The sequence below is a fragment of the Dickeya dadantii NCPPB 898 genome, from assembly GCF_000406145.1.
Classification (GTDB): Bacteria; Pseudomonadota; Gammaproteobacteria; order Enterobacterales; family Enterobacteriaceae; genus Dickeya; species Dickeya dadantii.
In genome coordinates this window covers 13,186-70,856 of sequence record NZ_CM001976.1, presented here as the reverse complement: position 1 = coordinate 70,856, position 57,671 = coordinate 13,186, and the positions used below count along the sequence as shown (strand labels likewise).

The following is a 57,671-nucleotide window of genomic DNA, read 5'->3' as shown; positions in this document are numbered from 1 at the left end:
CGCCGGCGGCGTTCGCTTTTTCAGACAGGCTGGCTTGCAGGCCATCCAGCGTAGCGGCAGTCGCGCTGACGGTGCCGACGGACAGGCTGGCGGATTGCTGTACTTCAGTCGCAGTGGACGTGGTCGCAGCAAAGGTGCCGAAAGAAACGGTAGCCAGGGCGATAACTGCAACAAAGTTTTTGATAGCTTTCATGGTCAATATCCTTCACGTTGAATTCGGTTGATTTCTTTACTGAAAGCGTCTTCGCTTTCGATGGAAGTGATAATAGACCTGTTAACCCGACGTTAAAACCGGGTTTATTTGCAGATATCTTTCAAAAAAAATGAATGAAAAATAACCATAAATCGACTATCACCCGCAGACCTCGCCGCGGGTGACAGACGTGTCGGTTATTGCAATTCGACCCACAGCGGGTGGTGATCGGAGCCTTGATTCTCGGTATCCGCCCAGCAACGGCGCACCGTCAGCCCCAGCGATGGCGTCAACAGGCAGTGATCGATACGGCCGCCGACATCCGGATGAGTAGAACCGCTGCTCTCCGGCTGACCGGCGGCGACCCAGGCGTCCATCAGCCCACGGTGGCGAACCAGCCGGCCGTGATGCGGCGACACCGGCCCAACCAGACGGCTGTACTCCTCACTGTCCGGCAGGCAGTTCAAGTCCCCCATCAGGATCATCTCCAGCGGCATCAGCGGCATCCGGCCTTCGGTCCAGCCCGCGCTCGGGTCGGGATGTCCGCCGCACCAGGCACCGCCTTCATCCGGGGCGCGGGCGAAAAGCGCCAGCATCGCCTCCACCTGCGGCAACCGGGTGCCGGCGCACAGATGACTGAGATGGGTGTTATAGACGCGGATCGCCCCGGCACCGGTGTCGATCACCGTTTCCAGCACGCCTTGCTGAATAGAGTGCTGGGTCAGGGTGCCGAATTTCGGCAGCGGAAAGTTGCGGCTGGAGAGAATCGGCCGGCGGGACAGCGTCAGAGTACCGAACTGGCGGCGACGATTGACGACCCGACCGTCCGCCGCCACGGTGCTGGCGTCCACGTCCAGATTGGCGCCGTACACCCAGTGGTACTCACCCAGCAGCGCCGCCAGCTCCGCCGGTTGATCCATCATGCCGGAGCGTTGCCAGAAGCGTTCCACTTCCTGCATACAGATGATATCCGCACCGCGCACTTCATCGGCGATGCGAGCCAGATCGTAGCGACCGTCGCGGCCAAGACCGTATTGAATGTTGTAGCTAACAATATGCATGAGGCAACCTGTTGGTAGATGTGGATATTAACCTGCCGTCCGGCAGGCGGAAACGACATCGGCGGGCAGTACCACGCCGACATCGGGCAGACGATTGCCGTCGGCGTCAAACAGCAGCAGAGCATCCACCGACGGCGACACCCCGACGAGCATCCCCGCGTCATACTGCGCCGTCGAACCGGCCGCCAGCGCCTGCAACGGCCCAAGCGACGTGTGCAGGCGGTACAAGACCTCCCGCCCCATCGGCTCAATGTGTTCGATGCGCCCGGACAGCGGGCCGGCGCCCAGCGGCGTCAGGGTGACGTCTTCCGGCCGGATACCGAGCGTCAGCGCGCCGTGATACGTCGATGACAACCCCCAGCTTATTTCGCCCACCGTCAACCGACGGCCGCTGGCCTGCCCCGGCAGCAGGCAGATCGGCGGCGAGCCGATAAAGCCGGCGACAAAGGTATTAGCGGGCTGGCGATAGAGCTGTTGCGGGGTGCCGATCTGCTCCACCCGCCCCTGATTCATACAGATAATGCGGCTGGCGAGCGTCATGGCTTCCAGTTGATCGTGCGTCACCATCAGCGTGGTGGCGCGCGAACGGGCGTGAATCGCTTTCAGTTCGGTGCGCATCGTCATACGCAAGGTGGCGTCGAGGTTGGACAACGGCTCGTCCAGCAATAACAGCGACGGCCGCTTAACCAACGCCCGCGCCAGCGCTACCCGCTGCTGCTGTCCGCCGGACAGCGCCGACGGCTTGCGCTCCAGCAGTTCCGTCACCTGTACCAGCGCCGCCGCTTCCCGCACCCGCTGGTCGCGCTCGGCACGTTCCGCGGGTTTGAAACGCAGCGGAAACGCAATGTTGTCGTACACGCTCAGATGCGGGTACAGCGCGTAAGACTGGAACACCACGCCAACGTTGCGGTCGCGCGCGTCCACGCCGTTCACCCGCTGGCCGTCGAACAGAATCTGCCCTTGCGTCGGCGCATACAGTCCGGCCAGCAGAAACAGCGTGGTGGATTTGCCGCAGCCGGACGGCCCGAGGATCGCCACAAACTCGCCGTCAGCCAGCGTCAGATTAACCGGGTGCAGCACCGGCGTATCGCCCCAGGCTTTGGTTACGCCATCAAGTACAATCTCCGCCATCATTTCAGCCTTTAATTCCACCGACGCTCATTTGCGTCAGGTATTTTTGAGTTAACAGATACAGCGCCAGCACCGGCAGGATGTAGATGACGCCCACAGCGGCAATCAGCCCGGAATCCGCGCCCATGCTGTCCTGCGACGCCCAGAACAGGTACAGGCTCATGGTCATCCTGCCGCTGTCGATCAGCAGGGTGCGCACAAAAATGTACTCCTCCCAGCCGCGCAGAAAGGCAAAGGTGGCGATGGCGATAATGCCGCCGGTCACCTGCGGCAACACCACCAGCCGGAAGGCCTGAAAGCGGCTGGCACCGTCGGTAATGGCGCTCATTTCGATATCCCACGACACGCCGTCGAAAAAATTCTTCATCACGAAGATGGCGAACGGCAGTTCAAGCGCGCACATCACCAGCATCACGCCCCACAGGCTGTTGAGCAGCCCCATCCAGTAGAGCTGAATAAAGAGAGCCACCGTCAACGCCATCACCGGAAAGGCGTGCAACAGCAGCAGGGCTTTTAGCACCCCTTCGCGCCGTCGGAAGCCAAGCCGGGACAAGGCATAGGCGGCAGGCACCGCCAGCAGCGTCACCAGCAGCGTGTGGCCGCCAGCAAACAGCAGCGAGTTGCCAAGCGCGGTCCAGACAGACGGCAGCGTGCCGCTTTGCATACCGGTGGCCTGCACATCCGGGTTCCACAGAAAGCGGTAGTTGTGCAACGTGAGTTGCGGAGCAACCCACAGGCCGAATACCAGCAGCGCCGCCAGCCCAACCAGCCACCGCAAGCGGCGGGCACGTTGTTCGGTACGCGCCCGCCAGGCGACGGCAAGCAGCAAGCCGTACGCCAGCGCGGCGATCGTCAGCAATCGCCACAGCACCTGATACTCGCTGTCGCCATCCCGATGGGTAAACGAGATAGCCAGCAGCCACAGATAAGGGGTCACAATCGGTATCGATACCAGCGTCAGAAACAGCACCACGCTCGCCAGAAAACCCACCCGGTTCCAGCGCGAGCGCGCCGCCTGACGCGCCCAGTCGACAGCGTTCATCGTCGTCATCGCATCACCTCGATACGCGGCGGGGTAAACTGCGCGCGCATGTTCATCATCCGCCACTGCAACAGCGTCAGCAGCCCTCCGAACACCATCAGCCCCAGCGCCAGCATGGCGCCGTAGCCATAAGCGCCGGACTCGAAGGCGCGTCGATAAATGTAGAGCGCATAGGTGGTGGTGTCGTACACCGGGCCGCCGCCGGTAATCAGCAGGATGTATTCGTAAGTCACCATCAGCGACAGCGCCTGATACAACGCGATGAAACACACCGGGCTTTTCAGCGCCGGCAGCACCACATGGCGAATCACCGACCACTCCCCGGCGCCGTCTACCCGCGCGGCATGCCACAGGTGGGCCGGAATAGCGCGAATGGTGGAGGCGAGAATCACCATCGCAAACGAAGCGCCCACCAGGCCGTTAGCCACCACAATCAGTATCATCGGATGGTCGTTGCGCAGATTAAGCGGCGGCAGCCCGAACACGCCGACCACCACCTGATTGATCAGGCTGTGGGGCGACGGGTCCGCCGCCCAGATCCACAACAGCGCGTACAGCACCGACGGCGAAATACGCGGCAGAAACCAGATGCCGCGAAACAGCGCCCCCAGCGCCGGCGGCACCGCGGTGGTGGCGATCGCCAGCACGATGCCCAGCCCCAGATTGAACAACAGCAGCGTACTGACCACGTACACCAGCGTGGTCAGCAGGATCGCCGGCAGGCGTTTGTCCGCCACCAGCAACCGCATCAGGTTGTCGGTGCCAAAGGCGCTTATCTGCAAATTGCTGCCCATGTCGCTAAAGGCAATCACCAGATTGAGCAGCATCGGCGCGACAAAAAACACCGCCAGCACCGAGATGGCGGGGGCCAGCCAGCGCGCAGGATGCACACCGGCCGGGCGATTCGACAACGTCACAGGCATAGCCACCTCACTCGTCAGGGCCGGAGAAGCGCGCTCTCCGGCCGCGCCTTCAATCAATGCAGGCTATCCACGATTTCCACGTCCTTGCCCAGTTGGGTTTCCAGCTCGTCGGCGATAAAGTCCACCGCCTGCGCCGGGGTCATGCGTTTGGTTTCCACCGCCTGCAAGCCTTTGAACAGCACCCGGTTATAGTCGCCAAAGCGGGCGTGATTCGGCACAAAGGTAATGTTTTTCATCATTTTGCCGGCTTCGCTCAGCGCCCAGTTGTCGGTGTATTGCGGCATCGCGGTCTGGGCATAGCTGATGGCGGTGTGATAGGAACTGACGGCGTGGCGATTGTTGTAGTACGGCAGACTGGCGATAGCCACCAGCTGCGCCGCCAGATCTTTGTACTGGCTCTTATTGCTGACCACGTAGGCGATGGGGTGCGACAGGTTGGCGGGCTTGCCGCCCTTCACCGCCGCCGGTGCCGGTATCCAGCCGATCTTGTGGGTGTAACCCGCTTTATCGGCGGGCCACGCCGGGCCAAAGTTATCGTTCACCTGCCAGGCCATCGCCCAGATGCCCTGATGGAACAGGAAAGCTTTTTCCTGCTTGAACGCGGTCTGGATGGTGTCCCAGCTCATGGCGGTGTTGTCGGTCGGCGTTACGCCGGCCGCCACATTGCGGGCGTACCAGCTCAGCGCCGTTTCAACCTCTTTCTTCGCAAACAGCAGCTTGCCGGTTTTCTCATCCATGAATTTCGCGCCGCAGGCGGCAAACACCATCAGATAATCGATGCCGACATTCGGGCGATGCAGCATGCCGATCGGCGCGGCGTGGCGGTCTACCACCTCTTTCGCCAGCGCCGTCAGGTCATCCATGGTGAACTCACCGCTGTCCACGCGGGCGGGCAGGCTATCGATAAAAGCCTCGTCCTTGCCGATCTTGCGCAGCATGTCCTTGTTATAGAAAAACATGCGGATCTCGGCATCCTGCGGGACGCCGTACACCTTGCCCTGGTACTTCATCGCCTCCCACAGCACCGGCAAAATATCGGCGTACACCCACGGATTCGCCTTAATCTGCCCGTCCATCGGCATGGCGTAACCGTTGCGGGCAAACTCGCCGATCCACTCATGCGGCAGCAGCACGATGTCCGGCCCCTGATTGACGCCGAAGGCTTTCAGCGTATCCAGCGCCAGATCGTCCCAGCCCTGCACCGCGCTGGCATGGGTATCGATAACGATTTTGCGATCCACCCCCGCCGCGGCGAATTGCTGGTTGAGCACCCCGGCCGCCTCCTCGATGTTGACGGTGCGCATCGGCGCATTTCTGTCATTCAGGGTCCAGAGTTTGAGTTTGATGACATCCGCCACCGCACTGTGGGCTATCAGCCCGCTCGCCAGTAACACCGACAGGGATAACGAAACAAGTTTACGCACGGGCACCATCCTGTTATTGAGGTTGACGAATTAATTAAGTAACTTAATTATATTGCAGACGTGTGAAGGAAACCGGACAGAACCGGGACAAGGGATACCCATGGAAAAGCGAGAACTCACCGCCACCCACCGCAAACTGCTGGGGTTGCTGCGCCGTTCGGGCAGCCTGTCGCGCAGCGCGCTGGCCGCCGCCAGCGGCCTGACTACCGCCGCCGTCAGCATGATGACGCGGGACATGCTCAACCTCGGCCTGCTGGAAGAGAGCGACCGGGCGCAGGGGCGGCGTGGCCCGCCGCAAATCAACCTGCGACCGGCGGCGCACGCGGGCTATGTACTGGGGGTGTACGCGGAATACGACCTGATTTGCCTGATCCTGATGGACTATGCCGGGCAGTGCGTGGCGGAAACCACCCTGCGCGGCGATTTCCGGATCGTTGACTCAGTGGCGAATACGCTGGCCGATGCTATCCGCACCCTGCTCGACGCTCAGCCGCAGGCCCGCGATCGGCTGTTGGCCGTCAGCCTGGCGCTGCCCGCCCGATTTGACGGCGGCGCCATGCCGGTGTGGATCGCCCCCGGTCTGGCGGCCTGGCGCGGGGTAGATATCGCCCGGCAGTTGAGCGACCGGCTGGGCTGCCCGGTGCTGGTGGAAAACGACGCCAACTGCGCCGCCATCGGCGAGTTGCATTTCGGTTCCGCCGCCCCGGACGACAGCTTTTTCTACCTGTATATCGGCAAGGGGATTGGCGGCGCGTTGATCCTGAATGGCGAACTTCATCGGGGCAAGCAAGGCAACGCGGGGGAGATTGGCGCGCTGCGCACCCGGGCGCAGTCACGCCCGTCGTTTGACGATCTGCATGACTGCCTGCTGGCGGCGGGCGAGCCGTTACCTTCCAATACCGCCGATGCGGACTGGCAGGCGCTGGCGGCCTCGCCGGCCGGAAAAAGTTGGGTCCAACGCGCGGCGGGGGAACTGTATGGGCTGCTCTATAGCGTCACCGCACTGCTCGACCCGCCTTGTCTCTACCTCGGCGGCACGCTGCCCGCTCCCTTCATGGCCGGGTTACAGGCCGCCGTTATGGCTCAGACGCCCGCGCCGGACGACGACGCGCCGCTGACGCTACCGCCGGTGCGCCTCTCAACGCTACCGACACAAAACAGCGCCGCCTTCGGCGCCGCCGCGCTGGCGCTTAATCAGTACTGAAAACAACAAAGCCGCCCGAAGGCGGCCATTGCTCGTATGGATAATTGTTGCTGATGATAACCAGAAACTGATTATCAGTTATACAGTTCAGCCACGCCGCGCATCTGATTTTCGTTGCCGGTAGCGGAGATGATGCGGAACGATTTGGCGCCGGCAGCACTCGCTTTTTCAGACAGGCTGGCCTGCAAACCGTCCAGCGTATTGGCAGTTGCGCTAACGGTGCCGGCGGACAGGCTGGCGGATTGCTGTACTTCAGTCGCGTTGGACGTGGTAGCCGCGAAAGTGCCGAAAGAAACAGTAGCCAGGGCGATAACTGCAACAAAGTTTTTGATAGCTTTCATGGTCAATATCCTTCACGTTGAATTCGGTTGTTTGTCTTTTCTGAAAGCGTCTTCGCTTTCGATGGAAGTGATAATAGACCTGTTAACCCGACGTTAAAATCGGGTTTATTTGCAGATATCTTTCAAAAAATATGAACATTATTTATCCATCTTTTCCCCACCCTGTCTTCCACCGGATTTACTGCGGCGGGCACACCCACAGCGTGTTGCCGCACGGATTGAGCTTGCCGTTGCCGGCAGCCGGACGCGCCGGCATACATCCGTCGATCGCCGGCGTCTGGCCTATCGCCTGCACCCTGTCCGGGTGCATCAGCAAATATTCCGTCACAATCCGGCGGATCTCCGCCCGCTGCGCCTCGGTAAATTCACGATTGCCATCCGCCGGATAAGGCGCAATAGCCAGCCCGCACAACGGCAGCATCAGCAACAATCCGCCTGCCGCCAGCCTGTTTACTTTCATGATTACCTCCTCCCCTCGGGAGATCCGCTATGGCAGGCTCACTCTCCCCATGAAATGGGCCTGCCGCACAGCGTATCTGAGCCGTGCCACAGCCGGTTCGCTGCGCCCCGCCCGCGTTCGGTTAGCGCTGCATCCGGAGACACGCAGTCAGGCTACCGGTCAGGCGGTAAATTTGTCGTAAAAGCCGGTTATGCGGGTATAAAAATTCTGTATAGGGTAGAAAAGCTGTCATATCTCTATGATTAGAAAAAATAAATTCTTATAAACAAACACCCGTCCGGCGATGGCGGTAGGCAAATCCCGGCTAACGCAGGCATGATAAACGTCGATGATTGGCAGCGGGTACGCCCGCCGTTTACAGGAGACAACGATAATGGCCGACGCCGTATACGGTAAATCCTTGCCGCAATGGTTCCACGATTTTCCGCTGCTGGAACCGCTGGTTAATCGCCAGCCGGTGTGCTGGTTCAATCCGGCGGCGGCTTCCGTGAGCGATGCGCTGGGCGACGTGCCGCTAACCAGCGCCGACGTGGCCGACGCCAGCCAGCGCTTGCAGCGGTTCGCGCCTTTTCTGCGTCAGGCATTTCCGGAACTGGAAGCCAGCCACGGCATCATCGAGTCCGAACTGGTGCCGGTGCCGACGTTTGCCGCCGCGATCGCCCGCCAGGCGGGGCTGGATGCGCCGCCCTCAGTCTTACTGAAGCTGGACAGCCACTTGCCGGTGGCGGGTTCGGTCAAAGCGCGCGGCGGCATTTATGAGGTGCTGTACCACGCCGAACAGCTGGCGCTGCGCCACGGACTGCTGCGGGAAAGCGATGACTATCGCCGACTGCTGGACGACGACTGCCAGCAGTGGTTCCGCCGCCACAAAGTCGCGGTCGGCTCTACCGGCAATCTGGGGATGTCGATCGGCATCGCCAGCGCTCGACTGGGGTTTGACACCACGGTGCACATGTCCGCCGACGCCCGCCAGTGGAAGAAAGACCGGTTGCGCGCACACGGCGTGCGAGTGGTGGAGTACGACGGCGATTACGGTCAGGCGGTGGCGCAGGGTCGCCGGGAGGCGCAGTCCGACCCGAGCTGCCACTTTATCGACGACGAAAATTCCACCTCGCTGTTTCTGGGCTACGCGGTGGCGGGCGAACGGCTGAAAGCGCAGTTTGCCGCGCAGGGCCGGGTGGTGAACGCCGAACACCCGCTGTTCGTCTATCTGCCGTGCGGCGTCGGCGGCGCGCCCGGCGGCATCAGCTTTGGGCTGAAACTGGCGTTTGGCGATCACGTCCACTGCATTTTCGCCGAACCGACCGAATCCCCCTGCATGCTAATGGGCGTCTACACCGGCCTACACGACCAACTGGCGGTGCAGGATTTCGGCATCAGCAACCGCACCACGGCGGACGGGCTGGCGGTCGGCCGCCCTTCCGGCTTTGTCGGCAAGGCTATGCAGCGGCTGATTGATGGCTACTACACACTGACGGATGACGACATGCTGGCGTTGCTGCATGTGATGCACGACACCCAGCAGATTCTGCTGGAGCCGTCCGCGCTGGCGGGCGCGCCGGGATTTCTGCGTCTGTTGCAGGAAAATCAGGGCTATCGCCAGCGTGCGCCGCTGACGCCGCAGCGTTGCCGGCAAGGCACCCATGTTATCTGGGCCACCGGCGGCGGTATGGTGCCGGAAGAGGAGATGATGCGCTATCTGCAAGCCGGCGCCGCCAGTCGTTTAAACGGTAAGGAAACGCCCTGATGTCTCTTGTCGATTTTACGCCGGCGGATTACCCGCGCCTGATTCGCTGGGTAGACAGCGCCGAACTGAATCTGCTGTGGGGTGGTCCCACCTATTCGTTCCCGCTCACCGCCACGCAGATTACCGATCATCTGGCTAACCCGCAGTTTGTGCCTTATCTGTTTGAGCATCAGGGCAACGTCGTGGGGTTTGTCGAGCTGTATCAGGTGGAGCCGCGCCACAGCCGGCTGTGCCGGGTGTTTATCGACCCGGCGTACCGCAGGCGCGGGCTGGCGCGCGCGATGTTGCAAGCCGCTATCCGACAGGCGGTAGAGCGATTTGAGGCGCAAGCCGTATCGCTGTCGGTGTTTATACCCAAAATAATTCGAGTTGCAGGAAGGCGGCGACGCAGCGAATCTCCAGGAGCTTACATCAGTAAGTGACTGGGGTGAGCGAGGAAAGCCAACGCACCTGCAACTTGAAGTATGACGGGTATAGCCATAACCACAGCGCGCTACGCTGCTACCAGTCGCTCGGCTTTCATATCACCGCCACCGCTCCCTTTGGCGATCAGGGGCTGGAACTGACGACGATGCGCTTGATAACGTCATGCGCTTGATAACGTCATGCGCTTGATACCGTCATGCGCCTGACGCGGTAATGCCTCAGCTTTTCGACGTTTCTGCCGGTTCGCCGCAGTCCGGGCAGTAGTGGTAGAAAGCGTTTTTACGCAACCCGCAGGACGGGCACGGCGACAGCAGCTGTAAACCGCAATGCATACAAAACGCCGGGGTAGCGCCGTTTTGCAGGATCAGCGGGCGATCGCAGCTGGGGCACTGGTTGCGCGCCAGCGACGTCAACGCCGCTTCGTAATGAATCGACTCTTTGCGCTCTTCCTGCGACGCCGCCTGCTCCTGTTTCTTGCGCTCCAGGTACGCCTGCAACCAGCGCAGCAGCGCCCGCCCGCCGAAATAGGTCAGCACCACCCCGACGCCGTAACGGATGTAGCCGCCGAAACTCGGCAGATACGGCACCAGCTCGACAAAGAAGCCGAACAGGGCAAACAAAATGAACCCCCACACGAACGGCCATTGGTTGCCCTTGCGGTAACGACGAAACAGCCATAACGCCGCCAGCAGCAGCGGGCCGACAAACGCCAGCCGAATGAAGAACGCCTGCAACTCCGCCTTACGCAGCGCCTCGCCATAGCGCGCGTCCGCATCACCGTATAACCGGCTGACCGCCAGCGTTATCGGCGCCAGTTGAAGCTGCAACTGTGCGCGCTGTTTTTGCAGATCGGCGAGTTGTCCGTCGAGCCGCTGCTGGAGCGCCAGCAGACGATCCAGCTCATGGTTACGCTTAATCACCTCCGGATTCTGGTCGGACAGCTCGGTACTGCTGCGGGTGGCGCGCCAGTTGTCGAAACTGGCTTTGGCTTTGGCGTAATCGTTAGTCGCCATCTCGCGCGCCTCGCGCTTGTCCGCCAGCGCGTTATCCAGCGCTTCCTGCGCGGCCTGAATCGGCGCCATGCGCGCTTTCTGGGCGTCCACCGCCGTCTGGTCGATAAAACTGCCGCGATCCGGCTCACGGGTCAGCGACGGCAGGTCTTCCAGCACCGCGGCGCTGATCATCACCAGAAAATAGGCGAACAGCAGCGCGACGGCCCACTGTCCCATCCGAATCAGCCGTTCCGGCCCGCGTAATGGTTTGAATGCTTTCATGGTTCCTTCTTGTTATTTTCCGGATGGCGCGCTGGAGTGCGGCTGTCCGCCGGCAAAACGCAGGCGCGGTACCCAGCGTATATAGACCAGTTCCGCCAACAGCTCCACCAGCGTTTGCGTCACCACCACCGCCGGTATCACCGGCAACGCATCGGGTATCGCCAATGCCAGCGGTAAAATCACCAGCGCGTTGCGGGTGGCGCCGCTGAACACCAGCGCCCGCCCCGACGGCGCGGGCAGCGACCATAGTCTCGCCATCAGCCAGCTCAGCGCCGGCGCCAGCATGGCAAACAGCAGATAAACAGGCAACGCCTGCCGCACCGCGCCGGTCGCCAGCCCCAGTTGCGGCACCACAAACGCGATGATCAGCGCCAGCACCAGCGCGGTAGCCGGCACCGGCAACAGCCCGAGCCAGTTGGTTACCGCCGCGCCGGCAGCATATCGCGCCGCCCAGCGCTGAACGACAGCGGCCAGCAACAGCGGCAACGCCATCAGGACGATGAACGCGTGCAGAAACGGCGCCATCCCGATGTCGACCGCCGTGGCCTGCGGCAACAGCAGCGGCAACCACAACGGCAGCAGCAACATTTGCAACACCAGCAATACCGGCGTCGCCGCCAGCAGTAAGCGGGAATCCGCGCCGCCCTGATGCGAAAAGGTCACCACATAATCGACGCAGGGGCACAGCAGTACTATGGCGACGCCCACCGCCACCAGCGGTTCCAGCGGCCACAGACGCAGCAGCACCGCCACCAGCAGCGGTATCGCCACAAAATTCGTCGCCACCAGCGCCAGCATAAAACGCAGGTGGGTCAGCGCCGCCAGCAGGCGGGACAGCGGCAATTGCAGAAAGGTAACGAACAGCATCAGCGCCAGCGCGGGGTTAATCGCCGACGCCAGCGCGTCCGCATCCGATGGCGGCCAGCGCCACGCCAGCACGGCGGCGACCAGCAGGGTCAGCAGATAAATGACGGTTTGGCGGCGTTCCAGCCAGCCGCTCCAACGTGATAATAATGAGGTTGGCATCAGGGCGTCGTTGATGTCTTTCGTCCGACAGGTGGCGCTGACTATGCCATTAATCACGGCGAGGCACCACCCGCCGCCCATCGTTCGCCCGCGTCATTACCCGGCGATGGCCCGACGCGGCGACGCCGACAGCGCGTCTTCCTGCGTTATTTCGGCAGGCGCGCCACCGCTTCACCCCAGGTGGTGAAGGTCTGGCAGGAGAATATCGGGTGAGTGCCGTTATACAGCGGGTTGATCAGCCCGGCAAAGCCGCCATCCGGGCCACAGATATCAATGCGGCACCACGGCCAGCTCGTCAGCGGCAGCGCAACGCTCACCTCGTCGCGCCCCAGCGCATGGCGAGAAATCACCGTTCCGCCCGCCACGCACTCCGCGATGTAACCCGGCCGATCGTCTTCGATGGCGAGGGTCGCCTGCACCGTGCGTGCGCCGACATTCTGCCCCGGCAGCACCTCGCCGTCGTCGAACCGGAAACGCAGGCCGCACTGCCGGTCGATATACACCCGGCCTTGCCGCAAGCCATGCAGAATGGCGTCACCGCTCAGGCCGTGGGCAAACACCAGCGTCGTCGGGTCGCCGTACACCGAAGGTTGGGTGGTGCCGTCATAGCGCTCGTCCGGTCGCAGATGGCAATCGCTGCCGCCGACGGCGGCGATACGCCAGCCGCCGTTCCACAACGTGCTCAGCAGTTGCAACGCCCGCTCGGTGGCGGCGGCCGACGTCGGCCAGCTCGGGTCGCAGCACACTTCCAGCGTGTTGATGCGCGCCAGCGGCATCGCCGCATACTGCCAGTGCCACGGCGGCATCATCGGATGGTTGATGCTGATGTTGCCGTCGCCCGTCACGTTCAGCGACAAACCCTGACGGATCAGCGTTTCCGGCGCCATGTCCCCGTCTTCCAGCGTCAGCACCCGGCGCGGGCCGTGCACATTGAAGTGGCCGATATCGGTGGTCACCTCCAGCGCGGGCAGGAACAGGGTACGGCCTCCGGTCGGCAGCGCCGGGTGACACAGGTTATGTTCGGTCAGGAACAGAAAATCAAGCTGCTGCGCTTGCGCCAGCGCCACCGCCGCCGTCAGGCTGTTGTGCCCGTCCGACAGCCGGGTGTGAGCGTGCAGGTCGCCGCGATACCAGCGGGAAGCCGGTTCAAGGCAGGCGGAATAGTCGAAACACACCTGATGGTCGCCGCGCAGCGCCACCGTCAGCAGCATTTCATCCGGCGGCGGCAACGGCGGGTCGAACGCCACCGTAATCTGGTAATCCGCCTGCGTCGGATGACTGGCCTGCGCCGGAATGCTGCACAGCGCCAGCCGCCACTCCCCCGGCGGCAACGGCCCCGGTATGCCGCCCAACGGCAGCGCCCGCCGTGCGGCGATGGTTACCGACTTGGCGGCCGGTTCAATCAGCAGGTTGGCGCGCAGTTGCTGGCGGGCGTCGTAGACAAACGCGTACAGGTAGCTTTTGTTGCGGTTGTGCGCAGTCAGGGTCAGGCAGTCGATCCCTTCCGGCACGGTAAACGCTACCTGCCCGCGCCCCGTCGTCAGGCAACCGGCAAGGGTCAGCTCCGGCTTATTCATTAATGCGGTCCAGCGCTTTCTGCGCTTTGCGGGCCGCCTCGGTTAATGCCTGCTGCGCCGGTTTGTTTTCGATTTCCACCTGATCGGCGGCAACGGTCAGCGCATCCAGAATTTTGCCTTTGGTCGGGTCGATGAAATCCATGCTGGCGGATTTCGCCTGCTGCACCGGCACGGCAGCCTGCGGGTTGGCGGCGACGTATTTCTGATAGTCCGCGTCCTGCAACACGCTTTCACGCACCGGAATATAGCCTGTGAACATCGACCAGCGGGCGGTATTGGCCGCACTGGTGTAGAAACGCATAAAGGCAAAGGCGCCCTTCGCCGCCGCGTCCGGCGTGCCGGTGGGCATCACGAAAATCAGCGCGCCCGCCTGCGGCGCCGCCGGATGGTTGCCCCAGCCCGGCTGAGGCAACGCCGCCAGCCGCTGGAAGTCGAGATCGCCCTGATCGCCGGACGAACCGGTATACCCCAGCGCCCGGTCTTTCATCACGTCATCAATGGTTTTATACCAGTATTCCCAGCCCTGACCGCCGTGGTAGATACGCATGATGCGCTCGTCATGAATCCAGCGGCGGAAGCTGTCCCAAACCTCGACCCACGCCGGCGAATCGATCAGCACTTTTTTACCGTCTTCGCTGAGAATGCGCCCGCCGTTGGACAGCGCCGCGTCAATCAGATTGCCCGGCCCCCACATCGGCTCCCAACCGTAATAGCGGGTGTCGCCGCCGGCGTCTTTTTGGGTGACCGCCGTCGCCACTTTCGCCAGCCCCTGCCAGGTTTTCAGGTCGTCCGGCGTAAAGCCGTGCTGCGCCAGCACCGCCTTGTTGTAGTACAGCACCTGGGTGGTGCCGTAGGCGGGCAGACCGTAAACGCTGCCGTCCGGCCGGGTGACCTGACGGCGGAACGCGCCGATAAAATCGGTGAAGTGGAAGCTATCATCCATGTACGGCCGCAGATCGCGCAGCAATTTGCGCTCCGCCAGCGCCGTTCCCTGCGAAGCGGTCAGCAGCGCGAACGCCGGGGCGTTTTGCGCCGCCATTCCGGCCTGCATTTTTTGCCAGGTTTCATCGTAATTCCCCTGCAACGCGCCTTTCACCACGTATTGATCCTGACTACGGTTAAATTCGTCGATCAGCGTCAGCATCATCTTTTGCGGCTTGGTGCCGCCGGAATACCAGAAGTTCACCTCGGTGGCGGCCTGCGCCTGCGCGATCAGCAGCAGCGCGCACAGCGCGCCGCCCACAAATCGCAACCCTTTGCATACGGTCATCATTATTCTTTCACTCCATTATCGGAAAAGCCGGACAGGATGATTCGTTGGCACAACAGGAATAAAAACAGCATCGGCATCACCACAATGGCGCTGGCCGCCATGATATTCGACCAGTTAAAGCCATAGTCTCCGCCGGAAATAAAATACTGCCGGATGCCAATGGAAATTAAATTCAGCGACGGCGAGGTAATCACCAGACTGGGCCACATGTAGCTGTTGTAATTGGTGATGAAAATAAGCAGAAACAGCGTAGCCAGCACCGGCTTTATTTGCGGCAGCACAATGGTTCGCAGCAAAGCCCATTCTCCGGCGCCGTCAATGCGCGCCGCTTCCAGTAATGACGGATGAATTTTTTTCAGCGCCTGATGCAAATAAAACACCCCCATCGCACTTACCGCGTTGGAAAAAATCAGGCCGATATGGGTATCCAGCAAATGCAATTTAGCCAGAATGATGTAACAGGGAATATAGGTCACCGCGCCGGGCAACATATAACAGGCCATGACTACGCCATACAGCAAACGGCTGGCTTTACCGCGCCACTGCACGATGGCGTAGGCAAACAGCACGCTGTTGACCACCACCAACAGCGACGTCAGCAGCGCCACCGTCAGGCTGTTGTACATGAATAACCCGAAATGCGTCTCGCGCCATACCGCGGCGAACGAGGAAAAATCGGGATGCGACGGCAACAGTTGCAGCGGATGGCGGAAAATTTCGTCATTGGTTTTCAGCGCGCCGGACAGCATCCACACAAACGGGAATACCATCAGCAGACCGGCCATCATCAACAGCGGATGTTTTAGTAACAGTAAATGTTTCAGCATCCCCCGTCCGCGAAAGGCCGGGCGACGGGCGGCAGCGGAAACAACCGGTTCGGCAAGCGTTATCGGTGACGACACCATCCCCATGCTCCTTAAAAATAGACCCAACGACGGGCAATCAGCGTGTTGACCAGCGATAGCGAACCCGCCAGCAGCAGGATCATCACCGCGGTGGCCGCCGCCGGCCCCATGCTGAACTGCTGAAACGCCTGTTGATAAAACAGATACATCAGCGTGCGGGTGCTATTGCCGGGGCCACCCTGCGTCAGCATTTGAAATTGATCGAACGCCTGAACGGCATTCACCAGATTGACGATCAACAGGAAGAAGGTGGTGGGAGAAATCAGCGGTAAGGTGATGGTTAACAAGCGCCTGGCGCGGCTGCCGCCGTCCAGCCGTGCGGCTTCGTATAGCTCGGCGGGAATGCGGTTGAGCGCGCTGATGAAGAACATCATCGTCCAGCCGATGCCTTGCCATACCGTGACAATCACTACCGCCAGCATGGCGCTGCCCGGCCGCTCCAGCCAGGGTACGCCCGCTACGCCGAACAGCCCAAGCAGTTGGTTCGCCAGCCCGGCGCGGGAATCGAACACCCATGACCACACCACGGAAACCGCTACCGTCGGGGTAATCCACGGAGAAAAGATCATCGCCTGATAACAGCGCTGCCCGCGACACTGGCGGTGCAGCAGCAGCGCAAATCCCAGCCCCAGCGCCACCACCGGCATCACCACCGCGATGGCGAACGTCAGCGTGTTAACCAGCGCGCCGGTAAAATCGTCGCTCAGTAACAAATCTCGATAATTATCCACACCGACGAGATGATAATCCGGCGAAATATAATCCCAGTCGGTGAGACTGATATAGAGGCTGCAAAAAAAAGGAATCACCCAAAATAGCAATAACGGGATCAGCAACGGGGCAATAAACCCGAAGCCAATAAATCCTGAGCCACCAAACCCACCACGGTTAAATAGCGTCGGTATTTTATTGGCCTTCATGACGTCTCCGTAAATCACACCCCGGTTAATCCGCAAAGCCTAAAATCGCTCTGTGACAACAGACCGGCAAAAAAAAGACAGTTTTATGATTCAAACTTTTCTTTTTTGATCTCTCGGCGTTCAGAGTAGAAGTGATACGGTTCACATCATTACACGGCTCAAAAAGATATTTTCTCTTCAACAAACTTATTTACAGGCTGAAAAAAATCCCACGATTCTTACATAGAAAAAACATTCTTCCTGCTACCGCCATCGCTTAGCCTTGCGGTAGCCAAAAGGCATGTACCCGAGGATCAACTATGTTATTCACACGCAATACCGTCGCCGGGCTGTTGTTGTCGGCGTTGCCCTGGCTGGGCGCGCAGGCGGAAACCGCTCCGTCAGGCTGGGCACTGGAAAAAGTGGTGGAAATAAGCCGCCACGGCGTACGCCCGCCGACCGAGGGCAACGTCAAAACCATTCAGGAAGGCACCGGGCGCGACTGGCCGACCTGGCTGACCCATTACGGCGAGCTGACCGGTCACGGTTATGCGGCGGCGGTACTAAAAGGGCAATACGAAGGGCAGTACCTGCGCCAGCACGGACTGCTGACCCGCAATTGCCCGGCGCCCGACGACGTATTTGTCTGGGCCAGCCCGCTGCAACGCACGCAGGAAACCGCCATGGCGTTGATGGATGGCGTATTTCCTGGCTGCGGCGTCGTGATTCGCGGCCCGGAGAGTGAAGACAACGACCCGCTGTTCCATGCCGAAACCGCCGGCGTGCTGGTGGATCAGGAACAGGTGAAGGTCGACCTGCAAAAAGCGATGCAGGGCAAAAGCGCCGAACAGATTCAGGCGGAGTGGCAACCGGCGATCGATCGCCTGAAACAGGCGGTCTGCCTGCCGGATAAACCCTGCCCGGCGTTCAGCGCCAAATGGGAATTGAAAGAGAGCAAAAAAGGGAATACCTCGCTGCACGGCCCGGAGGCGCTGGCCAACATGGCGGAAACCATCCGGCTGGCCTACAGCAACAACAACCCGCTCGGTCAGGTGGCGTTCGGCAACGCCAGAACGGCCGCCGCGGTGGGTTCGCTAATGTCGTTGCTGACCGCCAACTACGATTTCACCAACGACCTGCCCTACGTGGCGCGGCGCGGCGGTTCGGTACTGATGAATCAGATAGCCCTGGCGCTTAACCCGGAACATCAGGCGGACGCCCCGCCCGACGCCAAATGGCTGCTGTACGTGGCGCACGATACCAACATCGCCAAATTGCGCGCCATGCTGGGTTTCACCTGGCAGATGGGCGACTACCCGCGCGGTAATATCCCGCCCGCGGGCAGCCTGATTTTCGAACGCTGGCGCAACGCGCAGTCCGGTCAACGCTTCGTGCGCATCTACTTCCAGGCGCAGTCGCTGGACCAGATTCGCGGGCTGACCGCGCTGGATAACGACCATCCGCCGCTGCGCAGCGAGTTCTCGATGAACGGCTGCCAGAAAACCGATGTCGGCACCCTGTGCCCATACGATGCGGTGATGAAGCACCTCAACGGCGCGGTAGACCGCACCGCGCTGCTGCCGGTGCGCTACTCGCTGTAACATTTACCCTAAACACGGCCGTCACGGGCGAGCCCCGCCCGTGATTAGCGACGGCTGGCCGCCAGCAGCGCCAGCAGGGTCACGCCGCCGGCAAACAGCGTTACCGGCATCCAGCCGCCCGCCTGCCAGGCCGCCATCGCGCCGCTGGAACCCAGCGCCCCGCCGAGGAACATGCCGCCCATGAACAGCGTATTGATGCGCCCGCGCGCCGTCGGCTGCAAGCCGTAAATCACATGTTGGTGAGCGATCAACGCGCTCTGCACCCCAAGATCCAGCAGTATCACCCCGACAATCAGGCCCGCCACCGCGCCCCAAAGGCCGAACACACCCCACGCCAGCAACGTCAGCAATGCCCCCAGCAGAATCACCGGTCGGCTGCCGATGCGGTCCGCCAGACGTCCGGCCACCGGCGCCGCGGTAATACCCGCCACGCCAATCACGCCGAACAGCCCGGCCGCCGCCGCCCCCAGCGGATGACTGCCGCTGGCGAGGTACAACGCCAGAATGCTCCAGAATGCGCTAAACGACGCGAACAGCGCACCCTGAATCCAGGTGGCGCGACGCAATGCCGGTTCCGCGCGCCACAGCGTCAGCAGTGAACGCATCAGCGAACGCCAGGACAGCGCCGATGACGGCGGCAACACCGGCAGCATACGCCCCATCAGCGCCGCGCCCGCCAGCGCCAGCGGCACGCTCAGCCAGAACATGGCGCGCCAGCCGGCGGCGTCCGCCACCAGTCCGGCCAACGTCCGGCTGAGCAGAATGCCGCTCAGCAGCCCGCTCATCACGGTGCCGACCACCGCGCCGCGCTGGCCTTCACTCGCCACCGTCGCCGCTACCGGCACAATCTGCTGCGCCACCGTCGCGCCGACGCCAATCAATACCGACGCCACCAGCAGCACCGGCGCCGATGGCGCTAACGCCGCCAATACCGAGGCCAGCGCCAGCAACAAAAATTGCCAGACGATCAGCTGCCGCCGCTCGAATTTGTCGCCCAGCGGCACCAGCATCAGTAACCCCAGCGCATAGCCGAGCTGGGTGGCGGTGGGGATCATAGATGTCGCGCCGCTGCCGGGAAAGCTGGCGGTCATCAGGCCGAGCATCGGCTGGTTGTAATAGATATTGGCGACTGCCACACCGCTGGCGGCCGCCATGGCAAAAATCAGCGGTTTACCCGTCCGTACGGTGTCATCGCTGTAAGATAACGTGCTCATGGTCATTCTCCGTGGTTGCCTGTCTGAAGGTGGTGTTCCCCTCAGGCCGGAAGCACCATCACACGGCACGACGTGGGGGACGGGTTCAGCATAGGCAAAGCGACTTCACCGCAGAAGAGCGCCATCAGCCATAATATTTATTCCATAATGGAATGGATGAGAGAAGGGTCAGGCCGGCACAGACAGGTGCTGAGCCACAAATTCGGTAAACGCCCGGGCGCGGGCCGACGTTAACCGGCCGCCGGGGTAAACCGCCCACAGATCCATCACGCCGATATGCCAGTCGGCCAGCGCCGTCGTCACCGCACCGCTCGCCAGCTCCGGCGCAAACATCCACGCCGACGCCACCGTCAGGCCGTTGCCCACCAGCACCGCTTCCCGCACCCCTTCCGCCGCGCTGGTGCGGATGCGTCCCGACAGCGTAACCCGGCATTGCCGGTCATCCCGACAAAACAGCCAGTTGCCCGGCGCATCGGTCTGCAGGTAGATCACCGCGTCATGGTCTTCCAGCGCCTCGGGCGAGGCCGGTGTGCCGCGGGCGGCGAAATACGCCGGCGTGGCCAGCAACCGCATCGGCGCCGAGCCGATCTTCCTGGCAGTCAACCCGGAATCTTTCATCTCGCCCAGCCGCAACGCCACATCAATGCCTTCGGCGATCAGATCCACCGGGCGGTCATCCAGAATGATGTCCACCTTCAGTTGCGGATGCTGCGACATAAACACATGCAAACGGGGCAGCACATGCAGCCGGGCGAAGGTCACCGGCGCCGACACCCGCAAATAGCCGCTCAGCTCGCCGTTGCCGCCGCGCACCCCGTCCTGCGCTTCATGCAATTGCTGCAACGCCGGAGCGACCTGCTCGTAAAACCGCTGCCCGGCCTCGGTGGGCGTTAACCCACGGGTGGAGCGCAGCAGCAGTTTGACCGCCAGCTGTTGCTCAAGCTGCATGATGGCTTTGGAGATCGCCGGTTGCCCGATGCCCAAACGGCGCGACGCAGCGGAAAAGGACCCGCACTCATAAACACAGATAAACGTTTCCAGCGTTGCCAGACGATCCATTTGCTCCTCCGGTGACCCACCACCCCAAACATGCCGGTCGGGCTATTCCGCCAGTTCCGGGTCCGTCTGCCCGGCAGCATTCCGCTGCGTTGCCGCAAGCGCGTTGGCCGCCAGAAACAGCAGCCCCAGCAACCCCAAAACGGCGATTAACCCGTCACGCCCGTACCACTGCATCAACGAACCGCTCACCAGTGGACCGCTGAAACTGCCGACGCCCCATAAAACGCCGAACAAGGCGTTGATCGCCACCAGATTGACGCCGCTGAACTGCTTGCCCGCGCGCACCAGCGCCAGGGTGTAAATACTGCCCGCCACCGCGCCCAGCAAAAAGACATTCGCCCACACCCAGCCGGTGCCGTAGCTGAACGGCAGGCCGGCCAGCATCAGCACGAACAGCCCTCCGCAGGCCAGATGCACCCGCACGGTGCCCAGCTTGTCGGAAACCCAACCCAGCGGCACCTGCAACAGCGCATCGCCGATAAACAACACCGTCACCAGCAGCACCGCCAGCTGTTCCTCGTAGCCGTGCGCCATGCCGTACAGCGGCAGCATCGACAGCACCGCGCCGTCGAAAAAAGCGAACGCAAACACCGCCGCCGCCAACGCCGGCGCGGCCAGCAACAGCGAAAACAGGTTATGTTGCCGATGGGCGCTCAGCGCCAGTCCGGAAAACGACGAGCCGGGCACCATCAGCAGGCATACGCCATGCAGCGCCAAAATCAGCAACAGCCCGGTCGGATCGTCCAGCCCGGTGAGGGAAATCAGCAGCGGCCCCAGCAGTTGCAGGCCGGTGAACGCGGTAGCGTACAACCCCACCAGCACGCCCCGGCGATGCTCGGCGGTGTGGCCGCTGACCCAGGACTCGCCGATGACGATAATCAGCCCGCAGCAAAATCCCATCAGAAAACGCGGCGCTGCCAGCAGCGCCACATTGTCGAGGTAAAACGACAGCGTCAGGCTGACGCCCATGCCCCATGTCGACAGCGCCAGCAGGCGGCCCACCGGCAAGCGCATCGCCACAGGCGCCGCTACCCAAGAAGAGACGAATACGCCAATCGCCGGCAACGCGGACATCATGCCGGTCAGCGCGGAGCCGTAGCCCAGCGCGGTCAGTTTCAGCGTCACCAGCGGGATGGAATACCCCTGAACCAACCCCACCAGCGAGGCGCTGATCATCACGACCAAAATTGCCAGTTGATGCGCGCGGCGCGATGTCGACATGCCGTTTCTCCGTCCCTTCGTGATTTATCAGGCGACTTACTATACCGATACCGGATTCCGACGCCGATACATGCCATCGCTACAAACGGTAATTATAAATTTCATTATTTATCAAAAAATTAAAATAGCACACCGATATTAAGGTGATTTTTCAACCGTCTTAAGTCTCTCTTAATGCTCCCTCGCTAGCATGACACCATCGCACCCAGAGGCGACCCCGACTGTCAACGCGCCATTCAGGAGTAAGACATGAGCTTTTACCAGCAACTGCAATCCGCTACATCAACATCGCAACAACTGATGATGTCCGCTCCGGTTATTGACGCCTGCCGTCAGGGAACCATCACCGGGGACATGTACATCGCCTTTCTGACGCAGGCCTATCACCACGTCAGTTATACCGTACCGCTGTTGATGGCGGCGAGCGGTCGTCTTCCCCGGCATCAGGCGTGGGTGCGTGAGGCCATTGAAGAGTACATTAATGCCGAATACGACCACAAAGCCTCGATTCTTCACAAGATTCGCGCCTGTGGCGGCAAAACGGAAACGCTGGGCCAGAACGCCGCCGCTCAGTGGATTGAATTGATGGCGGCGTACCTCTATGACCAGATCCAGCGCGACAACCCGATGAGCATCTTCGGCCTGATACACGTACTGGAAGGTATCCAGGCCAACATCGCGCCCGATATGATCAGGCAGATAGACGCGGAGCAGGATCTGCCTGTCAACGCCATCAACGGCCTGCAGGAGCAGGATCCATGCCCAAACGTCTTTGCCGCGCTGATGGACAACATCAACGACTCGGCCGATCAGACCGCGATTATTCATGCCGCTCACGTGGTTTATCAGCTGTATGGCGATATGCTGCGCAGCCTCACGGAGCATTAATGCCATGAAACTAAAAAATAAACGTATCCTGCTAACGGGCGCCAGCAGCAACACCGGCCAGGAACTAGCATTGTCGCTGGCCGCCAGAGGCGCCAGGCTGTATCTGGTCGGTCGCAATGAAAAGGCGCTGCTGGCGTTACAGCAACGATTACCCGACGCCGGTCATCACAATATTTTGCTGGCGGACCTCTGCGACGAACAGGATCGCGACGCGCTGGCGGAGTGTTTTCCGGAAAACGTCAGGCTGGATGTGCTGATTAACAACATAGACACATCAACCTTCGGCCTGTTTGAAGAGCAGAGCCACGACGTCATCCGTCGGCAGCTCACCCTGAATACCGAAGTACCGATATTGCTGACGCATTCCTTGCTCGATTGCATCAACAAGCCCGGCATCATCATGAACATCGGCTCTACCCTGGACGGGATCGGCTATCCAGGATACAGCGCCTATTGCGCCAGCAAATTTGCCTTGCGCGGATTCAGCGAAGCGCTGCATCGCGAATTGTCATCGAAAGGGATTAAAGTACTGCATCTGGCTCCCAGAGCCATTGATGCCGGCCGTAACGCCCCGAAGACCCATGCTCTGACCCAGGCGCTGGGCTACCACAGCGACAAGCCGGCCTGGGTGGCGGATCAGGTAGTCAATGCGCTGGAGCGGGAAACCGTGCGCCGTTGGCTGGGTTGGCCGGAAAAACTATTCGTGCGGCTTAATGCGCTGGTGCCTGCCGTGGTGGATAATGCCATCCGTCGTCAGCTTGCCGCTATTCAGCATTATGCCAAGGCGCAGAAAAAATAGGGAAATCACATATGGTTCTCCGGGCACACATGATTATTCGCTCACACACGATTCTTCGAACGGCAATGCTACTGCTCGGTGGGCTGCTGACGGTAAACATGGGCCATGCCAGCGATACGTCGATGGATATCCACCGGCAATGGTCAGTCTGCCAGTACAAGACGCTGGCATCTCGTAAAGAGGAGTGTTTCGCCGCCTTGAGCCAGCAGGCGCAGGAACAGACGGAAAGCCATCCTGACCGCGCGGATTATCTGATTTGGTCGGCGATGGTCGACAGCAGTTGGGCGGGCGTCAAAGACGGCATGGAGGCGCTCAATCTGGCCGGACAGGCCAAAAGTACGCTGGAAAAAGCCATCGCCCTTGACCCGCATGCGCTGAATGGCGCGGCTTACACCATCCTTGGCGTGCTCTATTATCAGGTACCGGGCTGGCCGTTGGGGTTTGGCGATGAGAAAAAAGCGGAGCAGTACCTGAAAATGGCGCTGAAAATCAATCCTGCCAGTATTGATGCAAACTTCTTTTACGGCGACTTTTTGCTGAAAGCGGGACGCAAGAACGAAGCCAGACAATACCTGACCGCCGCACAGAACGCCGCGCCCCGTCCGGGACGCGAAATCGCCGATCTGGGCCGCCGCGCGGAAGCCGAAAAAGCGTTGGTGCAACTGAAATACTGATGGGATCTCACCCGCCGTGCGCAGTGCTTCTGCCTGGCGGGAAAGCACCGCCTATCCGTGTTGTTTTTTTCATCTTTTATCATCGCACACAGATTAAAACCCCTAATATTTTCATGATGAAACTGACCGTCATCCCGCCTAAATGTAAAAAAAGGTAAAAGATGGGATAAATCACTCATCGTGAATAAAAAGATAAGACGAAACAAAAAATTAGCGAGTCAGACAGGGAAAACATTCACAACGAAAAAGCATCGCGCTGCGACAAAATATCGGGGAAATAGGGCCTGAAGCAAGATTTGGCATCAACATGCCCAAAAAGCCGGGGGAAAGGCGAAAAAATCGCCACATCGAAATGCGGAAACAAAAAAACTCGCTATCCAGAGGATGCGAGTTTCATGTTAACGGTAACCGGGTTTTACCGTTTTAAAATTTGGTCGGTGAGAGAGGATTCGAACCTCCGACCCCTTCGTCCCGAACGAAGTGCGCTACCAGGCTGCGCCACTCACCGAATGCGGGGCGCATATTACTGCGCCCCTAACATAGCGTCAATCCCTTTTTTATAAAAGCCAACAAGTTGGCGACAAAGTGTCCGACGGGTTGGAAAAACACCGCTATTGCCGTCTGAATGCGCACCGTCCCAGCCCGCTAGCAAGCAACGGCGTTATCCGCGCCCCGGCATATTGCACCAGTTATTTTTCTCCTGAATGCCGCCATCCGGCGAGGTATATCCCAGACACCCCAGCATGGAGTCGAAAATCTCCTCATGACGCAGCACCTTTCCTTGCTGCTGCTGCGCCCGCAGTTGCTCAAACGCCTGTTGATTACGCGGCTGTGCCAGATATTTGTCCGAAGCCCACAGCATAATCGGCGAACGGAACTGCTCCGGCGGCGCCATCTGGCGCGGCGTGCCATGCAAATGGTAGTTGTCGTCGATCGATTCACCGTGATCGGAGGAATACACCAGCAGCGCCTTCTTGTCGCGCAGTTGGTCAATGACTCGCTTGATGACGGCATCGGTATACAACACGCTGTTATCGAAGGCATTGATCAACTGTTCACGGGAACAGGAAGCGTCCACGCCCATACACTCCGGCTGATAACGGGCATAGCTGCGCGGATAGCGCATCGAATACAGGTAATGGGAGCCTTTGGTGTGCAGCACCACCAGGTGCTTGCCGTTAGGGTAACGCATCAGCGACTGCGACATTTCGTCGACCAGCAGCATGTCGTCCACCGCTTTGCCCTCGTTGCGCTTTTCCGAGGCAATCATTTCACGAAAGGCGTAATTGTCGGCCTGAATGTTGTTATAGAACCAGACCTCGCTCTGCATCGCGAACAGTTCAGACGAAAACCCCAGCGACTTCATGACGGCAAAGATATTTTTTTCCCGCAGCGTTCGTTGCGGATTATCGGAGGTGCCGCCCTCCCGCACGAACATGCAACGCATCGACAGTTTGGTGGAGGTGTCGCAGGAATGGCCGCGAAACGCCAGCAAATTCTTTTCCTTCGCCAGTTGCGGCGTGGTATCACGCTCGTAGCCCAGCAGCCCCATATGGTCCCAGCGGGTGGTTTCGCCGATGATGAAGACGACGTAAGTGTCGTCAATGCCCGGCGGCGCCTGATAGGTAAACTGCTTGCTGGGGTCAATCAGCTCGTCGTCATCCTGATTTTCATCATAACGGGCATAGGCAAACAAACCGAATGCCGATAACCAGTTGGCCGGTAAATAAGAATGCGCCACCACCCCGCCGTAACTCGGCAAATCCTGATTAGACAGTTTCTCCGCCGAAGTATTTATCTGAGCCAGATAGCGTAGCGGCAACCATACCAGTGCAGCAGACGCCACCAGCCCCAACAGCGCGATACGCCGACGTCCGGAAGTACGCAATTGTTCAATCAGCGTTTGCTGCAGGCGGTTTTTCCAAATGAGAAACACTGGCGGAAGACTAAGCGCCACTACCCACAGCACAAAAAACAGGCCGACCACTTCTTTGGATAAATCAATATCCGTGGTCATTACCGCGGCGATAATGCCATAGCCAATCACGACATTAAAAAAAGTCATGTAGTAACTGGCGGCCACTGAAATTAATACCAGCAATGAGGCCATAACACGAAAAAAACGGCGACCGCCGAGCGACAAAAGCCGCATCAGGAAAAAGGTAAACAGAATGCAAGCCATTGATTCCACCAGCAGGGGAATATATTTGGCGACCGGATTCTCAGTAAAAAACGGGAATGCATCTACACGCCGGTAAAAAACCGGCAGATTCAAAAAAAAGCCAATATAGATTGCCAGCAACCAGGACAATGTAGATTGTGACAACGCCAGCAGGGATTTCATTACAGACCGTGCTCCAGAGGTAAAAATATCCTGTAAACAGACCGATGATATGTTCGAAAGTTCAGGTGCCATCAGCGTATTCCGGTTTTTTCTTATGCCATTCGCCCTTTTCCTGAAAAAACCTTACGCCGGCAGTTTAACGCCCTTATAAACAATCAGCTTATCTTTTCGGCTAATAAGTGAATCGCACGGAAAAACAAGACAGAAACGTTTTTAGATACCCTTTTCTTTTAAATACCAGCCGAACTGGTTTTCCGGATTATTGCTATTTTCCTGCTTGTTATTTTGACTATTTTTTCCGTTTAATTCATCACTCTGGTTATTACATAAAGAATATTCATATTTCCCGTCAGACCAATTATTCCCGTCATGATTTCACGCCGTGTTCATTGAGCCATGCCAGTTGCCTGACGATATCAGGGTGGTGCAGAAAGTCTCGAATGCGCTGCGCCCGACGAACGCCAATACCGGAAAACTGCTGCCATTCCGCCGTGGAACGCTGCTGCAACTGTTCGAGCGATGCGCCATCCAGCGCGTGCCGGACGCGGGATGGCACCGGTAACCCTAACGCCAGCAACCAGTTTCGCAACGGCTGGCGACGCGCCAACTGAAACTGATGATGAATCCGTTCCGCCTGTTGTTCGCCGAAATCACCGGCCGCCGCCAGTTGCGCCGGTTCAAGCGCCAGCCAGGACACCACATCGACCAGCGCGCCTCGCTGTGTCAGGCGCAGCCAGGTGGCTTCGCTGATGCCGCTGAGCGACAACCCGTTGCGCCCGCTCATCCATACCAGTCGGGCCAGAAACTGCGGCTGGCACTCGCGGCTCCATTGCAAGCAACTGAAAACATCAAAGGGCGATGTCGCCGGGACGGTTATCGCTTCACGCACCGCACCGCGCCAGACCACGGCGTCCAGCCGGGGAATCCCCAATCCCGCCAGACTGATGCTGACCCGATCCCCCGGCAATACATCCCATTGCCGCCAGCGGGATACCGAACCGAGATTGACCCGGCTAACGGTTTTGTCATCCAGAATGACCGGCTGCAGTTGCAACACTACGGTCATTCTGCCGGTACGCCCCACCTCAACGTCGACGCCGGTGACTTCCGTCACCCGGTTCACCAACGGATATTTCCAGGCCACCGCCCATTCCGCCGGGGTGTCTTGCCAGTAACGCCCGGCGGGTTCTTGCGCCTGCCGCACAACCACTCCATCGGTCACAAACGGCAGCGGCGCTCGATACCAGCGCTCACGCCACTGCGCCGCCGCCTCCAGCGAGGAAACGGGTTGCGTGTAATCCGCCGTCAGCCCAAACCCCAGCTCCCGTAATTTCGCCAGTCTGGCCGGCATGTCCGCCGGACCGTCCGGCCAGGCCCAGACAAATACGCCAATGCGCGACAGCAGCGGCGAAGGTTGTTTTCGCCGCATTTCACCCGCCACCTGCGCTCGCGCGTTGATACCGCCGACCTGCTGCTGACGGTGATCCGTCACCTGTAAATACAATTCTCCCTGAAAAACCTGCCGGCCAGACATGGCGGAAAGTTGCTGCGGCACCGAATTCATCTGGCGCACTTTGTCGGTCCAGTCCTCACCCTGACGGCCATTGCCGCGACTGATCGCGGCAACCAACTTCCCTTGCTCGTACACCAACGTCACCGCCACGCCATCGATCTTGGGCTGCACCCACAAATCATGATGTTGCGCGATCCACTGTTTCAGCTCGGTCGGCTCCGACAGCTTTTTCAGGCCGGTGTGCGCCACCGGATGCTGCCGCCTACCGGTGGCCGGCAGACTGATCGCAAAACGTCCGGCATCCGCCTGAAAACAGACTTGCCAGGTCGCCAGCGTTTGACGCAGTTGATCGTAAACCTGATCGTCCACCGGACTCTGGCCCTGTTCGTAATAAGCGTTGTCCCACTGCGTCAGTTGCTGCCCCAGTTGGGTGATCTCCTGTTCAGCCCGCGTCGACGACCATGCCGGACAAGACGCCGCCTCAGCCAGTCCGCTCACAGCAAACAGCGCCGCAGCCAGCGCGTATCGATATCGCATCACCTTTCCTCCTTGAGCGAAATTCCTTGAGCGAAAACCAGGGCATTAATACGCAGGCGGTCAGGAAATACGAGCACGAAGGCAAGGGAATGCGAAGCATGCCGCACGGCATCGCGCCGGTTGCAGCAACCGCTATAAAAGCAGGAAAGCGGTTCGCAAAACGGAAAGAGGCGGGATGACAGACAAGGAGCGGAGAGTCAGGCTGTGTTTCACCACGCGACGGTTCATACAGCGGCGTGTATAATGCGGGAAAATGCGCGACTGGCCGCACCTCTCCTTTCATCTTTATCAGACACAGAATTCACTATGGCTCAAGGCACGTTATATATTGTTTCCGCCCCCAGTGGTGCAGGGAAATCCAGCTTGATTCAGGCATTGCTGAAAACGCAGCCGTTGTATGACACCCAGGTTTCCATTTCGCACACCACCCGCGCCATGCGTCCCGGCGAAGTCCACGGCGAACACTACTTTTTCGTGCCGGTAGATGAATTCAAACGTATGATCGAAGAGGACGATTTTCTGGAATACGCCGAGGTTTTCGGCAATTATTACGGAACCTCCCGCGCGGCTATCGAGCAGGTGTTATCCACCGGCGTCGATGTGTTTCTGGATATCGACTGGCAAGGCGCCCGCCAGATCCGTGAACGTATGCCGCAAGCCCGCAGCATCTTTATTCTGCCGCCTTCACAGGAAGAACTGGAGCGACGCCTGCGCGGCCGCGGTCAGGACAGTGAAGAGGTCATCGCCCGCCGGATGAAACAGGCGGTGGCGGAAATGAGTCACTACGCCGAATACGATTATCTGATTGTGAATGATGATTTCGATCTGGCGCTGCTGGACCTGAAAACCATCATTCGCGCCGAGCGCCTGCGACTGAGCCGTCAGAAAGTTCGACATGACGCTTTAATCACCAAACTATTGGCAGACTGACGGCACTTTCAGTATGATGCCCAGTCATTTTATTTCCCCACTGGAGTACACACTATGGCACGCGTAACTGTTCAGGACGCTGTAGAAAAAATTGGTAACCGTTTTGACCTGGTGTTGGTCGCCGCTCGTCGCGCCCGTCAGATCCAGGTGGGTGGCAAAGAGCCGCTGGTTCCGGAAGAAAACGACAAGTACACCGTTATCGCTCTGCGCGAGATCGAAGAAGGCCTGATCAACGGCCAGATTCTGGATACCCGCGAACGCCAGGAACAGCAGGAGCAGGAAGCAGCGGAAATTCAGGCGGTTACCGCTATCGCTGAAGGTCGTCGTTAATTCGAATTCGGTCGCGAGTCGCCCTTGTATCTGTTTGAAAGCCTCAATCTGCTGATTCAGCGTTATCTGCCGGAAGACCAGATAAAGCGCCTCAAGCAGGCTTATCTTGTTGCACGTGATGCTCACGAGGGTCAGACACGCTCCAGCGGTGAGCCCTATATCACCCATCCAGTGGCGGTGGCCTGCATTCTGGCCGAAATGCGTCTCGACTATGAAACGCTGATGGCCGCTTTGCTGCATGACGTCATCGAAGATACGCCCGCTACCTACCAGGATATGGAGCAGCTGTTCGGCAAAAGCGTGGCCGAACTGGTGGAAGGCGTATCCAAGCTGGATAAGCTGAAATTCCGCGACAAGAAAGAGGCGCAGGCGGAAAACTTCCGCAAGATGATCATGGCGATGGTGCAGGATATCCGCGTCATTCTGATCAAACTGGCCGACCGCACCCACAATATGCGTACGCTGGGATCGCTGCGTCCGGACAAGCGCCGGCGCATCGCCCGGGAAACGCTGGAAATCTACAGCCCGCTCGCTCACCGTCTCGGTATTCATCACCTGAAAACCGAACTGGAAGAGCTGGGGTTCGAAGCGCTCTACCCCAACCGCTACCGGGTCATCAAAGAGGTGGTGAAAGCCGCCCGCGGCAACCGCAAGGAGATGATTCAGAAGATCCTCTCCGAGATTGAAGGGCGCCTGAAGGAAGCCGGCATCAGCTGTCGCGTTAGTGGCCGCGAAAAGCATCTGTACTCCATTTACTGCAAGATGCACCTGAAAGAACAGCGCTTTCACTCGATTATGGATATCTATGCTTTCCGGGTGATCGTCCGGGAAGTGGATACCTGTTATCGCGTGCTGGGGCAGGTACACAGTCTGTACAAGCCGCGCCCCGGTCGGGTGAAAGACTATATCGCCATTCCCAAGGCCAACGGCTATCAGTCGCTCCATACTTCCCTCATCGGGCCGCACGGCGTGCCTGTTGAAGTCCAGATCCGTACCGAGGACATGGACCAGATGGCGGAAATGGGGGTCGCCGCGCACTGGGCTTATAAAGAAGGCGAAAGCAGCAGCACCACGGCGCAGGTACGCGCCCAGCGCTGGATGCAAAGCCTGCTGGAGCTGCAGCAGAGCGCCGGCAGCTCGTTCGAATTCATCGAAAGCGTCAAATCCGATCTGTTTCCAGACGAAATTTACGTGTTCACGCCGGAAGGCCGCATCGTCGAACTGCCTGCCGGCGCGACGCCGGTGGACTTCGCTTATGCGGTACACACCGATATCGGTCACGCTTGCGTCGGCGCTCGCGTCGACCGCCAGCCGTATCCGCTGTCTCAGGCCTTATCCAGCGGGCAGACGATTGAAATCATCACCGCGCCGGGCGCACGCCCGAACGCCGCCTGGCTCAACTTCGTGGTCAGCTCCAAAGCCCGCGCCAAAATCCGTCAGATGCTGAAAAACCTCAAACGTGACGATTCCATCAGTCTGGGGCGCCGTCTGATTAACCACGCGCTGGGCAGCGGCCGTAAACTGTCCGACATTCCGGAACAGAATATTCAGCGGGAGCTGGAGCGCATGAAGCTCGCCTCGCTGGACGATCTGCTGGCGGAAATCGGCCTGGGTAACGCTATGAGCGTGGTGGTGGCGCGCAATCTGCTGGAAGAACACGCCGAAACCGGCGCCGCCGGTATCCGCAAACTGCCCATCAAAGGCGCCGACGGCGTGCTGATCACGTTCGCCAAGTGTTGCCGCCCGATTCCCGGCGATCCGATCATCGCGCACGTCAGCCCCGGCAAAGGGCTGGTGATTCATCATGAGTCCTGCCGCAATATCCGTGGCTACCAGAAAGAGCCGGAGAAATTCATGGCGGTGGAGTGGGATGAGGTGACCGAGCAGGAATTCATGACGGAAATCAAGGTCGACATGTTCAACCATCAGGGGGCGTTGGCCAACCTGACGGCGGCGATCAGTTCATCAAATTCCAATATTCAGAGTATCAACACCGAAGAGCGGGATGGCCGGGTGTACAGCGCCTTTATCCGCCTGACTACGCGCGACCGTATTCATCTTGCGAATATCATGCGCAAGATCCGCGTGATGCCGGACGTGATTAAAGTCAACCGTAACCGAAATTAACCTGTTATGACCCCAGAACGTTATACGCGTATCCGCGAAATGCTTAACAACCGTCAGCCCGACCTGACCGTGTGCATGGAGCAGGTGCATAAGCCTCACAACGTATCCGCCGTTATTCGTACCGCCGATGCGGTTGGCGTGCATCAGGTGCACGCCGTGTGGCCCACCAACCGCATGAGGACCCTGGTGTCCACCGCTGCGGGCAGCAACAGTTGGGTACAGGTCGAAACCCACCGCACCGTTCAGGATGCGGTCGGCCATCTGAAAACGCAGGGGATGCAAATTCTGGCCACCAATCTGTCCGCCAGCGCGGTCGATTTCCGTGAAGTGGACTACACTCGTCCTACCTGCGTCCTGCTCGGGCAGGAAAAAACCGGCATCACCGCCGAGGCGCTGGCGCTCGCCGATCAGGACATCATCATTCCGATGGTCGGCATGGTGCAATCCCTGAACGTCTCGGTGGCTTCCGCCTTGATTCTGTACGAAGCGCAACGTCAGCGTCAGCTGGCCGGAATGTACCAACGCGAATGCAGCCCTCTGGATGAGGAAGAACAGCAGCGCCTGCTGTTTGAGGGCGGCTACCCGGTACTGGCCCGCGTCGCCAGACGCAAAGGACTGCCGCGCCCGTTCATCGACCATACCGGTCAGGTGATTGCCGACGCGCCCTGGTGGGCGGCGATGCAATCCACGGAGCAATAATGGACAGCCGCCTGCTGCATACCCAGCCGTTGAGCACCCTTGCCGGCGTCGGGGCCAGCCAGGCGGAAAAACTGGCCCGTCTCGGTCTGGAAACGGTACAGGATCTGCTGTTGCATCTGCCGTTGCGTTACGAAGACCGCACCCACCTTTACCTGATTAACGATGTGCTGCCGGGCATGTACGCTACCGTAGAAGGCGAAGTGCTGCGTAGCGATATCACCTTCGGTCGCCGCCGGATGCTGACCTGCCAGATCAGCGACGGCAGCGGTATGCTGACGCTACGCTTCTTTAATTTCAACGCCGCCATGAAAAACAGCCTGTCGCCGGGCCAGCGCGTGCTGGCGTATGGTGAGGTAAGGCGCGGTAAGCTGGGCGGTGAAATGATCCATCCGGAATACCGGGTGCAGGGCGAAAGCGCCACGGTTGAACTGCAGGAAACGCTGACGCCGGTGTACCCCACCACCGAAGGCATCCGGCAGGCTACGCTGCGCAAACTGACCGATCAGGCGCTGGAACTGCTGAATACCCACCCGATTGACGAACTGCTGCCTCAGGAGATGCGCCACGGGTTGATCAGCCTGCCGGATGCGTTGCGAACCCTGCACCGTCCGCCGCCGGATGTACAACTGACTGAGCTGGAGCAAGGCAAGCATCCGGCGCAGCAACGGCTGGTAATGGAAGAGCTGCTGGCACACCACCTGAGCATGCTGGCGGTACGGGCAGGCGCGCAACGCCACCGGGCGCTGGCGCTTGGACCCAAAGATAACCTAAAACAGCAGCTGCTGGCCGCCCTGCCGTTCAGCCCTACCGGTGCGCAACAGCGGGTGGTGGCGGAAATCGAACAGGATATGAACAAGCCGTTTCCGATGATGCGTCTGGTGCAGGGCGATGTAGGTTCCGGTAAAACGCTGGTGGCGGCGATGGCGGCGTTGCAGGCCATCGCTCACGGCAAACAGGTCGCGCTGATGGCGCCCACCGAACTGCTGGCCGAGCAGCACGCCGCCAACTTCCGCCGCTGGTTCGAGCCGCTGGGCGTCGAAGTCGGCTGGCTGGCGGGCAAGCAAAAAGGCAAGGCGCGGCAAGCGCAGCAGGAGGCTATCGCCAGCGGGCAGGTATCAATGGTGGTTGGCACTCATGCCATTTTTCAGCAACAGGTGCAGTTCAACGGTCTGGCGCTGGTGATTATCGACGAACAACATCGCTTTGGCGTGCATCAGCGGCTGGCGTTGTGGGAAAAAGGCGAAGAACAGGGGTTCCACCCTCACCAGTTGATCATGACCGCCACCCCCATCCCCCGTACGCTGGCGATGACTGCTTATGCCGACCTGGACACTTCGGTAATCGATGAACTGCCGCCGGGTCGCACGCCGGTTACCACCGTCGCGATTCCGGATACCCGGCGCGATGACATCATCCAGCGGGTACGCAACGCCTGTCTGCAGGAAGGACGGCAGGCCTACTGGGTCTGCACCCTGATCGAAGAATCCGAGCTGCTGGAAGCACAGGCGGCCGAAGCCACCTGCCAGGAACTGAAAGCGGCGTTGCCCGACCTCACGATCGGGCTGGTGCACGGTCGCATGAAAGCACAGGAAAAGCAGGCCGTCATGGCAGCGTTCAAAACCAATCAGTTGCACCTGCTGGTCGCCACTACGGTGATTGAAGTCGGGGTGGATGTGCCGAACGCCAGCCTGATGATCATCGAAAATCCGGAGCGGCTGGGGCTGGCGCAGCTGCATCAGCTGCGTGGCCGTGTCGGCCGCGGCGCGGTCGCATCCCACTGCGTGCTGCTGTACAAATCGCCGCTGAGCAAAACGGCTCAGATGCGACTGCAGGTCCTACGCGACAGCAACGACGGCTTCGTGATCGCCCAGCGCGATCTGGAAATCCGGGGGCCGGGCGAACTGCTGGGTACCCGTCAGACCGGCAACGCCGCCTTCAGGGTGGCGGATTTGTTGCGGGACCAGGCGTTGATTCCGCAGGTTCAGCGGGTGTCGCGTCATCTCCATGAACACTACCCGGAGCACGCCAGAGCGCTGATCGACCGCTGGTTGCCGGAACGTACCCGTTATACCAACGCCTGAGGGCGGTTCCGGCGCCGTTTTCTGTCGCCTCGCTTCAGGCCTGCATTTATCCCCATAGTTAACAAGGTATTATGCGCCGGCATATTCCGGTGATAAGAAAACCACATTCCGCAATCGATTGCTTTTACAGAGAAGATGATTAAAATGCGCTTTTTGCCGTTCAGGAGCGCCGCAATATCATGAGTCTTTCCACCACTGAGCTACCTCAGGCCGATGCCGCCACCCCGGCGAACAGCGAGCTGATTTACCGTCTGGAGGACCGGCCTCCTTTACCGCAAACCCTGTTTGCCGCCTGCCAGCACCTACTGGCGATGTTTGTCGCGGTGATTACCCCGGCGCTGCTGATTTGTCAGGCATTGGGCCTGCCGGCGCAGGATACCCAGCACATCATCAGCATGTCGCTGTTCGCTTCCGGCCTGGCGTCCATTCTGCAAATCAAGACCTGGGGGCCGGTCGGTTCCGGCCTGTTGTCCATTCAGGGCACCAGCTTCAACTTCGTCACCCCGCTGATCATGGGCGGCATGGCGTTGAAAAACGGCGGCGCGGATGTGCCGACGATGATGGCGGCGCTGTTCGGCACTCTGATGGTTGCGTCCTGCACGGAAATCCTGCTGTCGCGTGTGTTGCATCTGGCGCGCCGCATCATCACGCCGCTGGTTTCCGGCATCGTCGTTATGATTATCGGCCTGTCGCTGATTCAGGTTGGCCTGACCTCGATCGGCGGCGGCTTTGCCGCCATGAGCAACCACACCTTCGGCGCGCCGAAGAACCTGCTGCTGGCGGCCATCGTGCTCGCGGTGATCATCATCCTGAACCGCCAACGCAACCCTTACCTGCGCGTAGCATCACTGGTGATCGCCATGGCCGTCGGTTATCTGGCCGCCTGGCTGATGGGCATGCTGCCGGAAAGCGCCGGGACGTCCAGCCATGCGCTGATTAACGTGCCGACCCCGCTGTACTACGGCCTTGGCTTTGACTGGAATCTGCTGATCCCGCTGATGCTGGTGTTCATGGTGACCTCGCTGGAAACCATCGGCGACATCACCGCCACTTCCGACGTGTCTGAACAGCCGGTCAGCGGCCCGCTGTACATGAAGCGTCTGAAAGGCGGCGTGCTGGCTAACGGCCTGAACTCCTGCCTGTCTGCGGTGTTCAATACCTTCCCCAACTCCTGCTTCGGCCAGAATAATGGCGTGATTCAGCTGACCGGTGTTGCCAGTCGGTATGTAGGTTTCGTGGTGGCGCTGATGCTGATCGTGTTGGGCTTGTTCCCGGCGGTAAGCGGTTTTGTACAGCACATTCCTGAGCCGGTGCTGGGCGGCGCGACCATCGTGATGTTCGGCACCATCGCCGCATCCGGGGTGCGCATTGTGTCCCGCGAACCGCTCAACCGTCGCGCCATCATGATCATCGCGCTGTCGCTGGCCGTCGGTCTGGGCGTCTCCCAGCAGCCGCTGATTCTGCAGTTCGCGCCGGAATGGCTGAAAACGTTGCTGTCGTCGGGTATTGCTGCGGGCGGTATCACAGCGATCGTGTTGAATCTGGTCTTTCCTCAGGAAAAAGAGTAAGCCGCGCTTCCAGAAATTTTTCGTCTTACGTGATAATAAGGGCCGATGGTGTAACATCGGCCCTTATTTATTGTCTGTAATAAGTTACCTGTTGAGACGATTGAATAATTACGGCATAACACGTTCATCCCTTGCGACTGGCGCGGACTTAAGCAATGAAACTTATCGGGAAACTTCTTCTCACACTGCTGTTACTGGCGCTGCTGGCTGTAGTGGTGCTGTATGTACTAGCCCAGACTGAATGGGGCGCCAGACATATCAGTCAGTGGGTTAATCAACGCACCGAATACCAGGTGTCATTCAGAAAAATGGCGCATGACTGGTCCTCCCCCGGGCGCATTCAATTGTTGGACGTCAGTTTCGGTCATAAAGATCAACCCGTTACACTGGTCGCACAAAGCGTAGCTATGGGATTCAGCGTGCGCCAGATTACCGAGCCGCGCCATTTTTCCAGCCTGATGCTGGAAGGCGGCACCCTCAATCTGGGCCAGACCGGCTTTACGTTGCCGATTGAAGCCGATGTTCTGCAACTGAAAGCCATGGCGCTGCATGCGCAGGACGGCGACTGGCGATTGAGAGGCGAACAGGTGACGGGCGGGATTACGCCGTGGCAGCCGGAACCCGGCTATCTGCTGGGTAAAAAGGCGGCGTTCCAGCTCAGCGCGCACTCGCTGCTCCTCAACGACCTGCCGGCCAGCAAGGTATTGGTGCAAGGGCAGTTCAATAATCAGCAGCTGACGCTGGAAAACTTCGGCGCCGATGTGGCGCGAGGCGAGCTAACGGGCAACGCTTCCCGCGCGGAAGACGGCAGTTGGCTTGTCAATAACCTGCGGCTGAGCAATGTCCGGTTGCAAACCCGGCAGTCGATGGCGGATTTCTGGCAACCGGTGACTCGCTTGCCGGCGGTAACCGTCAATCGCTTTGATCTGATCGATGCCCGTATCGAAGGGCAAAACTGGGCGTTCACCGATCTGGACGTCACCCTGCAAAACGTGACCTTCCGGCAGAATGACTGGCAGAGCGACGACGGTTCGCTGTCATTCAACGCCACCGATATCGTCAACGGCAACATGCACCTGGTCGACCCAATCGTCAGTCTGGATTTGTCGAAACAGGGCGTGAATATCAAACAGTTCTCTACCCGTTGGGAAGGCGGTCTGCTGCGTACCAGCGGCAACTGGCAGCGCAGCAACCAGCGGCTGACGCTGGATGAGCTGGTGGTGGCCGGCATGGAATACACGCTGCCGGCAGACTGGCGCCAACGCTGGCAGCAAACATTGCCCGACTGGCTGGCGGAAGTGGAACTGCGGAAATTCACCGCCAATCATAACCTGCTGATTGACATCAACCCGGCGTTTCCCTTCCAGCTTACCGCGCTGGATGGCGTCGGCAGCAATCTGTTGCTGGCGCGCAACCACCAGTGGGGCGTGTGGCAAGGCGCGCTGACCCTGAACGCCAGTGACGCCACCTTCAACAAGGTCGATGTTCGCCGTCCGTCGCTGGCGCTGAACGCCAACGACAACCAGATCACTCTGACGGACCTGAGCGCGTTTACCCAGAGTGGTTTGCTGGAGGCCAAAGCGGTGATTGCGCAGCAGCCCGCCAGGGCCTTTACGCTGGATTTGACCGGCAAAGCAGTGGCGTTCGATGTCCTGACCCGCTGGGGCTGGCCTGTACCGGCAACCACGCCCACCGGCAACACCAACCTGCAGTTACACCTGAACGGCCGGCTGGAAGCGGCAAGCCCGCTTAGACCGACGCTCAACGGTACGCTGCAAGGCATTGACAGCGCCGGGCACGCCATCAGCCAGGCAATGCATCAGGGAACGACGGCAGACAGCGCGCCAGCCACGTCGACTCCGCCGCCGGCACCCGCAGCGCCAGCCGCACAGCCTTAAACGCAGCACAGCATAAAAACAAACAGCCACCGTCATGGTGGCTGTTTCACATCCGGTTTCAGGATTAGCGAATGGCAGAACCGCCCTGTTCCAGCAATTCATTAGGATCCGGCGGCAGCACGATGTAGATACCTTCAAACACCGCGCCTTTTTTATCATTACCAAACAGTTCCACCTGCAATTGCACCCGTGCTTTGCGCCCGCGCGCCAGCCGATCCAGATCGCCGCTCAGCGACCCCAAATCCGCCACCGCGCTGGGGCGACCGGTCACCGGCGTACTGTAGCGGATATGCGCATCCGCCAGAATAATAGTGCCGCCCAGTTGCCGCTCGCGCAGTAGCAGCCAGATCAAGCCCCATCCGGTCAGCGTCGCCAGCGAGAACATGCTGCCGGCGAACAACGTATGATGCGGGTTCTGGTTCCCCGTCTCCGGCATGGTGGTAATAAACTTCTGTCCGGTGTACTGACTGATGCGTACACCCATTTTTTCGCTGAGAGGAATGTGGTTGTACCACGCCTGCTGCAACTGACCACACCAGTCCGGACGATGCAGAATGTCATCCAGCGTCGCCACCGGTTTAATCATCAAAAAATGGCGTACCGGCGTGGTCATCGGCGTGGTGATTTCCCCCTGATTGACAAAGCCAAGGCGGGAGAAAAACGCCATTGCATCTTCGCGGGCGCTACACACCACCCGCTTCACGCCTTCCTGACGTGCGACCGACTCCAGCGCCATCGCCATTAGCGTCCCCAGGCCCTTGCGCTGTACGTCAGGGTGCACCGCCAGAAACCGGATCGAGGCTTCATTGTCGGCATTAATAGAGAGACGCCCTACCGCGACCAGCTTTCCGTGCCCATCGACAATGGTTTGATGGTGCGCTAACGCATCATAGGCATCCCGTTCGGAACCGAGCGGCTGATGCAGCGGTTTACGCAACATTTCCCAGCGGAACTGGTAATAAGCATCCAGCTCTTCGGCGCTTTCAGGCACTCTCAGGTAATACATAACCGCCCCTCTCAACGCATGCTTAATTGCAGCCTAGACCTGCAACCAGAAGGTTACCGGCCCATCATTTACCAGAGATACTTTCATGTCCGCGGCAAACCGGCCGGTTTCCGTCGTCAGCCCACGCTCACGACACTGGCCGACAAAATACTGATACAGTCGATCGGCTTCGGCAGGCGCCGCGCCGCGGGAAAAGCTGGGGCGCATGCCCTTTTGCGTATCCGCCGCCAGCGTAAACTGCGACACCACCAGCAAACTGCCGCCGGCTTGCTGAACGTTCAGATTCATCTTGCCGTTGTCATCACTGAAAATCCGATAGCCGATCACCTTTTCGCATAAACGGGCCGCCTTCTGTTCGTCGTCGTCCTGCTCTACGCCCAGCAATACCAGCAGCCCGTGATCAATTTCCCCGACTATCGCGCCGTCTACCGCCACGCTCGCGCCGGATACCCGCTGAATTAATGCGATCATAACGACCTTACGACTCCTGCTTAAAAACCTGACTGGCAAAAAAATCCGGCACCACCTGCCGATCGCTAACCAGAATAGAACGGATGCCCAATGCATTCGCCGCGTCCACATTGGCGGCATTGTCGTCAAAAAAGAGCGCCTCGCTGGCGTCAACGCCTTCTTCACGCAGAACATGGTGATAAATCGCCGCCTCCGGTTTGCGCTGGCCGATATCCTGCGACAGATAAAGCCGGTCCACGGCTTGCTGAACTTCAGGGTATTCACCCGGCCAGAATTGACAGTGCAAGCGATTGGTATTGGAGAGTATTACCACGCGATGCCCTTCCTGCCGCAAACGATGCATGATATCGATCACATCTTTGCGTACACCTATGAAAATTGCCTGCCAACCGGTCGAGAACTGCTCAAAACTGAGCGTAATCCCCAGTTCATTACACAGTCGCGACGCAAACTCCTCATCGCTGATTTCACCGCGCTCATGCTGTTCAAAGGTGTTCCCCAGAACAAAACGTTCACGCAGCGCTGCCAGCGGCGCGCCGCTCAGACTGCTCCACACCCCCACAACACGATTGAAATCAATATCAATCACCACATTACCTAAATCAAAGATATACAGCATGCGTCCTCCAGATTGGCCAGTAGGGTTTTCACTGTAGCGAGAAAAATCCGTGCTGAACAGGGAGGATAAGCAGGATCATAATAAGGTCAAAAATGGTGCAAATTCGGTCCGGGGCGAATACCGGACGCGTAGAAAAAAATAAAGGCCCCAAAGTGGGGCCTTATCGCAAGGCAGCTCGGTCAAATACCGTATTCCGCCTGATGTATCACTCAAAATAGTGAATTATTCGTCCTTGGCGGAGCGGTTCGCACGACGACGATCGTTTTCCGTCAGGTGACGTTTACGCAGACGGATAGAGGTCGGCGTAACTTCAACCAGTTCGTCGTCATCGATGAACTCCAGCGCCTGCTCCAGCGTCATTTTCACCGGCGGCACCAGTACGGTAGCTTCGTCAGTACCGGAAGCACGCATGTTGGTCAGCTTCTTACCGGTCAGACAGTTAACCGTCAGGTCGTTGGAACGGGTATGAATACCGATGATCTGGCCTTCGTACACTTCGGCACCGTGGCCCAGGAACAGTTTGCCGCGATCTTGCAGACTGAACAGCGCATAGGCAACCGCTTTACCCTGACCATTGGAGATCAGTACGCCATTCTGACGCTGGCCGATTTCACCCGGACGGATGTCATCATAGTGACTGAACGTGGAGTACAGCAGACCGGTACCGGAAGTCATGGTCATGAAATCGGTACGGAAGCCGATCAGACCACGGCTCGGGATCACGTAATCCAGACGTACGCGACCTTTGCCGTCCGGAATCATGTCACGCATTTCGCCTTTGCGCAGACCCAGCGCTTCCATCACCGAGCCCTGATGCTGCTCTTCGATATCCACGGTCACCTGCTCGAACGGCTCCTGACGGCGGCCATCGATGGTGCGGAAGATAACTTTCGGGCGGGATACCGCCAGTTCGAAACCTTCACGACGCATGTTCTCGATCAGAACAGACAGATGCAGTTCGCCACGGCCGGACACGCGGAACGCATCCGGGTCTTCCGTTTCTTCCACACGCAGCGCCACGTTGTGCACCAGTTCTTTGCGCAGGCGATCCAGAATCTGACGGGACGTGACGTATTTGCCTTCCTTGCCGCAGAACGGCGAGGTGTTAACGCAGAAATACATGGTCACAGTCGGCTCATCTACCGACAGCGCCGGCAACGCTTCCACGCAGGACGTTTCGCAGATAGTGTCGGAAATGTTCAGCTCGCCCAGGCCGGTGATGGCGATGATGTCGCCAGCTTCAGCCAGTGTGCTTTCGATACGTTGCAGGCCCAGATGACCCAGTACCTGGCTCACTTTACCGTTACGTACCTTGCCTTCGCTGTCGATGATGCTGACCTGCTGGTTCGGTTTCACCACGCCGCGTTTGATACGGCCGATGCCGATAACGCCAACGTAGTTGTTGTAATCCAACTGGGAGATCTGCATCTGGAACGGGCCGTTGAGGTCGACATTCGGCGCTTCAACGTGTTTCACGATGGCTTCGAACAGCGGAGTCATGTCTTCCGCCATATCGTTATGATCCAGACCGGCGATGCCGTTCAGCGCGGACGCATAAACGATCGGGAAGTCCAGCTGCTCATCGGTGGCACCCAGATTCACGAACAGGTCGAAGACCTGATCGACCACCCAGTCAGGACGCGCGCCAGGGCGGTCAACCTTGTTGATGACAACGATCGGCTTCAGGCCATAGGCAAAAGCTTTCTGGGTCACGAAACGCGTCTGCGGCATTGGGCCGTCCATCGCGTCTACCAGCAGCAGTACAGAGTCCACCATGGACATCACGCGTTCTACCTCGCCGCCGAAGTCGGCGTGTCCCGGGGTATCCACGATATTGATGCGGTAGTCGTTCCAGTTGATGGCGGTGTTTTTGGCGAGGATGGTAATTCCGCGCTCTTTTTCCAAGTCATTGGAGTCCATAACACGTTCGGTGGCTTCGTTACGCTCACCCAACGTACCGGACTGTTGCAGCAGCTTGTCGACCAGGGTAGTTTTTCCATGGTCAACGTGCGCAATAATAGCGATGTTACGCAAATTTTCGATCACAGCTTTGCCTCAGGCATTTTAGAAATAGCGCGCTATTGTACACGTATTAATCGAGCGACTGAACAAGATCACAATCATCTTCCACAAACAACCTGCTGATGCCGGGTCTGTGCTCCCTTTCACGGTGCAATAAAGCAGCACCCCTCGAATCAAAAGCACCATTTTGGTGCAACAACACCAAAATGGTGCTCCATGGTGGTGCGGTTAACTATCTTGGTGCAGTAGAGGGGGACACAAAAAACCAGCAGGAATGCCTGTTAGAACCATTCATAAAAGTTGGCACAGTTTTAGCTATAACCTTTGTACGGTAACAACATCATTATTCCACAACGATATTCGTTCCACGACGATAAATGACACAATCGGGAGAACCAAGTATGTCAGTAGAACACGTTTTGACGATGCTGAATGAACATGAGGTGAAGTTTGTTGACCTTCGCTTCACGGACACCAAAGGTAAAGAACAGCACGTCACTATTCCGGCCCACCAGGTTAATGCTGACTTCTTCGAAGACGGCAAAATGTTTGATGGTTCCTCGATTGGCGGCTGGAAAGGCATCAACGAATCCGACATGGTGTTAATGCCGGACGCAACTACTGCGGTTCTGGATCCGTTCTTCGAAGAATCGACCCTGATCATCCGTTGTGACATTCTGGAACCGGGCACCATGCAGGGCTATGACCGCGACCCGCGCTCCATCGCCAAACGCGCTGAAGACTTCCTGCGCTCTTCCGGCATCGCCGATACCGTGCTGTTCGGGCCTGAGCCGGAATTCTTCCTGTTCGATGACGTGCGTTTCGGCAGCAGCATCTCCGGTTCCCACGTTGCTATCGACGACATCGAAGGCGCCTGGAACTCCAGCACCAAATACGAAGACGGCAACAAAGGCCACCGTCCGGCTGTGAAAGGCGGTTACTTCCCGGTTCCGCCGGTAGATTCTGCGCAGGACCTGCGTTCCGCCATGTGTCTGACCATGGAGCAGATGGGCCTGGTCGTTGAAGCGCATCACCACGAAGTAGCGACCGCTGGTCAGAACGAAGTGGCTACCCGCTTCAACACCATGACCAAGAAAGCCGACGAAATCCAGATCTACAAATATGTCGTGCACAACGTGGCGCACGCCTTCGGCAAAACCGCAACCTTCATGCCGAAACCGATGTTCGGTGATAACGGTTCCGGTATGCACTGCCACATGTCTCTGGCTAAAGACGGTACTAACCTGTTCTCCGGCGACAAATACGGCGGCCTGTCCGAAACTGCGCTGTACTACATCGGCGGTGTGATCAAACACGCTAAAGCCATCAACGCGCTGTCCAACCCGACCACCAACTCCTACAAGCGTCTGGTTCCGGGTTACGAAGCGCCGGTTATGCTGGCTTACTCCGCTCGTAACCGTTCTGCTTCTATCCGTATTCCGGTGGTATCCAGCCCGAAAGCTCGCCGTATCGAAGTGCGCTTCCCGGACCCGGCCGCCAACCCGTACCTGTGCTTCGCCGCACTGCTGATGGCCGGTCTGGACGGCATCATCAACAAGATTCACCCGGGCGATGCCATGGACAAGAACCTGTACGATCTGCCGCCGGAAGAAGCGAAAGAGATCCCGACCGTAGCCGGCTCTCTGGAAGAAGCGCTGAACGCCCTGAATGCAGACCGCGAGTTCCTGACCCGTGGCGGCGTATTCACCGACGACGCGATCGATGCTTACATCGAACTGCGTATCGCTGAAAACGACCGTGTTCGCATGACGCCGCATCCGGTTGAGTTCGAACTGTACTACAGCGTGTAATTCCCGCGCTTGGACGGCAGGACGAAGAAAATGATGTTCACATTGCCGTCCGATAACCGTTTTCTGTTTATGTTTATTTTTGTTGCCGTGGAAACTTTTCAGCCCATCTTCGGATGGGCTTTTTTCTCCACAAGACATCTTACAGTTGCTACTTAAACTACAATCCAGAATAGTGTGCACTAAAATGGTGCGGGAGTCTGCGTTATGGCAACAGGCACGCTGCCCGATGCTGGGCAGATCCTCAATTCTTTAATAAACAGCATCTTATTGCTGGATAAAGATCTGGCTATCCACTACTCCAACCCGGCGGCGCAACAACTTCTGGCCCAAAGCTCACGCAAACTGTCTGGAACGCCACTGCCGGAGTTGCTCGGTTACTTTTCGTTGAATCTCGACTTGATGCGGGAAAGTCTCGACTCGGGGCAAGGCTTTACCGATAACGAAGTCACCCTCGTGGTGGATGGCCGGGCGCATATCATGTCGCTGACGGCACAGCGCATTCAGCACGACTTTATCCTGCTGGAAATGGCGCCGATGGATAACCAACGCCGTCTCAGCCAGGAACAACTGCAACACGCGCAACAGCAGGCCGCTCGCGACCTGGTGCGCGGTCTGGCGCATGAAATCAAGAACCCGCTCGGCGGCCTGCGCGGCGCGGCGCAGCTACTGTCCAAAGCGCTGCCGGACCCGGCGCTGATGGAATACACCAAGGTGATTATCGAACAGGCCGATCGCTTGCGTAATCTGGTTGACCGTCTGCTCGGCCCGCAACAGCCCGGCCTGCACGTCACGCAAAGCATTCACCAGGTGGCCGAACGGGTATTCCAGCTGGTGTCGATGGAAAAAGCGGACAACGTGACGCTGGTGCGTGACTACGACCCCAGCCTGCCGGAACTGATGCACGACCCGGATCAGATAGAACAGGTACTGCTGAACATTACCCGCAATGCCATGCAGGCGCTGGGGGAAGAAGGCGGCACCATCACCATCCGCACCCGTACCGCGTTTCAGCTGACGCTGCATGGCGTGCGTTACCGTCTGGTCGCCCGTATCGACATCGAAGACGATGGTCCCGGCGTGCCTGCTCATCTGCAGGATACGCTGTTCTATCCAATGGTGAGCGGCCGCGAAGGCGGCACTGGGCTGGGCTTATCGATTGCCCGCAACCTTATCGATCAACATTCCGGAAAAATTGAATTTAACAGTTGGCCAGGTCATACCGAATTCTCGGTTTATCTGCCCATTCGCCAGTGAGGTTCACGATGCAACGAGGGATAGTCTGGATTGTCGATGACGATAGCTCCATCCGTTGGGTGCTTGAACGTGCGCTTACCGGGGCGGGCTTAACCTGCGCAACCTTTGATAACGGCACTCAGGCGTTAAATGCGCTGACCACCCAAACGCCGGATGTACTGCTGTCGGATATCCGCATGCCCGGCATGGACGGGTTAGCGTTGCTGCAACAGATTAAACAGCGTCACCCCATGCTGCCGGTCATCATCATGACCGCCCATTCCGATTTGGACGCCGCGGTCAGCGCCTATCAGCAAGGGGCGTTCGATTATCTGCCCAAACCGTTTGATATCGACGAAGCGGTGGCGCTGGTTGAGCGCGCCATCAGCCATTACATGGAACAACAGCAACCGGTGCGCAGTCAGCCTATTAGCGGGCCGACCACCGATATCATCGGCGAAGCGCCGGCCATGCAGGACGTATTCAGGATTATCGGCCGGCTTTCCCGTTCGTCGATTAGCGTGCTGATCAATGGCGAGTCCGGCACCGGTAAAGAACTGGTGGCTCATGCGCTGCACCGCCACAGTCCACGCGCCAAAGCGCCGTTTATCGCGCTGAATATGGCGGCCATTCCCAAAGATCTGATCGAGTCGGAACTGTTCGGCCATGAAAAAGGCGCGTTTACCGGCGCCAATCAGATTCGACAAGGGCGTTTCGAACAGGCTGACGGCGGCACGCTGTTTCTCGATGAAATCGGCGACATGCCGCTGGATGTGCAAACCCGCCTGCTGCGCGTGCTGGCCGATGGTCAGTTCTATCGCGTCGGCGGCTATGCGGCAGTGAAGGTGGACGTGCGTATCATCGCCGCCACTCATCAGAATCTGGAGTTACGGGTTCAGGAAGGCAAATTCCGCGAAGACCTGTTCCACCGTCTGAACGTGATTCGCGTCCATTTACCGCCGCTGCGCGAACGCCGGGAAGACATTCCGCGTCTGGCGCGCTACTTCCTGCAGGCGACCGCCAGAGAGCTGGGGGTGGAGCCGAAAAACCTGCACCCGGAAACCGAAGCGGCGCTAACCCGCCTGCCCTGGCCGGGTAACGTGCGTCAGTTGGAGAATACCTGCCGCTGGCTGACCGTGATGGCCGCCGGACAGGAAGTCCTGATTCAGGACCTGCCGCCGGAACTGTTTGAAACCACCGCGCCGGATGCCACCGTGCATGTCATGCCCGACAGCTGGGCTACGTTGCTGGCGCAGTGGGCCGATCGCGCGCTGCGTTCCGGTCATCAAAACCTGCTGGCCGAAGCGCAGCCGGAAATGGAACGCACGCTGCTGACAACCGCGTTACGCCATACGCAGGGGCACAAACAGGAAGCGGCAAGGCTACTCGGTTGGGGGCGAAATACCCTGACGCGCAAGCTAAAGGAACTGGGCATGGAGTAGCGGCAATTCGCCGTTTTACCCGTCACCGGTCACCGCCTGATAGTGGCGATAAAAAGTGCAATATAACGTACAAATTCGCCACTATTTTATACTTTACTTGCGTCGCGCCAGCAGTATGATCGTGTCGCTGACTGGAGAGGGTAACCATGCTGGAATCCATTTTTTCTGCCGTGACGCACGGCGCTGAAATCAGCAGTGCGGTGGGTCATTCATCGCAAACTGCGATTGCAGCCGTGTTGTGCGCGGCACTGATCAATTTCTTCAGCTAATCTCACTGCTGACAAGAAACCGGAAAACCGCCAGTCATGCCGACTGGCGGTTTTCTTTTATTATTCCAGGTTGGCTCAAATAACCCGAGAAAACTGACGTTCACGCATCTTGCTGCGCAGATACACGTCAAAACACATGCAGATATTACGGATCAACAGACGCCCTTTGGGCGTTACCTGAATGCGATCTGGCAGAATATCCACCAGCCCGTCCTGCGCCATTGGTGCCAGCAACACCAGGTCTTCGCGGAAATACTCGCCAAACGACAGACCATACGCCTGCTCAATCGCGGCAAATTCCAACTGAAAATGACAAATCAACGCCTTTATTACGTCACGGCGTAGACAATCATCCCGGGTCAGGGCCAAACCACGCCACAATGCGTGACCATGCTGTTCAACGTCAGCGTAGTACTGCTTCAATTCTTTCTGGTTCTGGGCGTAGCTGTCGCCAATCATACTGATGGCGGAGACACCCAGCCCCAGCAAATCGGTATCGCCCTGGGTGGTATACCCCTGGAAATTGCGATGCAGTTTTCCTTCGCGTTGCGCCACCGCCAGTTCGTCGTCCGGCCGGGCGAAATGATCCATGCCGATGAACTGGTAACCCGCTGCGGTCAGGCTTTGAATGGTCTGCTGCAAGATCGCCAGCTTTTGCTCCGCATCCGGCAGATCGGCCTCTTTGATCTTGCGCTGGGCGGCAAACAGACTGGGCAAATGCGCATAGTTGAATACGCTAAGACGGTCCGGGCGCAGCGCCGCCACCCGCTGCAGGGTAAAGGCAAAGCTGTCCGGCGTCTGCTTTGGCAAACCGTAGATCAGGTCGATATTGGTGGAGGCGAACCCCAGCGCTTTGGCCCGCTCGATCAGCGCAAAAATAAAGGCTTCATCCTGCTCGCGATTGACCAGGCGCTGCACCTCTTTATTGAAGTCCTGCACCCCCATACTGAGGCGATTGAACCCTTCAGCGCGCAAATGATCGAGCACATCCAGTTCAATTTCCCGCGGGTCCACTTCCAGCGACATTTCGGCCTGTTCGGCAAAATGGAAATACTGGCGCAGCAACCCCATCAGGCGGCTAATCTGTGTTTTGTTCAGAAAGGTCGGCGTGCCGCCGCCCCAATGCATCTGAGTGACGACACGGCCGGCAAACAATGGCGCGCGTTGGCGGATTTCCAGCGCCAGCCGGTCAAGATACTCATCCGCCTTGTGCAACTGACGAGTCACCAGCTTATTGCAGCCACAGAAGTAGCACAGGCGGTGACAGAACGGGATATGCAGGTACAGCGACAGTGGCCGGTTAGGGTAACGGGCCACTGCCTGAGCAAAAGCGGCGTTGTCATAACTATCGCTGAATTCCAGCGCGGTAGGATAAGAAGTGTAGCGCGGCCCCGAATAGTTGTATTTCTGGATCAGGGATAAATCCCAGTCTATGGTTTGTTCGGGCATGCTGCTCACTCCTTCCGGTAACCGATCCTCGCCGCACGGCGCGAAGGCAGCCGACGCTGCCCGGCCAATACGGCACGCTGTAATCTGTCTTTCCGTTTAGACAGGCACCACAGTTTAACCAACAGGCCGCCCAAAAAACACAGAACCAGTAAGGTTATGAGCAGAAACAGCGCTTTCAGCATCAATAGCCGTCTTTCGGATTACCGCGACGGAGCAGTTGCAGCATATCCTCTTCCTGCTCTTCGTCTTCCTCGTCATCGTCCAGACTGATGCCCAATTGCTCCATCAGAATATCGATACGATCCAGCGTCTCATCCAGCCAGGATTGTTCTTTGGCCGACAGCGTTTCGCCTTTTTCCAGACGGTCCAGCAATGCATCCAGACGCGGATCATTCTCCAGCATTTCCAGCTCGTCCTGCGGCGACTGGCGAACGGGTTTTTCTGCCGCCGGCACCGGCGCTTTCACCGCTACGGCCGTACCTTCCGGCAGCAACGACACCGGTTTTTTGCTGCCAATACGCGGGTCTTTCGCCTTGCCGGAAGCGGCGTTTTGCTGGTGGTCGCCGGACGGCTGAGCACGACTTCCCGCTGCATGGCCACGGTGTTTTTTCTGGCGTTTGCGGTCGCGAGCTTCCAGATCCAGCTGCTCACGGCTTTTTCTTTTGATCTTCGGTGCGGAGGCTTTGCGTTCCGCCCCTTTTGATGGTTGTTTCATAGCGTCAATCTCGGGTTCAGATGAGCGAATATAAGGAGAATTGCGGCGGAATCTAGCAGAAAGCATACCAATAAAAAAGTGCTCCAAGAGCTCTGTGCTGGTTTTATTTTTTCAGTCTGTTAAGACGGTAACACCCCGACAAAAACAGATAAACTCCGCCTTTCTTATCAGTTGCAGGTATAATCAGCCACATAACACCGTGATCCAGATAGAGACGCAAACTGTGACCCAACAATACAACTACCATGTGACCCATTTCGTCACCAGCGCGCCGGACATTCGTCATCTTCCTGCCGACAGCGGTATTGAAGTCGCTTTTGCCGGCCGTTCCAACGCGGGCAAATCCAGCGCGCTCAATACGCTGACCAACCAGAAAAGTCTGGCCCGCACCAGTAAGACACCGGGTCGAACCCAGCTTATCAACCTGTTTGAAGTGGCCGATGGCGTACGCCTGGTCGATTTGCCTGGCTATGGCTATGCCGAAGTGCCGGAAGAGATGAAACGCAAATGGCAACGTGCGCTTGGCGAATACCTGCAAAAACGTGACTGCCTGAAAGGACTGGTGGTATTGATGGATATCCGTCACCCGCTCAAGGATCTGGACCAGCAGATGCTGGAGTGGGCCGTTGATGTCGGTTTGCCGGTGCTAGTGCTGCTGACCAAAGCCGACAAGCTGGCTCAGGGCGCCCGCAAATCCCAGTTGAACATGGTGCGGGAAGCGGTGTTGCCGTTCATGGGGGATATTCAGGTTGAAGCGTTTTCTTCGCTGAAAAAAACCGGTGTAGATAAATTACGTCAGAAATTAGATAGCTGGTTCAGTACGTTGCCGTCAGCAGAGTTGCAATCTCAGCCAGAATCCGACTTGTAATACATCGGTAAATCCTTCCCGACAGAATCACTATCCCGATGGCTACCGGCTGATTGCTCCGCCGGTAGCATAGGTTTTTGTTATCCAGTGAATCCGCCATCCAGACAATAAAAAACGCCCCGGTCAGAAACCCGACCGGGGCGGCTAACATTCAGCCAAATCCGATTACGTGAAGTAAAAGGTCTGAAAGATAGAACATCTTACCTCTGTACCCTACGCGTTTAACTCTACCCCATTTCCTTTCTGGAAAAAAGGTTTTTTTGTTGTTTAATTTCATAAAAATCGGTGATGAATTAAACAAACCCAAACCGGGTCACACAATCCTGTAGTTTAATTACAGAATTGCTTAGGATTCAGCTGAAAAAACCAACATAAAAAATAAAGACGATATTTCTTATGGTATTCATGGAAAAAATCAGCATAACAGCCAGAATCAGTCTGACCAGACTCTTTCACCAGATAGCTTAATGAGCCTGATCCCAGTTACTACCGGTACCGATATCCACCTGCAACGGCACGTCCAGCTGCATGCAACCTTCCATCAGGTTGCGTATTTTCGCACTGGCTTCGTCCAGTACCGAGTGATGCACTTCAAACACCAGTTCATCGTGTACCTGCATCAGCATCGTCACCAACGGCTTTTCCTGCCGTAACCAGGCATCAATGGCAATCATCGCTTTTTTGATGATGTCCGCCGCAGTGCCCTGCATCGGCGCATTGATGGCCGCCCGTTCCGCTGCCTTGCGGCTATTGACGTTGCGGGAATGAATATCCGGCAAATAGAGACGGCGGCCATCCAGCGTGGACACATATCCTTGATCCGCCGCCTGCTGACGAGTGCGCTCCATGTACTCCTGCACGCCCGGGTAACGCTCAAAATAGAGGTTCATATATTTTTGAGCTTCGCTACGCGGAATAGCCAGCTGGCGGGACAAACCAAATGCGCTCATGCCGTAAATCAAACCAAAATTGATGGCTTTGGCGCTGCGGCGCTGTTCGGTGGTCACCCTGTCGAGCGGCAGACCGAATACCTCGGCAGCCGTAGCGCGGTGAATATCCAGACCGTGGGAAAACGCCCTCAGCAATCCGGCATCCCGCGACAGATGCGCCATGATGCGCAATTCGATTTGCGAGTAGTCCGCCGCCAGAATACGGTATCCCTCCGGTGCAATGAACGCCTGACGGATGCGCCGACCTTCTTCATTACGCACCGGAATGTTCTGCAGGTTAGGATCGCTGGAGGATAGACGCCCGGTTGCCGTTACCGCCTGATGATAGGAAGTGTGCACCCGCCTGGTCAGCGGATTGATCATCTGCGGCAGTTTATCCGTGTAAGTGGATTTCAGTTTCGCCAGCCCACGATGCTCCAAAATCAGCTTCGGCAGTGGATAATCCAGCGCCAGCTCGGCCAACACTTCTTCATTGGTGGAAGGCGCGCCTTTCGGGGTTTTTTTGATGACCGGCAACTGCAGTTTTTCGTACAGAATGGCGCCTAGCTGTTTGGGAGAAGACAAATTGAAGGCTTCCCCCGCCAGCTCATGCGCTTGCACTTCCAGCTCCGCCAGACGTTGCGTCAGCTCCCGCGAATGCTCCGCCAGAATCGTGGTATCGATAAGCACCCCGGTGCGCTCTATGCGCGACAAAACCGGCACCAGCGGCATATCGATATTCTGGAATACCTTGCGCAGTTCCTGCTGCGGCTCCAGCTTCGCCCATAGCGTCTCGTGCAGACGCAGTGTCACATCGGCATCTTCAGCCGCGTAGACAGATGCCTGCGCCAGCGGAATTTGATCGAACGTCAGCTGGTTTTTGCCCTTACCGGCAATCTCTTCAAACGTGATGGTCTTATGCTGCAAATAACGCTCCGACAGGCTGTCCATGTCATGACGGCCGGCCACACTATCGAGTACATACGACTCCAGCATGGTGTCAAAGGCAATGCCGCGCAGGTCGATGCCATAGCGAGCCATCACGCCTTTATCAAACTTCAGGTTTTGCCCGATCTTGCGAATACCGTCATCTTCCAGCAGCGGCTTCAGCAGCGCCAGCACCCGATCGCGATCCAACTGCGTGGACATTCTCGTCGCAGGCGATACCGTGCTGCTGTAAATATTACTGGAGTAAACTCTCGACGTAATATGCCCTAATGGCAGATAAGCCGCTTCGCCTGGTTTAATCGCCAACGACACGCCCACCAAATTGGCGGTCAGGGTATCAAGACCATCGGTTTCGGTATCGAACGAGAACAGAGCGGCGGTTTTTATCCGCTCAAGCCAATCCAGCAGCACTTTCTCATCGAGAATGGTGACGTAGCCATCCTGGGACAGCACGCTGGCCGCTTCTTTCGGCGTTGCTTCCACCGTCGCTTTAACAAACGGCACCGCAGGCTGGCTCTTTCTACCACCCTGCAACCATTTGCCGTCTTCCACATCCGCCAGCCAGCGTTTGAACTCATAACGGGTGAACAATTCGTGCAATTCCGCCACATCCGGCTCATTCACCGTCAGTTGTTCGCAACCCAGTTCCAGTTCAACATCCGTTTTGATCGTGGCCAGTTGGTAGGAGAGGTAAGCCAACTCTTTGTTCTGTTCCAGCTTGGCTACCATGGTCTTGGCACCCCGAAAGGTCAGGCTCGCGATCTTATCCAAATCGGCATATAGGGTATCCAGCCCTCCCAACCCTTGCAGTAATGCCTGTGCGGTTTTTTCACCCACGCCCGGCACACCGGGAATGTTATCGGAGGAATCCCCCATCAGAGCCAGAAAATCAATGATCAGCGACGGCGGAATACCGTATTTGGCACAGACCTCATCCGGCCCCAGAATGGTGTTGTTCATGGTGTTGATCAGCGTGATATTTGGCGTCACCAATTGCGCCATGTCCTTGTCGCCGGTGCTGATCAAAACCGGTTTGCCCACACGCTCCGCCTGCTGCGCCAGCGTTCCAATCACATCATCCGCCTCTACGCCGGACACGGAGAGCAACGGCAACCCCATCGCTTTCACCATGCGGTGCAACGGTTCAATCTGAGCGCGCAGATCATCCGGCATCGGCGGCCGGTGAGATTTGTAGTGCTCAAACAAATCATCACGAAACGTCTTACCCTTCGCGTCAAACACCACCGCGACATGACTGGGATGGTATTGCTGCAACAAACTGCGCAACATGTTGAGCACGCCATACATCGCGCCGGTCGGTTCGCCGGCACCGTTGGTCAGTGGGGGGAAGGCATGATAGGCGCGGTACAGGTACGATGAACCGTCAACCAGAATGAGGGGATTCTCTGCTATTTGAACCATGATATTTCGCGATCGTTGTTTTCTGACATGAAGTTAAGGATGCCATAGCTGACAGTCAGAGACGAATACTAACGCTCGCTCATTACGCTTTTTGCACAATGCTTCGCAAAAAACCTGTGGATAACTTTGTGCATAGAAATTGAAAGATAATTAACAGAGATATCAATAGAAGTAGAATGCATATGTAATTATTTATTAATCAAAGCGTTAGGATAAAAACATTGACATTGCAGTTATATCAAGGCGTTGTTATTGATGTGGATATATATGAAATCGAAATTCTGGGCGGTAAGCAGAAATGTCCAGACGTTACCATTGGCGCAGAAACAAAAACGCCACACGTGGTAAAACGTATGGCGCAGAGAAGCGGCAGAAAGCTTATTTCTGAGAGAGCAGGAATTTCACTACATCAGCATATTGTTTGACGTAGTTGTCCATAGAGCTGGTATCAAGCCCATCGCTTTTTATCATATATTTGCCGTTCACGAACACGGCCGGAACCCCTCGCAGCTGTAGATCGGCAGCCGCTTTCTCCTGCTGAGCAACCAGAGATTTCACCACGAAGCTATTCAGGGCGCTGTCATAATCTTCAGCTTTTACGCCAGCCGCCACAAAGACCTGACGAATGTCTTGAGGTTGTTTCACGGTCTGAGTCTTCTGAACCGCATCAAACATCAGCGGGCTGACTTTGTCTTCCACACCCAGAGCAATCGCTACCGCCCAGGCCTGAGTCAGTTCCTTGCCCAATTCTCCCAGAAAATCGACATGGTATTTGGTCAGCTTGGCATCGGCCGGCAGCGCTTTCTGAATGGCGTCAGGAATATGGTAAACCTGAGCAAACTGATAACAGTGCGGGCAATAGAATGAGAAGAACTCCAGCACCTGAGGGGATTGAGGAACCGGTTTATCCAGCGTGGCATACTGTTTGCCATCGGAAAAATCAGCTGCTGACGCACTGAACGCCAACACCATGCCAGCCAGCGCAAGCCATAATTTCTTCATATCAACGTTATCTCCATAAGTGTCAGTACATCGGTGTCAGCTGCAGCGGTGGTTCCTGCAACAGCCTTACCTGTTCAGTAAAAATAGTGGCCTGCTTTGCCCAGAAATCAGCTTCCTGCATCCATGGAAAACTACGAGGAAAAGCAGGGTCATGCCAACGACGAGCTACCCAGGCCAGATAGTGAACCATACGCATAGCGCGTAGCGGTTCAATCAATGCCAGCTCCGCTTCATCAAAAGAGGCGAACTCACTGTAGGCATCCAGCAAAATATCCAGCTGGATGCGCTGCTCTTGACGATCTCCATGTAACAGCATCCAGAGATCCTGCACCGCCGGGCCATTACGCGCATCGTCCAGATCGACAAACAATGGGCCATCACGCCAAAGAATATTACCGGGATGGCAGTCGCCGTGCAGGCGTCTGGCTTGCCAGTGCGTATTCCAGTGCAGTTTTACTTCATCAATCAGCCGGGTCGTCACCGTTAGAAACGGCGCTTTTTGCGCGTCGGAAATCAGGGAGCTGTCAGTTAACGTGACCAGCGGGTCATCAAGGTATTCCAGCAACCCGATAGTAGGGCGGGTTGAAAACAGATTTCGACTACCGGTCTGATGAATTCGGCCCAGATAACGCCCAACCTCCTCCAGTTGGTCGTCATTGTCCATTTCATACTGACGCCCGCCCACGCTGGGAAACACAGCAAACCAGAAACCATCATGCTCATGCAGCGTATTGCCCTGTAGGGCCAGCGGCGCTACAACCGGCACTTCATCATCGAATAACTCGGCCGCAAAATGATGTTCTTCGTTAATCTGGGCAGCATTCCAACGTTGCGGCCGATAAAACTTCACCACATAACGTTTACGTTCTTCATCACTGAACTGATAAACCCGATTTTCATAGCTATTAAGCGCTGTCAGGCCGGAATCGACACGGATATCCACAGACCAGAGCGCATCCATGACGACATCCGGCGACAGTGTATGAAAATTGAATACGGAATCATGCATGACAGGCACCGTTCCATTGCATCGGACTATGAGTGAAGCCGCTAATCCTTGATAACGCCACGGGCACGCAGTAATGCGGTTTTGAAATCTTCTTCATAATCTTTCTGCAAGCCGGGAATAGGCTGTGCGCTATCTGCGTCACGCAATTTTAAATGATAAATAAGGATATCATCAGTCAAATCACTAAGCGCCCCCTCGAACCCGGCTTCCTGTGCAAGTTTTTGTAAAAATTGCACCAAATTTAAATCCGGCTCTTTTTGCCAGGCCGGGTGCAGCAGTTCAATCAATTCATTTAAACGATGGCATTTCATTATCACTACCTCAAATATCAATGACTGTTTATCTAGTATGGGGAAAGGGCTTGGCCTCGCGCCATACTTTTCCGACAATAACGCATCAAATCATTATGGATGCCAATACGATGATAACAGGTGTGATTCTGGCCGGCGGCCAGTCATCCCGTATGGGAGGAAACGATAAGGGGTTGATTGAACTGGAAGGTAAGCCGCTCTATCAGCACGTTCTTGATCGCCTTAAGCCGCAGGTCGATACCTTGCTTATCAACGCCAATCGTCATCAGGAACGCTATCAGCAAAGCGGTTATCCGGTGATCGGTGATATTAACCGTAACTTTTCTGGCCCGCTGGCCGGTATTTTTACCGGGTTAAGCCTCGCCAAAACAGACTGGGTCGTGTTTGTTCCCTGCGATGTCCCCGCGTTACCTGTTGACCTGGTTTCCCGGTTACTGCTGTTAAATGATAATTATCTTGCCGCCTATGCCACGGATGGGTCTCGCGAGCATCCGACATTATTGGCGATCCACACCTCGCTGATTGGGAAGCTGGAGGCTTATCTGAGCAACGGCGATCGGAAATTGATGCTGTTTCTGGAGCAGATAGAAGCAAAAGCCGTCTCTTTTGCAGATCAACCTTTATCATTTCGTAATCTCAATACGCCAGAGGATCTGGCTCGCTGGCAGGAGCCACACCATGACTGAGATACCACTTCTGGCTATTACCGCTCATAGCGGTACTGGCAAAACCACTTTACTGAAGCAGCTCATCCCATTGCTTAACGCAATGGGGATCCGGGTGGGTATCATCAAGCATACTCACCACGATATGGATGTCGATAAACCGGGTAAGGACAGCTATGAACTGCGCAAGGCCGGTGCTGACCAGACTTTGGTTGCCAGCAACACTCGCTGGGCGTTGATGACCGAAACACCGGAACAGCAGGAACCCGATCTATACTTCCTGGCCAGCAGAATGGACAGCTCAAAGCTGGATTTGATTCTGGTTGAAGGCTTCAAACATGAACCCGTCGATAAAATTCTGCTTTACCGTCACGGGCCAGGAGGTGATATCGCGGCGTTGATCGACGCCGACACGCTGGCCGTGGCCACCGATACCGCCTTAACCCTTGCCCTGCCCTGTCTGGATCTCAACCAGCCGGCGCAGATCGCCGTATTTATCCGTGACTGGCTGCGAAGGAGAACCGGCGCTGCCGGAGACTGAAGCGAGATGATTATTCTGTTTGTGCAGAGTGCTAAAAAACCGCGGAGAGAGGGAGATAAAGAGAAGGCCTTGCAGGGAAAAAGCGACAGGGCCACAGCGCAGACGCGCGACACTACGCGGGGGAGAGCACAAGACCGGACCTGCCCGGACCGTAAAACCACCCCACCGGGCCGCCGCCTGTCCGGACCGCCATCCCGTAACGCCGGCTTCCCGGCCCCATAGCAAAAAACCCCCGGCGTTAACCGGGGGTTCCTTATATGATGCCTGGCAGTTCCCTACTCTCGCATGGGGAGACCCCACACTACCATCGGCGCTACGGCGTTTCACTTCTGAGTTCGGCATGGGGTCAGGTGGGACCACCGCGCTGTCGCCGCCAGGCAAATTCTTTTCATTCCCGCCGTCACACCATCCGTGCAACCACAGGAACCAATCCATCGAACAAGCCAAATATCGTCGTCTCTCACCAAAAACACCTTCGGTGTTGTAAGGTTAAGCCTCTCGGGTCATTAGTACTGGTTAGCTCAACGTATCGCTACGCTTACACACCCAG

General features: G+C 57.9%; 52 protein-coding genes, 1 tRNA gene and 1 rRNA gene (1 of these 54 running past the window's edge). 22 read left to right on the top strand and 32 right to left on the bottom strand.

Features of this window, described 5'->3' with window-relative positions:
• From DDA898_RS00745 to DDA898_RS00720, 6 genes are all read right to left on the bottom strand, one after another.
• Positions 1-193, bottom strand: partial view of a YdgH/BhsA/McbA family protein gene (locus DDA898_RS00745; protein ID WP_038909890.1) — the 5' portion only. The gene continues 74 nt to the left of window position 1, outside the view; only the first 193 of its 267 coding nucleotides appear in the window; its start codon is at positions 191-193; its stop codon lies beyond the left edge, outside the window.
• 197 nt (positions 194-390) lie between these two features.
• Positions 391-1,254: an endonuclease/exonuclease/phosphatase family protein gene (locus DDA898_RS00740; protein WP_038909889.1), complete on the bottom strand. Its 864-nt coding sequence runs from the start codon at positions 1,252-1,254 to the stop codon at positions 391-393.
• Positions 1,255-1,281: 27 nt separating this feature from the next.
• A complete protein-coding gene (locus DDA898_RS00735; RefSeq protein WP_038912367.1) occupies positions 1,282-2,385 on the bottom strand; it encodes an ABC transporter ATP-binding protein in 1,104 nt (367 codons plus the stop codon).
• Positions 2,386-2,389: 4 nt separating this feature from the next.
• A complete protein-coding gene (locus DDA898_RS00730; RefSeq protein WP_038909888.1) occupies positions 2,390-3,436 on the bottom strand; it encodes a carbohydrate ABC transporter permease in 1,047 nt (348 codons plus the stop codon).
• A complete protein-coding gene (locus tag DDA898_RS00725) occupies positions 3,433-4,350 on the bottom strand; it encodes a carbohydrate ABC transporter permease (RefSeq protein WP_038899944.1) in 918 nt (305 codons plus the stop codon). Before DDA898_RS00725 ends, DDA898_RS00730 begins: the two co-directional genes overlap by 4 nt.
• A gap of 53 nt (positions 4,351-4,403) precedes the next feature.
• A complete protein-coding gene (locus DDA898_RS00720; RefSeq protein ID WP_013315768.1) occupies positions 4,404-5,774 on the bottom strand; it encodes an ABC transporter substrate-binding protein in 1,371 nt (456 codons plus the stop codon).
• Between the two features lie 100 nt (positions 5,775-5,874).
• Between DDA898_RS00720 and DDA898_RS00715 the strand changes: the two genes are divergently transcribed.
• Positions 5,875-6,978 carry an ROK family transcriptional regulator gene (locus tag DDA898_RS00715; protein ID WP_038909887.1) on the top strand — a complete coding sequence of 368 codons (1,104 nt, stop codon included), beginning with the start codon at positions 5,875-5,877 and terminating at the stop codon, positions 6,976-6,978.
• 74 nt (positions 6,979-7,052) lie between these two features.
• On the opposite strand, the gene DDA898_RS00710 is transcribed toward DDA898_RS00715, so the two are convergent.
• Both DDA898_RS00710 and DDA898_RS00705 read right to left on the bottom strand, forming a co-directional pair.
• Positions 7,053-7,319, bottom strand: coding sequence for a YdgH/BhsA/McbA family protein (locus DDA898_RS00710; RefSeq protein WP_038909885.1), 267 nt, complete (start codon positions 7,317-7,319; stop codon positions 7,053-7,055).
• A gap of 178 nt (positions 7,320-7,497) precedes the next feature.
• Positions 7,498-7,779 carry a hypothetical protein gene (locus tag DDA898_RS00705; protein ID WP_038909884.1) on the bottom strand — a complete coding sequence of 94 codons (282 nt, stop codon included), beginning with the start codon at positions 7,777-7,779 and terminating at the stop codon, positions 7,498-7,500.
• Between the two features lie 373 nt (positions 7,780-8,152).
• Here DDA898_RS00705 and dsdA point away from each other — a divergent pair, with 373 nt between their 5' ends.
• The 3 genes from dsdA to DDA898_RS23370 are packed head-to-tail and all read left to right on the top strand — an operon-like array spanning position 8,153 to position 10,124.
• Positions 8,153-9,526 carry a D-serine ammonia-lyase gene (dsdA, locus tag DDA898_RS00700; protein WP_038909883.1) on the top strand — a complete coding sequence of 458 codons (1,374 nt, stop codon included), beginning with the start codon at positions 8,153-8,155 and terminating at the stop codon, positions 9,524-9,526.
• Complete coding sequence (locus tag DDA898_RS00695; protein ID WP_038909882.1) at positions 9,526-9,948, top strand: GNAT family N-acetyltransferase; 423 nt, start codon at positions 9,526-9,528, stop codon at positions 9,946-9,948. Before dsdA ends, DDA898_RS00695 begins: the two co-directional genes overlap by 1 nt.
• A gap of 5 nt (positions 9,949-9,953) precedes the next feature.
• A complete protein-coding gene (locus DDA898_RS23370; RefSeq protein WP_162471543.1) occupies positions 9,954-10,124 on the top strand; it encodes a hypothetical protein in 171 nt (56 codons plus the stop codon).
• Between the two features lie 46 nt (positions 10,125-10,170).
• Here DDA898_RS23370 and DDA898_RS00690 read toward each other — a convergent pair whose 3' ends face one another.
• The 6 genes from DDA898_RS00690 to DDA898_RS00665 form a co-directional block, all read right to left on the bottom strand.
• Positions 10,171-11,226: a hypothetical protein gene (locus tag DDA898_RS00690; protein WP_038909880.1), complete on the bottom strand. Its 1,056-nt coding sequence runs from the start codon at positions 11,224-11,226 to the stop codon at positions 10,171-10,173.
• A gap of 12 nt (positions 11,227-11,238) precedes the next feature.
• Entirely contained in the window at positions 11,239-12,252 is a 1,014-nt protein-coding gene (locus tag DDA898_RS00685) for a bile acid:sodium symporter (protein ID WP_050570307.1), read from the bottom strand.
• Positions 12,253-12,398: 146 nt separating this feature from the next.
• On the bottom strand, positions 12,399-13,829 hold the full coding sequence (locus DDA898_RS00680; RefSeq protein WP_038909879.1) for a CehA/McbA family metallohydrolase: 1,431 nt from the start codon (positions 13,827-13,829) through the stop codon (positions 12,399-12,401).
• Complete coding sequence (locus tag DDA898_RS00675; RefSeq protein WP_038909873.1) at positions 13,822-15,102, bottom strand: extracellular solute-binding protein; 1,281 nt, start codon at positions 15,100-15,102, stop codon at positions 13,822-13,824. The genes DDA898_RS00680 and DDA898_RS00675 overlap by 8 nt, the downstream gene beginning before the upstream one ends.
• Positions 15,102-16,007 (bottom strand): carbohydrate ABC transporter permease, encoded by a 906-nt coding sequence (locus tag DDA898_RS00670; RefSeq protein WP_236616694.1) that lies wholly within the window; start codon positions 16,005-16,007, stop codon positions 15,102-15,104. The genes DDA898_RS00675 and DDA898_RS00670 overlap by 1 nt, the downstream gene beginning before the upstream one ends.
• Positions 16,008-16,018: 11 nt before the next feature.
• Positions 16,019-16,927 carry a carbohydrate ABC transporter permease gene (locus tag DDA898_RS00665; protein ID WP_224062364.1) on the bottom strand — a complete coding sequence of 303 codons (909 nt, stop codon included), beginning with the start codon at positions 16,925-16,927 and terminating at the stop codon, positions 16,019-16,021.
• A gap of 299 nt (positions 16,928-17,226) precedes the next feature.
• On the opposite strand from DDA898_RS00665, the gene DDA898_RS00660 reads away from it, so the two are divergent.
• Positions 17,227-18,507, top strand: coding sequence for a histidine-type phosphatase (locus DDA898_RS00660; protein WP_038909870.1), 1,281 nt, complete (start codon positions 17,227-17,229; stop codon positions 18,505-18,507).
• Between the two features lie 44 nt (positions 18,508-18,551).
• Here DDA898_RS00660 and DDA898_RS00655 read toward each other — a convergent pair whose 3' ends face one another.
• The 3 genes from DDA898_RS00655 to DDA898_RS00645 all read right to left on the bottom strand — a co-directional run bounded on the left by DDA898_RS00655 (position 18,552) and on the right by DDA898_RS00645 (position 22,001).
• A complete protein-coding gene (locus DDA898_RS00655) occupies positions 18,552-19,721 on the bottom strand; it encodes an MFS transporter (protein ID WP_038909869.1) in 1,170 nt (389 codons plus the stop codon).
• 168 nt (positions 19,722-19,889) lie between these two features.
• Positions 19,890-20,780 carry a LysR family transcriptional regulator gene (locus DDA898_RS00650; protein WP_038909868.1) on the bottom strand — a complete coding sequence of 297 codons (891 nt, stop codon included), beginning with the start codon at positions 20,778-20,780 and terminating at the stop codon, positions 19,890-19,892.
• 42 nt (positions 20,781-20,822) lie between these two features.
• Positions 20,823-22,001 (bottom strand): MFS transporter, encoded by a 1,179-nt coding sequence (locus DDA898_RS00645; protein ID WP_050570148.1) that lies wholly within the window; start codon positions 21,999-22,001, stop codon positions 20,823-20,825.
• 249 nt (positions 22,002-22,250) lie between these two features.
• Between DDA898_RS00645 and DDA898_RS00640 the strand changes: the two genes are divergently transcribed.
• The 3 genes from DDA898_RS00640 to DDA898_RS00630 all read left to right on the top strand — a co-directional run bounded on the left by DDA898_RS00640 (position 22,251) and on the right by DDA898_RS00630 (position 24,362).
• The gene (locus tag DDA898_RS00640; protein WP_013315751.1) at positions 22,251-22,889 is read left to right on the top strand and encodes an iron-containing redox enzyme family protein; all 639 of its coding nucleotides are present in this window, start codon (positions 22,251-22,253) and stop codon (positions 22,887-22,889) included.
• 4 nt (positions 22,890-22,893) lie between these two features.
• The gene (locus DDA898_RS00635; protein ID WP_038909866.1) at positions 22,894-23,688 is read left to right on the top strand and encodes an SDR family oxidoreductase; all 795 of its coding nucleotides are present in this window, start codon (positions 22,894-22,896) and stop codon (positions 23,686-23,688) included.
• Positions 23,689-23,753: 65 nt separating this feature from the next.
• On the top strand, positions 23,754-24,362 hold the full coding sequence (locus tag DDA898_RS00630) for a tetratricopeptide repeat protein (RefSeq protein WP_236616693.1): 609 nt from the start codon (positions 23,754-23,756) through the stop codon (positions 24,360-24,362).
• 431 nt (positions 24,363-24,793) lie between these two features.
• Here the strand turns inward: DDA898_RS00630 and DDA898_RS00625 are convergent.
• The 3 genes from DDA898_RS00625 to ligB all read right to left on the bottom strand — a co-directional run bounded on the left by DDA898_RS00625 (position 24,794) and on the right by ligB (position 28,756).
• A tRNA-Pro gene (locus DDA898_RS00625) sits at positions 24,794-24,870 on the bottom strand.
• A 153-nt stretch (positions 24,871-25,023) separates the two neighbouring features.
• The gene (eptB, locus tag DDA898_RS00620; protein ID WP_038909864.1) at positions 25,024-26,706 is read right to left on the bottom strand and encodes a kdo(2)-lipid A phosphoethanolamine 7''-transferase; all 1,683 of its coding nucleotides are present in this window, start codon (positions 26,704-26,706) and stop codon (positions 25,024-25,026) included.
• A 367-nt stretch (positions 26,707-27,073) separates the two neighbouring features.
• Positions 27,074-28,756: an NAD-dependent DNA ligase LigB gene (gene ligB, locus DDA898_RS00615; protein WP_038909863.1), complete on the bottom strand. Its 1,683-nt coding sequence runs from the start codon at positions 28,754-28,756 to the stop codon at positions 27,074-27,076.
• A gap of 306 nt (positions 28,757-29,062) precedes the next feature.
• Here ligB and gmk point away from each other — a divergent pair, with 306 nt between their 5' ends.
• From gmk to DDA898_RS00580, 7 genes are all read left to right on the top strand, one after another.
• Positions 29,063-29,686 carry a guanylate kinase gene (gene gmk, locus DDA898_RS00610; RefSeq protein WP_013315746.1) on the top strand — a complete coding sequence of 208 codons (624 nt, stop codon included), beginning with the start codon at positions 29,063-29,065 and terminating at the stop codon, positions 29,684-29,686.
• Positions 29,687-29,740: 54 nt separating this feature from the next.
• Positions 29,741-30,016, top strand: coding sequence for a DNA-directed RNA polymerase subunit omega (rpoZ, locus tag DDA898_RS00605; RefSeq protein ID WP_013315745.1), 276 nt, complete (start codon positions 29,741-29,743; stop codon positions 30,014-30,016).
• Positions 30,017-30,040: 24 nt separating this feature from the next.
• Positions 30,041-32,143 (top strand): bifunctional GTP diphosphokinase/guanosine-3',5'-bis pyrophosphate 3'-pyrophosphohydrolase, encoded by a 2,103-nt coding sequence (gene spoT / locus DDA898_RS00600; protein ID WP_038909862.1) that lies wholly within the window; start codon positions 30,041-30,043, stop codon positions 32,141-32,143.
• 6 nt (positions 32,144-32,149) lie between these two features.
• Positions 32,150-32,842 (top strand): tRNA (guanosine(18)-2'-O)-methyltransferase TrmH, encoded by a 693-nt coding sequence (gene trmH / locus DDA898_RS00595; protein WP_038909861.1) that lies wholly within the window; start codon positions 32,150-32,152, stop codon positions 32,840-32,842.
• Positions 32,842-34,923: an ATP-dependent DNA helicase RecG gene (gene recG, locus DDA898_RS00590; RefSeq protein ID WP_038909860.1), complete on the top strand. Its 2,082-nt coding sequence runs from the start codon at positions 32,842-32,844 to the stop codon at positions 34,921-34,923. The genes trmH and recG overlap by 1 nt, the downstream gene beginning before the upstream one ends.
• Before the next feature lie 179 nt (positions 34,924-35,102).
• Positions 35,103-36,491: a nucleobase:cation symporter-2 family protein gene (locus tag DDA898_RS00585; protein WP_013315741.1), complete on the top strand. Its 1,389-nt coding sequence runs from the start codon at positions 35,103-35,105 to the stop codon at positions 36,489-36,491.
• Positions 36,492-36,646: 155 nt separating this feature from the next.
• On the top strand, positions 36,647-38,389 hold the full coding sequence (locus tag DDA898_RS00580; protein WP_038909859.1) for an AsmA family protein: 1,743 nt from the start codon (positions 36,647-36,649) through the stop codon (positions 38,387-38,389).
• A gap of 64 nt (positions 38,390-38,453) precedes the next feature.
• On the opposite strand, the gene fabY is transcribed toward DDA898_RS00580, so the two are convergent.
• From fabY to typA, 4 genes are all read right to left on the bottom strand, one after another.
• Positions 38,454-39,395, bottom strand: a complete 942-nt coding sequence (fabY, locus tag DDA898_RS00575; RefSeq protein ID WP_013315739.1) for a fatty acid biosynthesis protein FabY — start codon at positions 39,393-39,395, stop codon at positions 38,454-38,456.
• A gap of 33 nt (positions 39,396-39,428) precedes the next feature.
• Complete coding sequence (gene dtd / locus DDA898_RS00570) at positions 39,429-39,866, bottom strand: D-aminoacyl-tRNA deacylase (RefSeq protein ID WP_013315738.1); 438 nt, start codon at positions 39,864-39,866, stop codon at positions 39,429-39,431.
• A gap of 7 nt (positions 39,867-39,873) precedes the next feature.
• Entirely contained in the window at positions 39,874-40,485 is a 612-nt protein-coding gene (gene yihX / locus DDA898_RS00565; RefSeq protein ID WP_038909857.1) for a glucose-1-phosphatase, read from the bottom strand.
• Between the two features lie 222 nt (positions 40,486-40,707).
• Positions 40,708-42,531: a ribosome-dependent GTPase TypA gene (typA, locus tag DDA898_RS00560; RefSeq protein ID WP_013315736.1), complete on the bottom strand. Its 1,824-nt coding sequence runs from the start codon at positions 42,529-42,531 to the stop codon at positions 40,708-40,710.
• Between the two features lie 377 nt (positions 42,532-42,908).
• Between typA and glnA the strand changes: the two genes are divergently transcribed.
• The 4 genes from glnA (at position 42,909) to DDA898_RS22945 (ending at position 47,262) form a co-directional block, all read left to right on the top strand.
• Positions 42,909-44,318 (top strand): glutamate--ammonia ligase, encoded by a 1,410-nt coding sequence (gene glnA, locus DDA898_RS00555; protein WP_013315735.1) that lies wholly within the window; start codon positions 42,909-42,911, stop codon positions 44,316-44,318.
• 204 nt (positions 44,319-44,522) lie between these two features.
• Positions 44,523-45,572 (top strand): nitrogen regulation protein NR(II), encoded by a 1,050-nt coding sequence (glnL, locus tag DDA898_RS00550; RefSeq protein ID WP_013315734.1) that lies wholly within the window; start codon positions 44,523-44,525, stop codon positions 45,570-45,572.
• A gap of 8 nt (positions 45,573-45,580) precedes the next feature.
• Positions 45,581-46,993, top strand: coding sequence for a nitrogen regulation protein NR(I) (gene glnG / locus DDA898_RS00545; RefSeq protein ID WP_013315733.1), 1,413 nt, complete (start codon positions 45,581-45,583; stop codon positions 46,991-46,993).
• Positions 46,994-47,139: 146 nt separating this feature from the next.
• Complete coding sequence (locus DDA898_RS22945; protein ID WP_022635449.1) at positions 47,140-47,262, top strand: YshB family small membrane protein; 123 nt, start codon at positions 47,140-47,142, stop codon at positions 47,260-47,262.
• 75 nt (positions 47,263-47,337) lie between these two features.
• Here the strand turns inward: DDA898_RS22945 and hemN are convergent, their stop codons facing one another.
• Together hemN and yihI are read right to left on the bottom strand one after the other, a co-directional pair.
• Entirely contained in the window at positions 47,338-48,711 is a 1,374-nt protein-coding gene (gene hemN / locus DDA898_RS00540; protein ID WP_038909856.1) for an oxygen-independent coproporphyrinogen III oxidase, read from the bottom strand.
• 181 nt (positions 48,712-48,892) lie between these two features.
• Positions 48,893-49,426 (bottom strand): Der GTPase-activating protein YihI, encoded by a 534-nt coding sequence (yihI, locus tag DDA898_RS00535; RefSeq protein ID WP_038899916.1) that lies wholly within the window; start codon positions 49,424-49,426, stop codon positions 48,893-48,895.
• A gap of 223 nt (positions 49,427-49,649) precedes the next feature.
• On the opposite strand from yihI, the gene yihA reads away from it, so the two are divergent.
• Positions 49,650-50,294, top strand: a complete 645-nt coding sequence (gene yihA / locus DDA898_RS00530; protein WP_033111484.1) for a ribosome biogenesis GTP-binding protein YihA/YsxC — start codon at positions 49,650-49,652, stop codon at positions 50,292-50,294.
• A gap of 151 nt (positions 50,295-50,445) precedes the next feature.
• Here yihA and spfP read toward each other — a convergent pair whose 3' ends face one another.
• From spfP to DDA898_RS00510, 5 genes are all read right to left on the bottom strand, one after another.
• Positions 50,446-50,493 carry a small protein SpfP gene (gene spfP, locus DDA898_RS23930; protein ID WP_071892919.1) on the bottom strand — a complete coding sequence of 16 codons (48 nt, stop codon included), beginning with the start codon at positions 50,491-50,493 and terminating at the stop codon, positions 50,446-50,448.
• Positions 50,494-50,758: 265 nt separating this feature from the next.
• Positions 50,759-53,593 carry a DNA polymerase I gene (gene polA, locus DDA898_RS00525; RefSeq protein ID WP_038909855.1) on the bottom strand — a complete coding sequence of 945 codons (2,835 nt, stop codon included), beginning with the start codon at positions 53,591-53,593 and terminating at the stop codon, positions 50,759-50,761.
• 378 nt (positions 53,594-53,971) lie between these two features.
• Positions 53,972-54,595: a thiol:disulfide interchange protein DsbA gene (gene dsbA / locus DDA898_RS00520; protein ID WP_013315728.1), complete on the bottom strand. Its 624-nt coding sequence runs from the start codon at positions 54,593-54,595 to the stop codon at positions 53,972-53,974.
• A gap of 22 nt (positions 54,596-54,617) precedes the next feature.
• Complete coding sequence (locus DDA898_RS00515; RefSeq protein ID WP_038909854.1) at positions 54,618-55,604, bottom strand: serine/threonine protein kinase; 987 nt, start codon at positions 55,602-55,604, stop codon at positions 54,618-54,620.
• Positions 55,605-55,645: 41 nt separating this feature from the next.
• The gene (locus DDA898_RS00510; protein WP_038899912.1) at positions 55,646-55,915 is read right to left on the bottom strand and encodes a YihD family protein; all 270 of its coding nucleotides are present in this window, start codon (positions 55,913-55,915) and stop codon (positions 55,646-55,648) included.
• Positions 55,916-56,025: 110 nt separating this feature from the next.
• Between DDA898_RS00510 and mobA the strand changes: the two genes are divergently transcribed.
• Both mobA and mobB read left to right on the top strand, forming a co-directional pair.
• Positions 56,026-56,601, top strand: coding sequence for a molybdenum cofactor guanylyltransferase MobA (gene mobA, locus DDA898_RS00505; RefSeq protein ID WP_038909853.1), 576 nt, complete (start codon positions 56,026-56,028; stop codon positions 56,599-56,601).
• Positions 56,594-57,121, top strand: a complete 528-nt coding sequence (gene mobB, locus DDA898_RS00500) for a molybdopterin-guanine dinucleotide biosynthesis protein MobB (protein ID WP_038909852.1) — start codon at positions 56,594-56,596, stop codon at positions 57,119-57,121. Before mobA ends, mobB begins: the two co-directional genes overlap by 8 nt.
• Before the next feature lie 262 nt (positions 57,122-57,383).
• Here the strand turns inward: mobB and rrf are convergent.
• A 5S ribosomal RNA gene (gene rrf, locus DDA898_RS00495) occupies positions 57,384-57,499 on the bottom strand.
• Between the last annotated feature and the right edge of the window lie 172 nt (positions 57,500-57,671).

Coding starts and splice junctions, on each gene's coding strand:
- DDA898_RS22945 (WP_022635449.1), top strand. CDS start 47,140: ATGCTGGAATCCATTTTTTCTGCCGTGACGCACGGCGCTGAAATCAGC.
- fabY (WP_013315739.1), bottom strand. CDS start 39,395: ATGTATTACCTGAGAGTGCCTGAAAGCGCCGAAGAGCTGGATGCTTAT.
- DDA898_RS00675 (WP_038909873.1), bottom strand. CDS start 15,102: ATGATGACCGTATGCAAAGGGTTGCGATTTGTGGGCGGCGCGCTGTGC.
- DDA898_RS00660 (WP_038909870.1), top strand. CDS start 17,227: ATGTTATTCACACGCAATACCGTCGCCGGGCTGTTGTTGTCGGCGTTG.
- dtd (WP_013315738.1), bottom strand. CDS start 39,866: ATGATCGCATTAATTCAGCGGGTATCCGGCGCGAGCGTGGCGGTAGAC.
- eptB (WP_038909864.1), bottom strand. CDS start 26,706: ATGAAATCCCTGCTGGCGTTGTCACAATCTACATTGTCCTGGTTGCTG.
- DDA898_RS00695 (WP_038909882.1), top strand. CDS start 9,526: ATGTCTCTTGTCGATTTTACGCCGGCGGATTACCCGCGCCTGATTCGC.
- DDA898_RS00690 (WP_038909880.1), bottom strand. CDS start 11,226: ATGAAAGCATTCAAACCATTACGCGGGCCGGAACGGCTGATTCGGATG.
- DDA898_RS00515 (WP_038909854.1), bottom strand. CDS start 55,604: ATGCATGATTCCGTATTCAATTTTCATACACTGTCGCCGGATGTCGTC.
- dsdA (WP_038909883.1), top strand. CDS start 8,153: ATGGCCGACGCCGTATACGGTAAATCCTTGCCGCAATGGTTCCACGAT.
- DDA898_RS00715 (WP_038909887.1), top strand. CDS start 5,875: ATGGAAAAGCGAGAACTCACCGCCACCCACCGCAAACTGCTGGGGTTG.
- DDA898_RS00735 (WP_038912367.1), bottom strand. CDS start 2,385: ATGGCGGAGATTGTACTTGATGGCGTAACCAAAGCCTGGGGCGATACG.
- hemN (WP_038909856.1), bottom strand. CDS start 48,711: ATGCCCGAACAAACCATAGACTGGGATTTATCCCTGATCCAGAAATAC.
- DDA898_RS00510 (WP_038899912.1), bottom strand. CDS start 55,915: ATGAAATGCCATCGTTTAAATGAATTGATTGAACTGCTGCACCCGGCC.
- DDA898_RS00740 (WP_038909889.1), bottom strand. CDS start 1,254: ATGCATATTGTTAGCTACAACATTCAATACGGTCTTGGCCGCGACGGT.
- DDA898_RS00705 (WP_038909884.1), bottom strand. CDS start 7,779: ATGAAAGTAAACAGGCTGGCGGCAGGCGGATTGTTGCTGATGCTGCCG.
- DDA898_RS00730 (WP_038909888.1), bottom strand. CDS start 3,436: ATGACGACGATGAACGCTGTCGACTGGGCGCGTCAGGCGGCGCGCTCG.
- DDA898_RS00725 (WP_038899944.1), bottom strand. CDS start 4,350: ATGCCTGTGACGTTGTCGAATCGCCCGGCCGGTGTGCATCCTGCGCGC.
- DDA898_RS00640 (WP_013315751.1), top strand. CDS start 22,251: ATGAGCTTTTACCAGCAACTGCAATCCGCTACATCAACATCGCAACAA.
- dsbA (WP_013315728.1), bottom strand. CDS start 54,595: ATGAAGAAATTATGGCTTGCGCTGGCTGGCATGGTGTTGGCGTTCAGT.
- gmk (WP_013315746.1), top strand. CDS start 29,063: ATGGCTCAAGGCACGTTATATATTGTTTCCGCCCCCAGTGGTGCAGGG.
- DDA898_RS00645 (WP_050570148.1), bottom strand. CDS start 22,001: ATGTCGACATCGCGCCGCGCGCATCAACTGGCAATTTTGGTCGTGATG.
- DDA898_RS00685 (WP_050570307.1), bottom strand. CDS start 12,252: ATGCCAACCTCATTATTATCACGTTGGAGCGGCTGGCTGGAACGCCGC.
- yihI (WP_038899916.1), bottom strand. CDS start 49,426: ATGAAACAACCATCAAAAGGGGCGGAACGCAAAGCCTCCGCACCGAAG.
- rpoZ (WP_013315745.1), top strand. CDS start 29,741: ATGGCACGCGTAACTGTTCAGGACGCTGTAGAAAAAATTGGTAACCGT.
- DDA898_RS00630 (WP_236616693.1), top strand. CDS start 23,754: ATGCTACTGCTCGGTGGGCTGCTGACGGTAAACATGGGCCATGCCAGC.
- glnG (WP_013315733.1), top strand. CDS start 45,581: ATGCAACGAGGGATAGTCTGGATTGTCGATGACGATAGCTCCATCCGT.
- DDA898_RS00585 (WP_013315741.1), top strand. CDS start 35,103: ATGAGTCTTTCCACCACTGAGCTACCTCAGGCCGATGCCGCCACCCCG.
- DDA898_RS00710 (WP_038909885.1), bottom strand. CDS start 7,319: ATGAAAGCTATCAAAAACTTTGTTGCAGTTATCGCCCTGGCTACTGTT.
- mobA (WP_038909853.1), top strand. CDS start 56,026: ATGATAACAGGTGTGATTCTGGCCGGCGGCCAGTCATCCCGTATGGGA.
- DDA898_RS00680 (WP_038909879.1), bottom strand. CDS start 13,829: ATGAATAAGCCGGAGCTGACCCTTGCCGGTTGCCTGACGACGGGGCGC.
- DDA898_RS00635 (WP_038909866.1), top strand. CDS start 22,894: ATGAAACTAAAAAATAAACGTATCCTGCTAACGGGCGCCAGCAGCAAC.
- ligB (WP_038909863.1), bottom strand. CDS start 28,756: ATGCGATATCGATACGCGCTGGCTGCGGCGCTGTTTGCTGTGAGCGGA.
- DDA898_RS00665 (WP_224062364.1), bottom strand. CDS start 16,927: ATGAAGGCCAATAAAATACCGACGCTATTTAACCGTGGTGGGTTTGGT.
- glnL (WP_013315734.1), top strand. CDS start 44,523: ATGGCAACAGGCACGCTGCCCGATGCTGGGCAGATCCTCAATTCTTTA.
- yihX (WP_038909857.1), bottom strand. CDS start 40,485: ATGCTGTATATCTTTGATTTAGGTAATGTGGTGATTGATATTGATTTC.
- trmH (WP_038909861.1), top strand. CDS start 32,150: ATGACCCCAGAACGTTATACGCGTATCCGCGAAATGCTTAACAACCGT.
- glnA (WP_013315735.1), top strand. CDS start 42,909: ATGTCAGTAGAACACGTTTTGACGATGCTGAATGAACATGAGGTGAAG.
- polA (WP_038909855.1), bottom strand. CDS start 53,593: ATGGTTCAAATAGCAGAGAATCCCCTCATTCTGGTTGACGGTTCATCG.
- DDA898_RS00655 (WP_038909869.1), bottom strand. CDS start 19,721: ATGAGCACGTTATCTTACAGCGATGACACCGTACGGACGGGTAAACCG.
- mobB (WP_038909852.1), top strand. CDS start 56,594: ATGACTGAGATACCACTTCTGGCTATTACCGCTCATAGCGGTACTGGC.
- recG (WP_038909860.1), top strand. CDS start 32,842: ATGGACAGCCGCCTGCTGCATACCCAGCCGTTGAGCACCCTTGCCGGC.
- DDA898_RS00580 (WP_038909859.1), top strand. CDS start 36,647: ATGAAACTTATCGGGAAACTTCTTCTCACACTGCTGTTACTGGCGCTG.
- DDA898_RS00650 (WP_038909868.1), bottom strand. CDS start 20,780: ATGGATCGTCTGGCAACGCTGGAAACGTTTATCTGTGTTTATGAGTGC.
- DDA898_RS00670 (WP_236616694.1), bottom strand. CDS start 16,007: ATGGTGTCGTCACCGATAACGCTTGCCGAACCGGTTGTTTCCGCTGCC.